Here is a 57,671-nt window from a genome sequence, read left to right as displayed (position 1 = left end):
ACTTATATCGTCTCAGTGACCACCGACATTCCAACCCCGGGCGGAATGGCTGGTCAGAATAACTTTCCGAACCCCTAAATCTGTGGAAAGCGACCCGAAACGCCACCTGTGGAGGACAAGAAAAACCGGGCGCGCACAGGGTCCCGCTGCGCTCGAGAGCTACGCGACCACCGGAGGGGACGTCCGCTACCGCCCTACTCCACGAGTTTGCCGACGACGGACTCCGACTCGGTGGAGTGCGGAATCAGCGCAGCGATTTCAGCGGGCGTGCCCGGCACGGGCTCCTGCACCAACGGCTCGGTCAGCGACCACACCATATTCACCTTCAACGCAGGATCCAGCTGCGGATAGTCAGACCTATTGTGCGCCCCACGCGTCTCCTTACGAGCCAGCGCGGACTCCAGCGTCGCCCGGGCGGCGATCATCGAACCTTTGAGGTCGAGTGAGTGGGCGAGGTCGTCGAATCCGGCGATGTCCGGATGGACGGCGAGGTCCGGCATCCGCGCTTCGACCGCGGCCAGCTTCTCCAGGCCCTCATTCAGGCCAGCCTCACTGCGGATGACGCCGGCGTGTTCGCTCATCAGGTCGCGAATGGCGCGCTGCATGCTTCGCACGTTGTCGTAGCCGCGTCCGGCCAGCAGCGCGTCGAGCTCATTGCCCGCTTCAGCAACGGCGGCGGCACTGCGCGGCTGGAAGGCGAGTTCACGGGAGTAGGCCGCTGCAGCCCGACCGACGATGCGGCCGTACACGAGCAACTCGGCCAGCGAGTTGCCGCCCAACCGGTTCGCACCGTGCGTTCCCGAGCTCGCCTCGCCGATAGCGTAGAGCCCGTTGACACCGGTTCCGTGGTCATCAGGCCGCACCCAGACGCCGCCCATCGAGTAGTGCGCAGTCGGTGCGATCTCGATCGGATGCATCGTAATGTCGAGCATCTGCAGGTCGAGCAGGTTGCGGTAGACGCGCGGAAGCCGCTACAAAATGACGTCACGGTCCAGGTGTGTCAGGTCGAGCATCACGCCACCGGCCGGGGTGCCGCGGCCCTCGGCGATCTCTGTCGAGATGGCCAGTGCGACCCGATCGCGCGTGGACAGTTCCATGCGCTGCGGGTCGTACTTCGCCATGAACCGTTCACCCTGCGCGTTGAGCAGCACGCCGCCCTCACCACGGGCGGCCTCCGAGACCAGCGTGCCTGCGGCGTCCGCGGGTTCGAGAAGCCCGGACGGGTGGAACTGCACCAGTTCGGCATCACGGATGCGCGCACCGGCGAGCGCGGCCAGCCGGAACGAGTCACCGGTGTTCTCATCGCGCCGCGACGACGTGTGCCGCCAGATGCGGGTGTGGCCACCGGTGGCCAGGATGACGGCATCCGCGTGGATGATGACGCGCGATCCGTCGACGACATCAAAACCGTACGCACCGAAGATGCGTCCGTCATCGACGAGCAGCCGCGACACGTATACGGTGTCGGTGATCGGCACACCGACCGCGGCGGCACGGCGCAGCAGCGTGCGCTGGATCTCCAGGCCTGTGTAGTCGCCGGCGAAGCAGGTGCGCCGGTACGTGTGTGCGCCGAAGAAGCGCTGGGAGATGCGGCCGTCTGCCTCGCGGGCGAACGGCATGCCCCATTCTTCAAGCTCGCGGATGCCCTGGGGCGCGCTCTTTGCGACCGTCTCGACGATGCGCGGATCGGCCAGGTCATACGATTCCTTGATCGTGTCAGCGGCGTGCTGCTGCCAGGAGTCCTCGGGGTCCATGGTGCCGAGCGCCGCGTTGATGCCGCCAGCCGCCAGCGTCGTGTGTGCATCGAATTTTCGCCGTTTGCCGACCGCGAGCACATCGACCTTCTGCTCGCGCAGTTCGATGGCGGCGCGCAGGCCGGCCCCTCCTGTTCCGATCACGAGAACGGATGTGGCAATGGTGCGTTCGGTCATGATTCTGATTTTAGAGGACCGTTTTGCCCTTTAATGAACGCCGGGAATTGCTGCCACGTTGACTTACCGCGCGTTCCGAAGCACCATGAGGACAGGAGCCCACCGGTGTGCTCCACGATGCGAGAGTTGGCGGAGGTCAACAAATGACGAACAGTTTCGGTGCACGCAGCACGTTAGCGGTCGGCGATCAGAGTTACGAGATCTACCGTCTCGACGCCCTGCCGAACACGGCACGATTGCCCTACAGCCTCAAAGTGCTGCTGGAGAACCTGCTGCGCTGCGAAGACGGAACGATGGTCACCGCCGACCATGTGCGGGCTCTGGCCGCGTGGGATCCCGCCGCCGATCACGGTTCGGAGATCCCCTTCACGCCCGCGCGCGTTCTGCTCCAGGACTTCACCGGCGTGCCATGCGTGGTCGACCTCGTCGCCATGCGCGACGCTATGGCCGCGCTGAGCGGCGACCCGCAGAAGATCAACCCGCTGATCCCCTCCGAACTGGTGATCGACCACTCCGTGATAGCGGACGTCTTCGGCACCGCCGACGCCTTCCAGCAGAACGGGCAGTTCGAATTCGAACGCAACCGCGAGCGGTATCAGCTGCTGCGCTGGGGCCAGCACGCGTTCGACGACTTCCTCGTCGTTCCGCCGGACACCGGCATCTGCCACCAGGTCAACCTCGAGTACCTCTCCCGGGTGGTCTTCACGCGACCGACGGATGCTGCGGGGCTGGTTCAGGCGTATCCGGACACGCTCGTCGGCACCGACTCGCACACGCCCATGGTCAACGGACTCGGCGTGCTCGGCTGGGGGGTCGGCGGAATCGAGGCGGAGGCCGCCATGCTCGGCCAGCCGATGAGCATGCTCATTCCGCCGGTGCTCGGGTTCAAACTCAGCGGCGCCCTGCAAGAGGGCGTGACGGCAACCGACCTGGTGCTCACGGTCGCACAGCGGCTGCGCGAGACCGGCGTCGTCGGCACGTTCGTCGAGTTCTACGGGCCGGGAGTCGCCAACATCCCGCTGGCCAACCGTGCGACGCTCGGCAACATGAGCCCGGAATACGGCTCCACCTGCGCGATCTTCCCGATCGACGACGTCACACTCGACTATTTGCGCCTGACCGGCCGGCCCGAACAGCAGATCGCACTCGTCGAGGCGTACGCCAAAGAGCAGGGCCTGTGGCATGACCCGGACAACGAGGCGGAGTACTCGACGACGATCGATTTCGACCTTGCAAGCGTCGAGCCGTCGATCGCCGGACCGAAGCGACCGCAAGATCGCATTCCGCTCAAGAAGGCGCGGCGTGTCATCGGCACGATTCTGAACGAGGGGTCGAAGGCGCCGGAGGAGCTCGCGGGGCTGGATGAAGCATCCGCAGAGTCGTTCCCGGCGAGCGATCCGATCGCATTCGGCCGCATCGACGACCACGCGGCGCCGGTGAATCGCTCAGGCAAGGCGAAGGAGTCGGTCTATCCGTCGCATCCGATCGAGATCACGGTGCCCGGCAGAGGCTCGAGCGTGGTCGACAACGGGCACGTTGTGATTGCGGCGATCACCAGCTGCACGAACACCTCGAACCCGTCTGTGATGATCGGCGCCGGCTTGCTTGCCAAGAAGGCTGTCGAGCGCGGGCTGCAGTCGAAGCCGTGGGTGAAGACGTCGCTCGCACCAGGATCGCGCGTCGTCACGGACTACTTCGACGCGGCGGGGCTCACGCCGTATTTGAACCAGTTGGGCTTCGACCTCGTCGGGTATGGCTGCACGACCTGCATCGGCAACTCGGGTCCCTTGATTCCTCAGGTGAGCCAGGCGGTGACCGACGGCGACCTGAGCGTGAGCGCGGTGCTGAGCGGCAACCGCAACTTCGAGGGCCGCATCCACGCCCAAACCCAGATGAACTTTCTCGCCTCACCGCCTCTGGTCGTCGCCTACGCACTGGCGGGCACGATGAACATCGACCTGCTCACGGACTCGCTGGGCGATGATCCATCCGGCGAACCGGTGTACCTACGAGACATCTGGCCGACCAGCATGGAGATCGAGGCCGTCGTCGGCAAGTCGGTCAAGTCGGAGATGTTCTCGGCCGGCTACGCCAACGTGTTCGAGGGTGACGACAACTGGAAGAACCTGCCGATTCCGGATGCGGACATGTTCGCTTGGGACAACACGTCGACGTATGTGCGGCAGCCACCGTACTTCGAGGGGATGGAGCGGGAACCGGAACCTCTGACGGATATCGTCGGCGCACGCGTTCTTGCACTGCTCGGCGACTCGGTCACGACGGACCACATCTCACCGGCCGGGCAGATCAAGCGGGACTCCCCTGCCGGGCACTACTTGCAGGAGCACGGCGTCGCGCCGCGCGACTTCAACTCCTACGGGTCGCGGCGCGGCAACCACGAGGTGATGATCCGCGGCACGTTCGCGAACATCCGGTTGCGCAACCAGCTGGTTCCGGGGATCGAAGGTGGGTTCACGCGGCACCTGCCTGATGGCGAGCAGACGACGATCTTCGAGGCATCCGAACGCTATCTCGCCGACGGCGTGCCACTCGTCGTGATCGCCGGCAAGGAGTACGGTTCGGGTTCATCGCGCGACTGGGCGGCCAAGGGCACGCTGTTGCTCGGGGTCAAGGCCGTGATCGCGACGTCGTTCGAGCGCATCCACCGGTCGAACCTGATCGGCATGGGCGTGCTGCCGCTGCAATTCCACGCGGGCGACAACGCCGAAACCCTGGGCCTGACCGGCGAAGAGGTGTACTCGGTGATCGGGCTCGAAGGCGTTGACACGATCCCGCACGAGGTGACCGTGCGGGTCGAGCCGGGTGACGGTTCTGCAGCACGTGAATTCCAGGCAACGGTGCGCATCGACACTCCGGCCGAGGCCGCATACTTCCAGAATGGGGGCATCCTGCAGTACGTGCTGCGCCAACTGCTGGCCGCCTGACCCCGGTGGTCGAGGAGCGCACGAGCGCCAGCGAGTACGCGTCTCGAGACCCCACACCGCAACCTCCAAGTCAGAAGATCGTGGCGTGCACGCTCACCGTGCGAACGGGTTCTCCACGACCACCGTGTCGAAACGCTGTCCGGCATTCAGGTCTTCCGTGAGCAGCACGCCACAGCCTGCGCGCTGCGCCGCGCAGACGATTGCTGCGTCGAAGATCGACAGTTCAGCCCTGTCAGCCAAGGCCAGTGCGCTCAGCACGAGGTTGCGGTCAGTGTCGATGACCGGAAAGTCGGCGATGGCCTCGACCGCGTGCCGGGCGTCGACACGGCCCATCCCGAGTTTGCGGGTGCACACTGCATAAAGTTCGATAAGGACTTGTGTGCTCGCAACGATGTCGTGCCGGTGTTCATCGATCACGTGCAGAGCACGGGTTCGCTTCGGTTGCTCTCTCCGGTCGAGCGCGTAGGCGAACACGTTGGTATCGACGAACAGCCTCGAGCCGGTCAATTCTGATCGAGCCCGCGCTGATCGAGCCCGTGTTGATCGAGCCCGTGTTGATCGAGCTCATGCTGCTCAGGCTGATGCTGATCGAACCGCTCAAGGTGCAGTTCCTCACGTGACCAACGCGGGCCTTCGTCGCTGGCGCCCGGATGCGTCCGCGCTAGTGCCAGGAATGCCTCGGCGGCCCGGTCGGTGCCCGCTGTTGTCGCATAGCGACTCAGCTCGTCGCGCAACACTGCATTGACCGAGGTTCCTTGCTCGGCCGCCCGTATGCGAGCACGACGCAGCAACTCGTCGTCAACAGCAATCGTCAGATTCGCCACGGGATCAGTGTAACACGGGATCAGTGTTCCGTTCCCTGTCACAGGTGGTGCGCCAGCTCCTGGCCGCCTGACCGCCGATGTGATCAGTCGGACGCGCAGCGGCCCGAACTGACCGGCGTGCTCGATCCGGCCTGTGCGAGAACGGGCTGCACCTCGGCGAGCGTGAGTGCATAGCCGGTGTCGGCATCCGTCGTCGATCGGGCGAAGACCACTCCGACGACGTGACCATTGGTGTCGAACAGCGGGCCGCCCGAGTTGCCCGGCCGCACCACTCCGCGCAGGGAATAGATTTCACGGGTGACCGTCTGCTGCTGGTAGATGTCGGTGCCGGTCGCGTCGAGCACCTCACGCACCCGTGACGGCCCGGCTGTGTACGGCCCGTTTCCCGGGAATCCGGCTGTGACAGCGGAGGCACCGACCGCGAGCGGGCTGCCCAGCTTTAGCGGTGCGACGTTCAGCCCCGGCACGGCCAACACCGCGACGTCGCGCTGCGGGTCGAACGCCACCAGTGTTGCCGGTAACGACAGGCCGACACCGCGCACCTGCACGGCGACGGTGGTCGCTCCGGCAACCACGTGAGCGTTCGTCACGACACGGTTGTTTGCGACGACCCACCCGCTACCCTCCGATGACGTGTTGCAAGCCGGCTCATTCGCGAGCACGCGCACAACACCCGATGCGGCCGCGTTCACCGCTGCCGGAATCGACGGATCCGGCGGCGCCGCACTCGCGATGGACTCGCCGTGTTGGAAGACCTTGGGCAATCCGGCCTGACCGAGCGCGTCGTCGAGGGCACCGAGTGCCGTGGACGCGGGCACCGGCGAGATCGCGTCCAGTGCCGCGACGATCTTCGACGAGGCGACAACTTGCGTCACAGGGATCAGCGTCGTCGTCTGCAAGAAGCCGGCGACCAACCAAACGACCAGCGCCCAGGTCACCAGCCCGACAGCAGCCCCGCCGACCGCGTCGATGCCGCGCACGGGGCCTTTGTTCAGGCGGCGACGGATCATCCCAGCAAGTGTCGCGGCAACCCCATAGATGACGGATGCGCACACCAGAATGAATACCGAAGCCACGATCGTGCGTTGCACGACAGCGCCCCAGCCGATACCGGCGAGCCAGCCGACCACGGTCGGTGCGAACTGCAGTCCAAGCCAGAGTCCGGCGATCAACCCGACCATGGGCACCGCTGAGAGCACGGCGCCACGGCGCCATCCGTTCGCGATGGAGAACACCGCAGCGATCGCAAGCACGACGTCCACGATCAGTTCCATGACGCTGGTTCCCACAGAGGTCACTTTCGCGCACATTTCCGTGAGTTTCCCCACGACACGCACAGTGAGGCGGGTCACCGGGTCTCGATACGCCAGCGGAAGCAGCGACGGGTGCCAACCCGCGGTTCAAGGCATACGCTGTCGTCATGGTGAATGGCCAGCGAGCATCCGCAAGTCGGGCAGCCGCGGGTGGGTCGGCCTAACCGCGCGCTGCTGGTCGCCTCGATCGGGATCTTTCTCCTGACCGGATGCACAGGCACACACCCGAGTGCAAATGTGCCGCCTACATTTCCATCGGCGACGCGGAGCGCGAATCGCCCGTCGCCTTCCGCCGACTCATCGCCTGCGGGCGTAGCCGGGATTAACACATGGCTCGGCTACCACGCGAACGCTGAGCGCACGGGGGCTGTGGCGGCCGGCGCATCGCTCGCAGCTGCCCGCGTCGCCTGGACGGCTGACCTCGGCGGCGCCGTGTTCGGGCAACCGGTCGTCGCTGACGGCCTGGTCATCGCGGCGACAGAAAGCAACCGCGTCGTCGCCTTGAATGCGCAGAACGGGCAACTTGCCTGGTCAGCTTCACTCGGCGCGCCGCTCACGAACGTCGCGTCGGTCGCCGGATGCGGAAACATCGATCCTCTGGGTATCACAAGCACTCCGGTGATCGACCCCGCGACCGGCACAGTGTACGTCGTTGGCGAGATCGCCGACGCGAACGGGGGCGTGCACCATCAGTTGGAGGGGTTGAGCGTCACGACTGGCGCGGTGACGCTCTCCGAGAACGTCGACCCTCCGCTGCCCGCCGGCGAGCCGGCGGTCAATCTGCTGCAGCGCGCGGGGCTCGCGCTTGCGAACGGGCGAGTCTACATCGGCTACGGGGGCAACTACGGTGACTGCGGTCAGTACCACGGCTGGCTGGTCGGCGTCGAGGCCGCGGGTCCGCCGCAGCTGGTGTCATTCGAGGTGGCGTCCGACGGCGAAGGCGGCGCGATCTGGCAGTCCGGAGGAGCACCGGCGATCGACGCGAACGGCAACCTCTACGTCAGCACGGGCAACGCCAACCCCGACCCGCCCGAGGGCGGCCCCGACCAGAAGTCCTACACCGAAAGCGTGGTGAAACTCTCGCCGGCGCTCGTTCCCCTGGCCGCGTTCAAGGACACGGTCGCGGGCGGCGACGAAGACCTGAGCACCGGCAACCCGGTACTCCTGCCCGGTGGTGCCGTGTTCTCCGTCGGCAAGACCGATATCGGTTACGTGCTCAACGGTGCCAGCCTCACGCGCGCCGCCTCGATTCCGGATGTCTGCGGCAGCGACCCCGACGGCGGCCCCGCCTACGATGCGGTCACCAACCGCATCTTCGTCCCCTGTCGCGACGGAGGCATCCAGGTCGTGAATCTGTCCACCGATACGCTCGGTCCGCGTTTGCAAGGAGCCAACAGTGCGCCGATCCTGATCGGTTCGCAGTTGTGGGCAGCACAGTACCCCGACGGCACCGTCACCGAGTTCAACACGGCGACGGGCGCCCAGATGCAGGTGATATCCGCCAGCACCTCGATCCCGAACTTTGCCAGCCCGAGTACGGCACTCGGCCTGCTGCTGATCGGCACGGACACGGGTGTCACAGCGTTCACGGGAACCGGGTGACCCTCCTGCGCCGGGCGGGCGGTCATCCGGCGCGCAGATAGCCGGACTGAAAGCGCACCAACGGCGATCGCACGGCCGATTCCTGCGCAGTTGGCTCAGTCCGGCCCATCGCCACGACTTCACCGACGAACAGGATGTGCGTGGCCACCTCGTGCATTGCAATCGTGCGCAACTCGAACCAGCCGAGCGCGCCCGCGATGAGCGGCGGCGCGGCATCCGCTCGTCGAAAATGCGGGATCTGCGACAGCAGGCTGTCCAGCGGGCGGCCTGGCTCGCTGAGCACGTCGGCGACGGCTCTCTGTTCTGACGACAGGATGCTCAAAGCCCACCGGTCCGCACCCTCGAGCGCCTCGGCCATTCGGGAAAGCCCGTAGAGGCTGACGACCATGGTCGGCGGATCGTAAGAAATGGACAGGTAGTCGGTGACGGTGGCCGCGTTATCCCAACCGCGATGCACGGCGGAAACGATCGCTGTTCCCTTGGCGACGAGGGTGCTCAGCTGCTTGTACGCATCCTGATCGGCCTGCTTCGCACCCGCCGTCGCGCCCGTCTGGGCAAGAACGTGTTCGGTCCACTTCGGCGCGTCCGACTGCATGCTGCCACACTACCGAGCCGCCGGTGCGGCCACGCTGGCTGAATCCAGTGCCGACCCCGGTTCATAGTGCGCGAAACGTCGGAATCATCGCGGAATCCAGCACTTCGCGCACTATGAATGAGGCGATCCGGGGCCGCGCGTGAAAGCGCGCCGTTTGCCACAGCGGCCCTGACGGTGCAGGGTGAAGGCAGGCCCGGAATCGGCAGAAAGGTCGAAAATCGCATGAAGTTGACGATCCTCGGCGGAGGCGGGTTTCGCACGCCCATCGTCTACCACGCGCTCCTGCGCGACACGGGCGCGCCGCGCATCACCGAGGTGGCGTTGCTCGACGTCGACGCCGCCAGGCTCGAAAGCATCAGCCGCGTTCTGCGCGAGCAGGCGCGGGGGTTTCCGGATGCCCCGACGCTGACCACGACGACGGATGCGCGCACCGCGATCGCCGGTGCCGATTTCGTCTTCGCGGCGATCCGGGTCGGCGGCCTGGCGGGCCGTCGCGCCGACGAGCACGTGGCGCTGAGCCTGGGAGTGCTCGGGCAGGAGACCACGGGGCCGGGTGGCATCGCCTACGCGCTGCGCACGGTGCCGGTGATGCTCGATTACGCGCGACTCATTGCAGAACTCGCCCCGGATGCCTACCTGCTCAACTTCACGAATCCGGCCGGCATCATCACCGAGGCCCTGCAGGCCGTGCTCGGCGACCGGGTGCTCGGCATCTGCGACACACCGTCAGGCCTGGGTAGGCGGCTTGCCGCACTCCTCGGGCCCAGGTTTGGCGACGACATCGACCCCGGGCACCTGCAGTTCGACTACATCGGACTCAATCATCTCGGCTGGATGCGCCGCGTTCTGTACGACGGGCGCGACCTCCTGCCAAACCTCCTCGCCGACGACAACCTGCTCGGCACGTTGGAAGAGTCGCAGGTCTTCGGCCGCGATTGGATCCGTGCACTCGGAGCGATCCCGAACGAATACCTGTATTACTACTATTTCAACCGGGAGGCCGTCGCTAACGTGCTCGCCTCGCCCTTGACCCGCGGCGACTTCCTCGAGCAGACTCAGGGGGCGTTCTTCCGCGAACTGTCGGCTGCGCCGCTGTTGGGCACACCACTGTCGGGCACTCAGAACGACCCGGTCGCGCTCTGGCGCGCAGCCGTCAGAGAGCGTGACGCCAGTTACATGGCCGAGGCGAAGGGCGGCGTGCAAGGCCACCCGAAAGCCGAGCGCGAACTCGAGCTCGATCCGGCGCAGCAGGGATATGCGGGCGTAGCACTGGCGGTGATGCGTGCGATCAGTCGCAACGAGCCGACCACGATGATCCTCAACGTGCGCAACGCCGGCACGATCGCCGGCCTGCCCGATGATGCAGTGGTCGAGGTTCCAACCCTGGTCGATGCGGACGGCGTGCACCCGCTGAACACGCCCGCCCCCGACCTCGGGCAGCTCGGTCTGATGCAGCGGGTGAAGGCGGTCGAACGGCACGCGATTGCAGCGGCGACCACCGGGAATGCGAGCGAGGCGCTGAAGGCGTTCTCGCTGCATCCGCTCGTCGATTCCGTTACCGTCGGCAAGCAGTTACTCGCCGGGTATCGCGAGGCGATTCCGGCAATCGACGGCTTGTTCAAGCGCCCGTAGTCGAACGCGCCCGGCCGAACTCTCTCACGAGCAGAATTGACGCTTGCGTAATTGCGCAAGCGTGCTTATATTGAATTCGGCACACTGCTCCAAGCAGCGCCTGGCCATCTCGGTCCGGCCCCATCAACGCACGCGCCACAGGGAAGGGAGGGCTCTCATGGACGACGACGGCCATAAACCTCCCTTACGCACCCCGACCTCACTCACCCGCCTCCGGTAACACTCCCCCCGCTGGCTGCGGATGCCCTCGGCGGTGCCGTTCGGCGCGCCCGCGTCCGCGGGCGGTCGCCGATGCGCACGACCCGACGTATCCGATCGGATGCGCACGACCCTTTGTCGAACTTCGATCCCCGCTGCCTGGGCGGGGAGGAAGCGGTCTGCCATGACCCTGAACACAAACACTCAGCCCATTCCCCGCCCGTCAGCCGTGCTGGACTCCGCACACCTGGGCAACATCGAGGGCGCCCTCGGCACCATCCGAGTCGGCGACACGGCACCTCGCACAAAACTTTCGGCCAAACTGCGCACCCTGGTGGCCATTGTCGGGCCCGGCCTGATCGTGATGGTCGGCGACAATGACGCGGGCGCGTTCGGCACCTACACGCAGGCTGGCCAGAACTACGGAACGACCCTGCTGTGGACGCTACTGCTGCTCGTTCCGGTGCTGTACGTCAACCAGGAGATGGTGCTGCGGCTTGGCGCGGTAGCGGGCGTCGGCCACGCCCGCCTGATCCTGGAACGTTTCGGCAAGTTCTGGGGCGCATTCAGCGTGATCGACCTGTTCATCCTGAACGCGCTGACGATTGTCACGGAATTCATCGGCATCAGCATCGGCCTGAGTTATCTCGGCATCCCCCAGCTGCCCGGGATCATCGTCGCCGCCGCGATCGTGATCGGCGCGGTGAGCACCGGGTCGTTCCGCCGGTTCGAGCGACTGTGCCTCGTGCTGGTGGCCGGGTCGCTGCTGCTGATTCCGGTCGTGATCATGGTGCACCCGCCGATCGGCCAGATCGTACGCGACTTCGTGATCCCCGGGATGCCGGCAGGCGCCGAACTGTCCACCGTGATGCTGCTGATCATCGGAATCGTCGGCACGACCGTGGCACCGTGGCAACTGTTCTTCCAGCAGTCCTACGTGATCGACAAGCGGATCACCCCGCGGTTCATGGGTTACGAGAAGGTCGATCTCTGGATCGGCATAGTGTTGGTGGTGATCGGTGGTGGGGCGCTGATGGCGCTGACGGCGGCGACGTTCGCCGGACATCCGGAGTTCGGAAACTTCACCGACGCAGGAGGCGTCGCCGCAGGATTGGGCACGTATGTCAGCCAGGCCGCCGGCATCCTGTTCGCGCTTGCGTTGATCGACGCGTCGATCATCGGAGCTGCGGCAGTGGGACTGTCCACCTCCTACGCCATCGGTGACGTGCTCGGCCTGAAGCACTCGCTGCACCGCAAGATCTCCGAAGCAAAAGGCTTTTACGCGATGTTCGCCGGGCTGCTTGTGCTCTCGGCAGTAATCGTGCTGATCCCCGGCAGCCCGCTGGGATTGCTGACCGTCGGGGTGCAGGTGCTCGCGGGGGTGCTGCTGCCGTCTGCGACCGTATTCCTGTTGCTGCTGTGCAATGACCGGGCGGTACTCGGCCCCTGGGTCAATGGCCGCGCGCTAAACCTGTTCACGTCCGCTGTGATCGCCGTGCTCGTGCTGCTGTCGATCGTGTTGACCGGCAGCGTGCTCTTCCCGAGCATCACCGGTGCGACGATCCTGCAAATCCTCCTCGGCGGAGCGCTCGTCGCGATCCTGACCGGCGTCGCCTTCGCCGTCTATCGGGTGCGGCATCCGACCGCGCGTGAGCCGATCGACCGCAGTCAGCGGGAGAACTGGCGGATGCCGCCCCTCGCGTTGCTCGCAGCACCGAAACTGTCGACCGGGCGCCGTCTCGGCCTGAGCGTGCTGCGCGCGTACCTGCTGCTCGCGATGGTGCTCGTGATTGTGCGAATCGTGCAGCTCGCACTGGGCCACTGACCTTGCACAGAGCAGCTGACCGCGCGCAGCACGACAATTGAATCAGCTTCTGACGACGACTCAGCAAGGAGCCATCATGACCACTACCTCCCCCGGAACGCCCGCCGGCACGGGCGCGACTCGCATCATCTACCTGTCAACGCTGCTGAAGCATGCGGTGATCGACGCCCATGGGCAAGGCATCGGCCGCCTCGCCGACGTCATCGTTCGGCTGCAACCCAGCGGTTACCCCACTCTGACCGGCCTTGTCGTGCGCGTCGGCTCGAACACGGTCTTCGTCTCCATGGCCGACGTCATCGAGATCGATGCAGACAGGATCGAATTGCGAACCGCGCGGCTCGACCTGCGCCTGTTCGAGCGCCGCAGTGGAGAGGTGCTGCTGAAGCAAGACGCTTTGGGGCACCGGTTGATCGATGTCGACCGCGCATCTCTCGTGCATGCGTACGACGTCGTGCTCCGCCCGAGCGCGACCGGATGGCTGGCGACCGGCTTCGATGTGCACCGGGCAGGTCGCATCCGCCGCGCCGACCCGACCAGGCGCGACGTTCGCGACTGGGGTTCGTTCGAGCCGCTGATCGGCCACGAAGCGTCTGGCCGGGTGCGTTCCGGGTTCGGCCGCCTTCGCACGCTGCGGCCTGCCCAGATCGCCGACCTGATCGAAGAGGGCTCCCCCGAGGAACGCGACGATCTCCTCGATCATCTGCAGCAGGATCCGGAATTGGAAGCGGATGTCTTCGAAGAATTGGAAGACGACCGCCAGACCCAACTCCTCAAGTCACGCAATGTCGACGACATCGTGCGCATCGTCTCCCTTATGCGTGCCGATGATGCCGCCGATGCCATCGGCGATCTCCCCCAAGAGCTGCGTCAGCGGGTGTTGGAGATGCTCGATGAGCCGCAGCATTCAGCTGTGCTGCGGCTGATGCGCTATCAGGACGCGACTGCAGGCGGGCTCATGGGGCTGGACTTTGTGGCTGTCGACGAATCCAGCACCGTCGGGGCGGCGCTCGAGCGCGTGGCGAATGCGTCCGCTCAACAGCCGGAGGCGCTGACGACCATCTTCAGCGTCGATGACCGGGGCCGCCTGCGCGGCGCACTCGGAGTCGTCAGTGCCTTGCAAGCTGACAGGCTCGCGCCGCTGCGCGAAGTGACGGCCCCGAACCCGGTGCACGCCAGCGCAGCGGACGACGTGATCGATGTCACGACGCAGATGGCTGATTTCAACCTGTTCACGCTGCCCGTGCTTGACGATGACGGCCGCATCCTCGGGGTGATCACCGTCGACGACGCGTTAGAGGCCGCGATTCCGGATGACTGGCGTCGCCGCGAGCGGCGACCGCACCCGGCCGGTCATCTCGAAGCCGGCCTCGATCAGACGCCGGCAACAGATCAAACGCCGGCAACAGGGGAAAGCGGGGCAGGCAGCGAATCGTAGATCGCACCCCACTCCGCTTCGTAGCGGGCCGGGCTGACCAAACCGGCCCGACGTCTGTCGTCGAGTGCGGCGAAGCGCTCCAGAGTGGCCTCGATCAACTCAACGTCGCCCGCCGCGCGCCAATCGCCGGCCGCGAGGGTGACGACGGCCGCGAGGCGGCGCATCCGCTCTGCGAATGGGCGAATGAGCACAGCGCCGGCCGCGAAGCCCGCCGCATACAGTGCGCCGCCTGCACCGAGTTCGACCCCTGCAGGCACAGTCGGGCCGAGCGCGACCATGAGCATCATGCCCACGATGACACCGACGATCGGCCACTCATGCACGGCATGAAACAGTCTGCGCTGCGCGCTGGTGGTGCCCGGCGGATACACGGTCAACCGCACCTCGCACCACAGACCGCGAGAGGCCGGCGAACGATCAACGACACCCCAGAGCTGACGCCCCTCAGTCAGCCTTCTGAACAACGAACGCATGAACATAGGATGCGCCGCGCCGCTTGACTCTGGCGCAATGTTTACGCAGTCCATACGCCTGGCGCACAAAAACTAACGGTTCTTCGATCGCGTCATGCGCCGATACATCCACCACGCGCCGAGCGCGAACCCGCCGCCGATCAAAATCAGCGGAAGCACGATGAAAAACTGGAACACGGCTTGAGCGTAGCCGATCAAGATGCGCGCGTTAACGTGCACGTCACCTCCACTTAAGGCGACCCCTGCGCTAGCATGACCGCAGGTAGCCAGCAGAATGGCATCCAACAGTCCGTAACAGCGCGGACGGCCCCGACGTTGGCCCACGGAGGAACAATGTTCAAAACTCGAAGGGCCATCGCGGTCCTGTCTGTGGCCACGGCCGCCGCGTTGGTGTTGAGCGCATGCGGTTCAGGTTCCGGTAGCTCCAGCACCACCAGCGGCCCGGCTGTCAACCCTGCAACCGCGACCAGTGCAGCCGATTTCGGCGGCATGGCCCAACTGGTGGCCGCAGCGAAGAAGGAGGGCACGCTCAACGTGATCGCCCTGCCGGACTCCTGGGCAAACTACGGAAAGATCATCGCCGCCTTCAAATCGAAGTACGGACTGACCGTCAATTCGGCAAACCCCAACGGGTCGAGCGCCGACGAAATCAAGGCCGCTGACGACAACAAGGGGCAGGACACCGCCCCTGACGTTTTCGACCTCGGGGCCGCTGTCGCGCTGGCGAGCACCGCCAAATTCGCGCCGTACAAGGTGGCGAACTGGAAGGACATTCCCGCGGCGAACAAGGAAGCCACCGGGCTGTGGGTCAACGACTACACCGGCAGCATGTCAATCGGTTACAACTCCGCCAAGTATCCGAGGCCCACGAGCCTCGATGACCTGCTGAAGCCGGCATTCAAGGGTGGCGTCGCCCTCAACGGCGACCCGACTCAGGCTGGTGCGGCATTCGCCGGCGTGGCCTTGGCCACCGTGCAGAGCGGCGGAACGCTCGACAATTTCCAGCCGGGCATCGACTTCTTCAACAAGCTCAACAAGGCGGGCAACTTCCTCACGGTCGACCCGACTCCGGCAACCATCGCATCCGGCGAGACCGGCGTTGTCTTCGACTGGAGCTACAACAACCTTGCTGCTGCGGCGACCGTGCCTGGCTGGAAGGTGACGACCCTCCCGGGCACCGCCTACATCAGCTATTACAACCAGGCGATCAACAAGGACGCACCGCACCCGGCTGCTGCGCGACTGTGGCAGGAGTTCATCTTCAGCCCGACGGCGCAGAACCTGTTCCTCGCAGCGGGTGCCTACCCGGTCACGATCGACGCGATGACCTCAGCAGGCACGGTCGACAAGACCGCGCTGGACTCGGTTGGGGCTCTGCCGAAGAACCGGGTCTCGGCAACGACTGACCAGACCAACGCAGCGAACGCGCTCTTGTCAAAGAACTGGGCAGCCGCAATCGGCCAGTAACGCCAATTGCGCCAGTAACATACGAACATGACAGTCGCTGCTGCGCCAGCCAGCGACAGTGGTGGCGCCGGGGCCTCGTCCCGGCGCCACCGCCCCGCTGGTTCTACTGGTCCCACTGGGTCCGGTGATCCCGCATCTGGTGGTCCTGCTGGTTCCGCTGGTTCCGCGCCCGTTCGCCGAGCGAAGCGCGGATGGTCGTTCCTCGGGTTGACCCCGTTCGCCGCCTATGTGATTCTCTTTCTCGCCCTGCCCACGATCCTCGCTCTTGCAACTGGGTTCTTCGACAATGCGGGCAAATTCACACTCGACAACATCGCCGCGCTCTTCAACCCCGTCATCCTGAACACGTTCATCGCATCGTTCTGGGTTTCGGCGTTGACCGCTGTGATCGGCGCCATCGTCGGTGCGCTCATTTGCTACGCTCTGCTCGGCACACGACCCGACGGGCGACTGCGACTGATGATCGAATCCGCGTCGAGCGTGCTCGCCCAATTCGGTGGTGTCATGCTCGCGTTCGCGTTCATCGCGACGATCGGCGTGCAGGGCCTGGTCACGGTCTGGCTGGAGTCAACATTCCACTTCAACATGTACGCCAACGGCGTGTGGCTCTATACGGTGCCCGGCCTGATCCTGCCGTACATCTACTTTCAGGTGCCTCTGATGGTGATCACCTTCCTGCCTGCACTCGAGGGGCTCAAGCCGCAGTGGGCAGAGGCGAATGCAACGCTCGGCGGCAGCAGGCTCACCTACTGGGTGCGCATCGCGGCGCCGGTTCTCGCGCCGGCGTTCTTCGGCAGCCTTCTCCTGCTGTTCGCAAACGCGTTCTCTGCCTACGCGACCGCCGCCGCACTGATCAGCCAGGGATCGCAGATCGTGCCGCTGCAGATCCGCGCGGCGCTGGTCAGTGAGACCATCCTGGGCCGCTCGAATATGGCAGGGGCACTCGCGCTCGGAATGATCATCGTCATGGTGATCGTGATGACCGCATATTCCTTCCTGCAGTCGCGCACGACGAGGTGGCAGCGATGAGCGCCAGGCCGGCACGCATCGGACGGGCCCGTGTCGGCACGGCACGCGTCGGCGGCGCGCCGAGCAAGGCCACGCGAGGCATCATCCTCGGCGTCATCGGCGCGATCTTCGCGATCCCGATCGCCTCGATGCTCGAATTCACGCTTCGGAACGGGCTGCAAGGCGGCTACACCCTGTCGCACTGGATCGGACTGTTCAACCCGGCCAACGAAGCTCAGTACGACGTGCTGTACACGGGCCTGATCAATTCGCTGGTGCTGGCAGTCGTGACGGTCGCGATCGTCTTGTGCGTCCTCCTGCCGACCATGGTGCTCGTGCAATTGCGCTTCCCCGCACTGCGGCGCGTTCTCGAGTTCATCTGCATCATCCCGATCACCGTTCCGGCGATCGTACTGGTGGTCGGCCTCGCCCCGATCTACTCGGTCGTGGCGCAGATCTTCGGCAGTTCGGTCTGGACGCTGGCCTTCGCTTATGGGATCACGGTGCTGCCTTACGCGTACCGCACGATCCAATCGAACTTGGGCGCCGTCGACGTCAACACGCTGAGCGAGGCGGCGCGCTCGCTGGGTGCGAACTGGGGAGTGGTGTTCTGGCGCGTTCTCATCCCCAATCTGCGCCGCGGCATCCTGGCAGCGTCGTTCATCTCGGTCGCCGTCGTGCTTGGCGAATTCACCATCGCATCGCTGCTGAGCAGGCAGAACCTGCAGACCGCGATCCTGCTGATGTCACAGACCGACCCATACGTCGCCGTGATCTTCGCGCTGCTCGCACTCATATTCGTTTTCGTGCTCCTGGTCGTCATCGGCGGCGTTGGTGCTGCAGGCCACCGCGGCCGCAAGAAGAAGGGGGCCCGTTCGTGAGCTCAACCGCTGGTGTCGCCGTCAACCTGAGTCAGATCACCAAGTCATATTCCGGCCAACGAGCCCTCGACGACCTCTCCCTCTCCGTGGAGCCGGGTGAGTTCGTGGCCCTTCTCGGGCCGAGCGGATGCGGTAAGACCACTGCATTACGCGCCGTCGCCGGCCTTGAAACAATCGACTCCGGAACAATCTCGATCAACGGCGAGGACGTCACCGACGAGCCGACCAATAAGCGCGACATGGGAATGGTGTTCCAGTCATACTCGCTGTTCCCGCACCTGACCGCGGGCGAGAACGTCGCATTCGGCTTGCGGATGCGCAAGGTCAACACCGCTGAACGCAAGCGACGGTCAGCGGCAGCGTTGGACATGGTGGGGCTCGACCGGCACCTGGACCGCTACGCCCACGAGTTGAGCGGCGGGCAGCAGCAGCGCGTCGCGCTGGCGCGCGCTCTTGTCACCGAGCCGCGGGTTCTCCTGCTCGACGAGCCGCTCTCAGCGCTCGACGCGAAGGTACGTGTGCAGCTGCGCGAGGAGATCCGGCACATCCAGACCGATCTGGGCATCACGACTCTGTTTGTCACCCACGACCAGGAAGAGGCACTTGCGGTCGCCGATCGCGTCGCCGTCATGCAGGCCGGCAACATCGAGCAGATCGGAACACCGGAAGACCTCTACCGCAATCCGGCGACCCCGTTCGTCGCCGAGTTCATCGGCCTCAGCAACCGCCTCCCCGGGGTGGTCACCGATGGGGTTGTCGAGGTGCTCGGCTACCGGCTTCCGTTGATCCATCCGGAGACCGCGAACGGCGCTGTGATGGTTCTGTTGCGCCCGGAGGACGTCGAATTTGCGGCAGAAGGCATCCCTGCAACCGTCTTGTCGTCGAGCTTCCTCGGGTCTCTACGGCGCACAACCGTGCGACTGAGCGACAACGCCCTCGTCAACGTGCAGCACGAGGTGCGGCATGCACTCGAACCGGGCTCGACCGTGCATCTCACGTTGAATGGGATGCCGGTTTCCGTGCGAACGCCGTAGGCGCTGCGTCACGCCTGGCGCTGCGTTATCCGGCCGAACAATTGACTTGCGCGCAGCACAGTCACGGGGTAGCGTGCGCGCATGGCTATTGCAGGATTCCCAGGAATTGTCATCGACTGCCCCGACCCGGCTTCGCTCGCGACCTTCTACGGTGCGCTGCTCGGTTGGAATGTCAAGCCGGATGACGGGTGGGCTGAGATCCGCCCGGACGACGACAGCGACTGCATCTCGTTTCAGCAGGTCGAGGACTACCGAGCCCCTGAGTGGCCCGCTCAGACCGTGCCGCAGCAGATGCACCTCGACCTGATGGTGCGCGACCTCGATGCAGGCGAGGCCGTCGCGGTCGAATTGGGCGCAACAAAGACTGAGGTTCAGCCGGGCACGACCTTCCGGGTTTTCCTCGACCCCGCCGGGCATCCGTTCTGCCTCTGCGCCGGGTGAGTCGCCGACCGTCGGCTTTCATTGACGGCAAGCTCGCCGGCGCCGTCGATATGAACCAGACCATCGACATAACGATCGAATCCGGACATCACACCCTGCAAGTCCGTAGCGGCAGAGACTCGAGCAGGATCAAAACGTTTGACGCTGCCGAGGGCGAAACCATCGCCCACCGCTGCAGCGGAAAGAGCATCCTGCCGATCTTTCTGCTGTCGTTCTTCGTTCCGGGCCTGGCACTGTCGCTCATCCGCGAATAGTGAACGAGGCGGGCCACGGATGCGAAGCCGGCCGCGTGCTAGCCCATCGCGGGTGGTGGGAGTTCCCCGGTGTACATGCGGTACGTCGTCGTGGCGGCAGCGTTTGCGACTTCGGGAGCCGCGCCGTCGACGATGTGCTCCTTAGCCCATGCGTCGGCCGAGCCGCGTAGGAACGATTTGCCCTCGTCGGTCGCGAGCCACGCCTGGCCCTCCTCGGGCGAGATGCCCGCTTCGCCACCGCTGAAGTACAAGGCGAGGCCCAGCAGTCCGGAATCCCAGCCCATGCCTGTGGCCGACGGGCCGAACTGCTCCCAGAAGCCTTCGGGGATCGAGTCGACCGCGGCAACGTTCTCGAGCTCGAAGCGCGTAGATGTTTCATCCAGCGCCGTGAGCCGCACGTGCACGATCGCAGGCTCACCCGCCCCATTGCCCCACGTCACGGTGTAGCCTGCGGAGCCCGCGCTTGGCTGATCGCAGCGGCGGATCTCACCGCCCGCGTTGCCTTCGAACTGGAAGTGACCGCCGACTCGTAGGTCGCCACTAATTGGCAGGAACCACCGGGGTATGCGCTCCACAGTTGTCACGGCATCCCACACGTCCTCGATCGGCGACGGGTAGGTCTGAGCGAGAGTCTGCACGAATGAGCGCACCCCATCCACGTCCTTCGTCTCAATACGGCGCGCAACAGCCTTGAGTTGGGTGTTCACATCCATCAGTCGTCTCCTTCGTGTTCTCTGTCTTGGCGTGCTTCTTCGGTCTCGTGGCGGGTTCCGTTGCGGGTGGTTGCCGTCGCACCGGGCTTGCGCTGCGCGAACCTTCCACGGGCAAGCTCGGTGCCCAGTGCGTCCAGCTTCGGTTCCCAGAACCGGCGGAACGCGTCGAACCACGCGTCGGCCTGGGCCAGAGGAACCGGATCAATGGAATAGAGCCGACGCGCGCCCTCTGGTCGCACGGTCGTGAACCCGGCGTCACGGAGCACGCGCAGGTGTTGCGACACCGCGGGCTGCGAAATGCCGAATTCTGGCTGGATGACCAGGCCGAGCTCGCCAGCGGATTCCTCGCCATCCACGAGCAGCTCGAGGATGCGCCGGCGGACTGGATCACCAAGGACATCGAGCGCGTGCACGCGTTTATATTTGCATTTACGCTTATATAAGTCAAGCCTTACGGACTCGACTTACTATCCGCGGCTGGCCGAGTCGCGCGCTCGAGCAGTTCGAGTAGGTGGCTGTATTCGTGGCCGGTCGCGCGCGTCATGCCGAGTTCGCAGGTGCGGTTGACGGATGCGTATGCCGCGAACTCACGCGAGTTGACCTCGCGCGCCTCCGCGTCTGTGGCGGATGCTGTCAGCTCGGGATGCAGCAGGCCGCGGTCGCCTGCGAACCCGCAGCAGCCCCAATCAATCGGTGAGACGGCGTCTGGTGAGATCGCCTGTGCGATCGCGGTCAGTTTGTCGTTGATCCCGAGCTGGGTCGACGAGCAGGTCTGGTGCACTGCGATCGACGGCAGTGGGGCCGTTACCGTCAGCTCGCTCAGAATGTGGTCGTGTACAAATTCAACGGCGTCGACGACGTGGAGGCCCACGTAGTCGTCGCTGTGCTCTGCGCCGCGCTCCGAGCGTCTTCGTGCGAGCGAAAGCATGGTCTCGAGACCCTCTGTGCAGCTCGCCGCGTCACACACGACCGGCAGTCGGCCATTGTCGCTTGCGGCCCACAGTGCGGGGAGCACCGCGTTCGCCATGGCCGCATAGCCGTCGGTGTACCCCTTTGACTTCCACGGGGTGCCGCAGCAGAACGACGCGATGCCCTCCGGCACCGTTACGGAGACACCCGCCCGATCGCATAGTGCGAGGAACGCGCTAGTCACCCCGTTGCCGCCGCAGGCAGCGCCGAACATCGTGCCGATGCAGGCAGGAAAAAAGACGGCAACCGGATCAGATGCCTCATGCGGAATGCGCCGTCGCCCGCCACGAGGGAGCTCGGCTCCGTACAACGGCACAGTGTCAGCGCCGAGCGCGGCCCGACCCAGTTTGGTCGCGGCGGTCACGAGCGGAGCAGGGGCGACATCCGCAACTGTGAGTGCGAAGCCACCCAACCGTGTGACGCCGTCCCAATGCGTGGACGCGGTCTTCCAGAGTGCTTGCTCGAGTTTTCGGGCGTTCTCCGCACGCAACCGTCGCACCAGATCGCCGGTGTTGATGTTCACCGGGCAGGCGACCTGGCACATGCCGTCAACGGCGCACGTGTCAATACCGTCGTACTCATAGTCCTTCTGCAGCTCGGCCAGCAACGCCGTGTCCCCAGCGACCTCCGCGGTCTGCATCTCACGTCGAACGACGATGCGTTGACGGGGCGTCATCGTTATATCCTTCGATGGGCATACTGGCTCGCAGTACCCGCATTCCACACAACGATCGACCTCCCGCTCAACGGTGGGCGCGGTCTTCATGTTGTCGAGGTAGGAGTTGGCGTCGTCCGAGAGCACCACGCCGGGGTTCAGCCAACCGGCCGGATCGCACAGCGCCTTGACCTGTTTCATCATGGCGTACAGGTCGTCACCGTATTGACGTCGCACGAACGGCGCCATGATGCGCCCGGTGCCGTGCTCAGCCTTGAGCGATCCACCCTTGGCGAGGATCAGTGCGACCATCTCTTCGGTGAACCGCTGATACCGTTCGCGGCTGGCCGGCAACTCGAACCGTTCGTTGAGCATGAAATGGATGTTGCCGTCTTTCGCGTGCCCGAAGATCACGCTCTGTTCGTAGCCATACTTGTCGAACAACTCGATCAGCGCCTCGCAGGTGGCGCCGAGCACCGGCACGGGAACGACGACGTCCTCCAGCAGAGCGGTCGTTCCGCTCGGCCGCGACCCCGCCACAGCCGTGTACAGCCCTTTGCGGGTGTGCCAGAGTTCTTGGCGCACAACCGGATCGCTGGTCAGCGTGACCGGGGAGATCAGCGGCAACCCCGACAGCAGCGGCGCGCTCGCCTCGATCGCCTCCAGCAGGTCACCCTCCGTTGCCGCCTGCAGTTCGACCAGCAGCGCCGCGTGGTTCTGCACCGTCAGTGCCGCCAGTTCTGTCGTCGGGTCGTCCATCGTCTGGGCGACGCGCAACGAGGTGGCGTCCAGCAGCTCGACGGTGGCGAAGCCGGCAGCGACCAGAGCCGGCAGGGCCGCAGTTGCCGCGCCGAGATCGGGGAAGATCGCCAACCCGGTCGCCGCCATCGGCAGGATCGCGACCGTGCTGAACACCGCGGATGCCACGAATCCGAGCGTGCCCTCGCTTCCGATCATCAGATGCGCCAGAACGTCGACCGGTCGATCGAAGTCGAGGAACGCGTTGATTCCATAGCCCATCGTGTTCTTCATGGCGAACAGTCGCCGGATCGTGTCGACCGATTGCTCGTTCGCACGCACCCGCTTGACCAATTTCGCCAGGCCAGCATAGAGGCTTGGCTCAAGCGTGCGTAACAGCCGGTCGGCGCTCTCGTCCGCCGTGTCGATCACGGTTCCGCTGGGCAGAACGATGACCATCGACTCCAGCGTGCGGTACGTGTTGAACTCGGTGCCGCAGGCCATGCCGCTCGAGTTGTTGGCGATCACTCCGCCGACCGTGCACGCGATCTCGCTGGCCGGATCCGGGCCGAGTTTGCGGCCATGCCGCAGCAGGCGGGCATTCACTTGACGGATGGTCGCCCCGGGTTGAACGCGCACGCGGGCACCGGCATCCAGCACCTCGATTTGCCGGAAGTACCGGCGCGTGTCAAGGAGGATGCCGTCGGTGAGGCCCTGGCCGCTGAGACTTGTGCCGCCCGAGCGAAAAGTGATCGGAATGTGCCGGGGCCGATTCGCAGCGAACACCTCAGCGACCTCGTCGCTCGTTTTCGGTGTGACCACGGCACCGGGCACCAGCAGGTAGTGGGACGCATCATGCGCGTACGCGAGGCGATCGATCGCACGTTCCGTGACGCGCAAATGCGGTGCCAACCTGCGAGCGAGCGCCGCGGTATCCGCACCGACCGGATAAGAATCGGCCCTATGGGCACCGACCTGTCGGTTGTCGGCCGCACTGGTGTCGGCGGAATGCGTGCCGCCTGGATGCGTGTCACCCGCCCGCGCTCCAACCGGCTGCGCGCTCGAGTGTGCGGTTCCCATGGGATGACCTCCAGTATCAGCTGAGTCGGATGAGACGAGCATGCCCGATCAGGGCAGCCTGACGCCCCACTGTGGCGCGGCAGTGCTTCCCGCCCACAGGTTCTCGGGCAGGCCGCTGACGCCGGGGTGCGCAATGAAGAGCGCTCCGGACAACGGATGCTGCTTCAGTAGCCCATCCGTCAGCCCGGATTTCGCCGTGCTGATGACAAGCGTGCTGCGGTCCGGCCCGGCGAAAGCAGGGCAGGAAACGTGAGGGGCGTCAACGGTGACCACGGCGAGCACGGTGCCCGCGGTGTCGTAGCGGCGAACCTGACCACCACCCCAGATAGCGACCCAGAGTGCTCCGCCGGCGTCGACGACCATGCCGTCCGGCGAGCCGTCTGTGACGGTGAACAGCACGTGCCAGTCGCTGGCGGCACCGCTGCTCGCATCGTAGTCGGCGGCCCAGATGTGACCGGGTGAGGTGTCCACGTGATAGATCGTGCGGCCGTCCGGCGACCAGGCAATGCCGTTCGAGAGGGCGATATCTTCGCGCAGCACCACGACCGCTCCTGAGGGGTCAGCACGCAGGAGCAGCTCGCGATCCGGTCGCGCTTCGCTCAGGCGCGAGCCAGTCTCTTGCGCGCCGACCGTTTGCGCGCTTTGTGTTTGGGTGCCGTTCGCTCGCGTTCCGAGGGCGAGCGATCCGACCAGGTAGCGGCCGGCCGGGTCGCACGCTCCGTCGTTCATCCTGCTATCGGCGTCCTCGGCCAGTAGAGGGGGTCCGTGGTGAATGCGGCCCGCCAGGTCGATCGTGGCGAGTCCGCGCTGTGCTGCGACGATCAGGCCGCCGTCCGCGGCGAGCCCGACGGCGCCGACGGTCTCTCCGAAGACGGTGCGGCCGAGCTCCTCGATCTGCCCATCACGACGGTGGGCCACGATCCGCCCGTGAATGACGGCGCCGGCAGGGATATCGACCCACCACAATGTCGCCGACCGTGCATCCCAGATCGGGCCCTCCGCAAGTTCATACTCCGCTGCCGTTGCCGGCGCCGACTCGAACGTAACCACTGCGCCCTCCCTCCTCATGTCCCATACTCGCGCCTGTTCGTATCCCTGTGCTTGCGAGCTTAGGGGTCGGATGATCGCGGCTGCATCAACTGGCGATTCCTGCCAGCGGAACAGCAATTCGCTGGGCGGAGTCTATGATAACCTCAACCTGCGTGAGTGCAACGGGAGGGCCCATGAAGGCGTTGGTTTTCACCGAGGCAGGCGTCGTGAAACTCCTCGAGCGTCAGGAGCCCGTCGTCGGTGCCGACGAGACGTTGGTGGCCGTACGCTCCAGTGCGATTTGCGGTAGTGAACTCCACGGATTTCAGTCAGTCGGGTTTCGCACACCGCCTCTGATCATGGGGCATGAGTTCGCAGGCACGACTCCGGATGGGCGCCGCGTCGTCATCAATCCGCTGCTTTCGTGCGGGCACTGCGAGCGTTGTCTGAGCGGGCAGCCAGAGTTGTGTTCTGCGCGTGCTCTCGTCGGCGTGAACCGTGACGGCGGCTTCGCAGAACGAGTTACCGTTCCGACGTCGTCGCTGCGTGACCTGCCAGATACGGTGCGCTGGAGCGAGGCCGCACTGATTGAACCCGTCGCAAATGCCGTGCACGCGGTCGCCCACGTCGGTGCTGACGCGCGTCGTGTCGGCGTGATCGGAGCGGGAACGATCGGGCTCGTCTGTGCACTCGTCGCCCGTGCAGGTGGCGCGGAAGTTGAGATCGCCGACGTCGCAGAACATCGTCGCTCGGTGGCTGCCGGTCTGGGTTTCGGCGCGACGGCCGAACTCGAAGGCCGGTTTGACGGTGTCATCGATGCGGTCGGACTGCCCCTCTCACGTCAGGCGGCAGTTGATCGTTGCCGATCGGGAGGAACGGCTGTGTGGATCGGGCTCGCCGCCGACGCAGTCGAACTGTCCGGGAACGCACTCGTGCGGTCCGAGAAGAAGATCGTCGGGTCGTTCGCATACTCGCGCGAAGAGTTCGACCATGCGATCGAGTTGGCCGCGAGCCTGGATCTCTCGTGGGGTACAGCGGTTCCACTCTCCTCATCTGAGGACGTGTTCTACGCGCTGGCCAGTGGTGACACGAGCATGGTCAAGGCGGTCATCGTCCCAGACGCAGAGGTCGCGGAATGAGAGGGCTTGAGGGCCGCGGCGTGCTCGTCAGCGGCGGAACGCGTGGCATCGGTCTGGCGACCGCGCAGCGTTTTCTCGAGGAGGGCTGTCGCGTCTTCATCACCGGTCTCGAACCGGCCGATCTGGATGTCGCGCTTGCAGCGCTCAAGACCGCTCACGGATGCGTGTGCGACGTCTCTGATCCCGAGCAGGTGGCTTCTGCAGTCGCCGAAGCCGAACGGGCGACCGGCGGGATCAGCATCCTCGCCAACAATGCGGGCATCGCCCAGCGCACCGCATTTCTCGACATCGACCGTGCGGACTGGGAGCGGATCATCACCGTCAATCTGAACGGCATGTTCCTGATGGCGCAGTCGGTCGCCCGCCTGTTGCGCGACGCCGGCCGCCCCGGCTCGATTGTGAACATGGCCTCGACCAACGGGCTTGGCGGCGAGGCTGACTATGCGCATTACAACGCGTCGAAGGGCGGTGTCATCCAACTGACCAAGAGCATGGCGGTCGAGCTCGGCGGGCTTGGCATCCGCGTCAATGCGCTGTGCCCCGGTTACATCCAGACACCCCTGAACGCGGACATCGCGGCCGGGCTGAACACGGACTTCGTCGAACGGTACGCGGCGGAGCGCATCCCGCTGCGCCGAGTCGGGACGCCTGAAGAGGTTGCGGCCGCGTACGCGTTTCTAGCCTCGGATGAGGCATCATTCATTCACGGCGCCGCCCTTGTGATCGACGGTGGTCAGCTCGCCGTCATGTGAGCCGGCGCAACCTCGGCAACCGCGAAAGCCAAAAGCCCACTGGCCTACGGGAGTCCGAGTATCCGTGCCGCGTTTTCGGCATAGAGCCCTGGCAACGCCGACACAGGGAGGTCGAGCGCGCTGACGTCCCAGCGGCCCATCGACGGAACGCTGACCACTGGGGGGTTCGCCGGGCCGTCAGCGTGCTCGACGACCGCGCCGGCAGCCGGATTGCCCGCCTCGTATGGGAACGACTCGTCGGCTGTCTCGAGAAAGCGGAACCAGACGGCGTAGTCCTCCGACGAAACCGGAAAGGCGTCTGTGCCGAACAGCACCCGATCCGGATGCCGCAGAATCAGCGCCCGGGTCGCCCGCGGCTGCCTGCCCAGCTCCGGCATCCGCCCGCCGAGATCGACATGGTAATTGGGGTAGCTGTCGAGCATCCGCGAGACGCGCGACAGGTCTTCTGCTGCATTTCCGACGTGCGCGCCGATGAATGTAGTGCCCGGATGCCCAGCGACCACGGCCTCGAACGCGTCGATGAGCCGGTCGAAACCGGGCAGACCGGGCGCACCGAACCACCAGTCCGGTGACTGGAGCAGGTTCTCCAGCCGCTCGTTGCGGGCATCCATCGGGTCGAAGAACGCGATCGGGTCGGCCGTATGCATGGTGACAGGCAGGCCGAGTTCGCCTGCTGCCTCGAACAGCGGTTGCACGAGTGCGGAGTCTGGCAGCACCAGGTCACCGTGTTCGTCACGCTCGGTGAGCCCGAGATTCTTCCATACCTTCAGACCCTTCGCGCCGCGCGCCGCACTCTGGCGCAGCTGGGTCACGAGCGCCGTTCCCACCTGTGTGGCTGGCAATCCGAGCAGCCGAAAATCCGCTTGCGCAAATGTGGAGAACAGGTCGGGATAGCGGTCGTCATAGCGCCTCAGATTGGCGTCGAGCTCTTCGCCCCACCGGCCGTCGAGGTTGACGATGTGTCGCACGTTGCGCTGCCGCATCAGTTCGATGAGCGCGTCGACATCCGGTGCGAGCCAACTCCCGTCGTCCGACAGCCACGTGCCGAGGTGATTGTGGGCGTCGATGCACGGCACCGCCGAGCGTTCCACCCGAGTCTGCGTTGCGCGCAACCGGCTGTACGGCAGGTAGTCGCGCAGCCGCAGGTCGGCAAGCCGTGCGAGTTCCACACGGCGCGCGGCATCGGGCTCTGGCATGCGGTTCAGGTCTGCGATCACGCCGAGGCTCCGTTACGGTTGCGGGCTGAGGCTCTGCCGCGCCCATGCGGGTAGGAGGTCGCCGTGTGCGGTGACCATCGCGTCGCACAGTTCCCAGATCTGGTCGACGGTGAGGGTGGCCGCGGCGTTGGGGTCGAGCATGGCGGCGTGTCGGATCGCGCGCGGGTCTTCGGTGAGTGCCGCGTGGATGGTGAGGTCGACAACGTTCAGATAGCCGCGATTCAGTGCTGCGCACTGCGGCGGCAACTCACCCATATACCAGGGATGCACTCCGCGTTCGTCGACGGAAGCGGTCACCTCCACCGGTGCGCCGGCCGGGAGATTCGTGATCAGCCCGGTGTTGGCGGTGTTGACCTGAATGTGCCGTTGCGTGCCGGTCACGACACTGTGGATGACCTGCGGCGCGTACTCCGTGGCCTCCGTGTCAATGGGAATCTCACCGCCGGCGGCCAGGGTCTTCTTCGTCGCCTCGAATGTCGCGACGTTCTCCTCACTGATTCCGATGTAGGCGTCCACCGGGATGCGTAAACGCTGGATCTCTGCCGTGTTCTTCAAGTACCAGGCGACGTACTCGCTGGAGTGCTCGCTGGTCTCGGTGGGGTAGTAGCCCAGCCGGCGGTACATGTCCACCCGCACCCGGCGGCGCAATTCGGGGTCGGCGCGGATCTTCGCATCCAGCAACGGATACAGGTCTTGGCCGCCCCGCTGCATCGACAGCACCCACGCCTGATGATTCACGCCCGCCGAACGCCAGGAGACCTCCTCATGCGGAACACCCATGACCTCGCTGAGGCCGACAATGGTCCAGAACACGGAGTGGCACAGGCCGAACGCTTTCACATCAGGGGCGATGCGGGACAAATAGCCAACGTTCATCGCCATCGGGTTCGTATAGTTCAGCAACAGTGCATCCGGTGCGAACTGACGAATGTCTTCGGCCAGCCCGCGCAGCAACGGGAACGTGCGCAGCCCACGGAAAATCGACCCGATGCCAAGGGTGTCCGCGATGGTCTGTCGCAGGCCGAAACGGGCCGGGACCTGAAAATCGGTCTTCGTCGCGGCCAACCCACCCACCTGCACCATGTTCACCACGAACCGGGCACCCGTAATCGCTTCGCGCCGATCCAGGTGCGTGCTGATTATCGGATGCGCCCCCAACTGCCGTGCGACAGACTCGGCAACACCGCGTGCCGTGTCCAACCGCGTCTGATCGATGTCATGCAACCGGAACTCCGAACCAGCAAGCTCGGGAAAACTCAGAATATCCGCCACCAAATCGCGGGTGAACTCGACGCTACCCGCGCCGATGAAACAAATCGTGGTCATGATCACTCCGTTGTGTTGTTGTGTTCCGTGCTGTTGTGTTCCGTGTTGTTGTGTCCTGGGTTGTTGTGTCCTGGGTTGTTGTGTCCTGGGTTGTTGTGTCCTGGGTTGTGGCGCTGCGTGCTGGTCGAGGTGAATTCGAAATCGGCGATCAGGCCCACGAGGTTGGTTCCGAGCCGGTCCACTCCGAGCGCGCGCATCCGGTCCTTGAGTCCGGTCACGCTGAGCGCAAGCGGCGGAACGAGCCCACCGAACACAAGAGGAACGGTTGCGGCAACGCAGAACAGGCTGTCCTCGTTCTCTTCGTTGTCGATCGCGTAGCCGCGCTTTCTCGTCTTTTCAAGATCGGCGGCGAGCGCCTTTTCCGTCGTGATGGTTGTGGCCGTGTGCGCGGTCAGCGGCCCGTATCGATCGACCCAGGCAGCCACTGCGGTGGCATCGATGAGCTGATCTGCGAGCAGGGCCTTGCCGACACCAGTGCAATAGGCGGGGTTTCGCCCGCCGATCACTGAGGTCAGGCGCACGCCGATGCTCGACTCCAGCTTGTCGAGATAGACGACATCGCCGCCGTTCAACCTGGCAAGGTGCACGGTCTGGCCGGACTGCCCCTGAATCTCGAGCATGAGCGGGCGCAGCAGCTGTCGCAGATCCAGATTGGCATGAAATTGAAACGCGGCCTCGAGCGCTGCCGGCCCTAACAGATAGGGGCCGCCTGCGTTGAGCTGGCTCGCGAACCCTCGATCGCGCATCGAGGATAGCGTTCTGTGCAGTGACGGCTTCGGGATGCCTGTCGCCCGCGAGATCTCTTGCAGAGACGCGCCACCCGCTCGCGTCCCGAGAAAGGTGATCACCTGAAGGGCGCGGTCTACGGCTTGATGAGAAGGCGCGTGTCCGCTGCTGTTCATACTCATGCGTCCTCCTTACACCCGTCTGCGTCGCATTCCGCTGTAAGAAACGCTGATTCTGGGAGCGGATTTCCATGCTACACTCCCACACAATGTTGGACAACGCCGGTGCGCGACACGCGTCGGACGGTATCGGTCGAGGATGATCGCCAGGCATGGCTCGTCACCCAACCGGTGGTGACGGAGGGACTCATGACACGCAGAACACAGGTCAGCAGTACCCTTCCTCGCCCCGCAGGCCCGTATTCACACTCCGCGTCCGTCGGCGGGATCGTCTATTCGGCCGGGCAGGGCGGAGCGGATGCCGCCGGCACGCTTTCCACGGATGCCGGCACGCAATTCACTCAGTGTTTCGAGAACGTTCTGGCCGCGCTCGCGGCAGGGGGCGCATCCGAGACCGACATCGTCAAGGTAACCGTTTACCTGACCGACCTCGATAACTTCACTGCCATGAACACCGCATACGCGGCCGCGTTCTCAGACCCGTACCCGGCCCGCACAACCGTGTACGTCACCCTGCCGGTTGGAATGCTCATCGAAGTCGATGCGACCGCAATCACACAGGAGCCACAGCAATGAAAAGCACAGCAGGCATGAAACGCACAGCCAGGAACCACGCCTCCCCCAAAGCCCGCCCGTCCGCCAAAACGTTGGCGGTGACCGCCGTGGTGGGTGCCGTCTCGCTCGTTCTCGGCGGTTGTTCCGCCGGTGGCGGCGGCAGCGACACGCTCGACGCCAAGGCTCCCGTCACCCTCACCTGGTGGACCGGGCAGGCGGATCAGCCGCAGAAGATCCTGGTCGAGCTGGCTAAGGAATTCGAAAAAGACCATCCAAATGTCACCATCAAGGTCTCGTCGGGGGCGCCGACAACCGACGACCTCCTGCAGAAGGTTTCGGCCGGCTTCGTCAGCGGCGACTACCCGGATGTCTCCTACGCCTACGGCAGCTGGGCTGGGGAGCTCGCCTCGAGCGGCCGGATGCTCGACATCACGAAGAAAGTCGCAGCGGCCGACGTGAAATGGGACCAATTCCCGGTCTCCGGCCGTGAAACAGCTACTCCGAACGGCAAGGTGATCGGCTTTCCTGCCGTAGTTGACAATCTCACGCTCCTGTACAACAAGAAGCTGTTCGATGCGGCCGGCGTTGCCCACCCCACGAATGATTGGACGTGGGATCAGTTCCGCGATGCGGCGAAGAAGTTGACGGACCCGTCGACGCAGACGTTCGGCACGGCGTATCCGGTGGACGGTTCGGAGGACACGACGTGGCGGTTCTGTCCTCGGTTGTGGCAGCACGGCGGGCAGATCCTTGACTCTTCGAACAAGAAGGCGGCGTTCGACTCTCAGGCCGGTGTCGACGCGCTGGACTTCATGCGGACGATGGCCGTGACAGACAAGAGTGTGTACCTCGATCAGACCGACCAGAAATTCGAGCCGCTGTTCGTTTCCGGGCAGATCGGCATGATCATTGACGGCCCGTGGCTGCTCTACGACCTGTCTCAGAGCAAGACCGACTACGGTGTGGCGTTCCTGCCGGGCGTTGACGGCAACCATACAACGGTCTCCGGCCCGGATATTTGGGCTCTGTTCGACCACCAGGACGCCAACCGCTCCTACTGGTCGTATGAGCTGATCAAGTGGCTGACGGATCCGAAACAGGATGCCCGCTACAGTCTCGCACTCGGCAATCTGCCGATGCGCCCAGATGCAGAAAAAAGCCTGCCCGAATACCAAAGTTCCTCGACGAGTTCCCCGGCGTCGACGTGATGATAGCCAACTTCGCCAATGTGACGGAAACTCGACCAACCATCCAGGGCTACCCAGGACTGTCCTCAGCAATCGGCAAGGCGATCGCGGGGGTTCTGCAGGGTCAGGGAACGAGCAAGGAAGCGTTGAAGACAGCTGCCGAAACCGCGAACAAAGCGCTCGCGAAGGGCTGAGCGCATGGCGACGCAGTTCGCGCTCGGCGGCCGGACCGGCCCGGCCGCACGGCCAGGCTTGCAAAAGCCTGCACGGCGGAGGCGTGGGCTGCGGCAGACCTTGGAGGGTTGGGGGTTCGTCGCTCCTGCCACGGTGATCATTCTGGGGTTGTCGATCTTCCCGGCTGGTTGGGCGTTCGTACTGTCTCTGCAGAATTGGAACGGGTTTGCGCAGCCGACATTCGTCGGCGGCGACAATTACACGCAGATGCTCAGCGATGCCGACCTGTGGGATGCCGTGGGCCACACACTGCTGTACACAGCGTTGTTCGTGCCGGCCTCGATACTGCTCGGGTTGTTCCTCGCGGTCGCGCTGAATCGCAAAATCCGGTTCATCGGCATTTATCGAACGGCGATCTTCGTGCCGTTCGTCGTGTCGGCCGCGACAACGGGCGTGCTGACGAACTATTTGTTCGATCCGCAGTTCGGCATCGTCAACAACATTCTGCGAGTGGTCGGCATCCCACCACAGGGCTGGTTGACGAACCCGAGCCAGGCGATGCTGGTGATCGCGATCATGTCGCTGTGGGGCTCCGCCGCGTTCACGACAGTGATCTATCTGGCGGCATTGCAGGATGTTCCGAGCGATCTGATCGAGGCGGCAACCGTGGACGGTGCCAGCCGTTGGCAGATCTTCTGGCGGGTGATCTGGCCCGAACTGACCCCGGTAACGGTGTTTGCCGGGATTTGGCAGGTCATCCAGGCGATCCAGCTGTTCGACCTGGTCTACACGACCACACGGGGCGGCCCGTTGGATGCGACGAAAACGGTCGTGTACTACCTGTGGGACATGGCGTTCCACCAGCTGCAATTCGGTTACGGCTCAGCCGTGGCCTACGGACTGTTCGGAGTCACACTGCTGATCACGATCGGAATCGTCGTGTACTCCCGTCGAAGCAAAATCGAGGCGTTCTGATGGCATTCATTCGCACGGGAACCATCACGGAGCCCAGCCTGCCCACGCGACAGCCACACCGGCGTGCCGGGCGCAGGTTCAGCCTGTGGCACCTGTTTCTGTTCCCGGTCGCGGTGATCTTCGCGATTCCGCTCGTGCAGATGTTCCTGGCAGCCCTGTCGCCGCGGGCGGAGTTGTTGAAGTTTCCGCCACCGTTCATCCCCTCTCACCTGACGCTGAGCGGGTTCGAGCGACTGTTCGCGCAATCGGATATTCTGCTCTGGCTTGGCAACACCCTTATCGTCTCCAGCGTGGCCATCGTCTCGAACATGGTGCTGTGTTCACTGGCCGGCTATGGCTTCGCACGATTGAAGTTCCACGGCCGCAACTTCGGCTTTCTCGGCATCGTGGCAACGATCATGATCCCCACCCAGGTGCTGATGATTCCCACCTATCTGTTGTTTTCACGGTTGGGTTTGGTGAACACGCTCGGTGCTGCGATCGTTCCCTGGTTGGCCACCGCGTTCGGGATATTCCTCATGCGTCAGTTTTTCCTGTCGCTCCCGGCAGAACTCGAGGAGGCGGCCCTGATCGACGGCTGCACCCGGTTGCAAGTGTTCTTCAAGGTCGTACTACCGTTGGCGAAACCCGCGCTAGCGACCCTCGCGATCTTCACCCTGCTCGGCGCCTGGAACGACCTGGTCTGGCCGTTGATCGCCATCAACAACACGGATGCCTTCACCCTGCAGCTGGGCATCGCGAACTTCCAAGGCGCCCGCCGCACCGACTGGTCACTACTGATGGCCGGAAACGTCATCGCAACCCTCCCCTTGATCATCTTCTTCACCATCGCGCAAAAACAATTCGTCGCAACCATGTCCTTCTCCGGCCTCAAAGGGTAGCTGGGTTTTGGGTGGGGAAGACCTGCGTGATCGCGCGGAAAGATGTCGTCAACCCGGCATGGGAATGGCACGTTCTTGCTCGTCATCGGTTTTGGCCCGCAATGACCACAACTTTTGTGTGGCTCCGGCTCAGACCTTGACCAGGAGAGCGATGAAGCCCGCGATCTAACGGTGCTTCTACAGTGTGCGCCCGAAGGGATTCGAACCCCCAACCTTCTGAATGAATTTTAGGGTGTTGCTAAGACCACTTCATTGCACACTTTGTCCTGAAAATCCCTGCACAGGAGCACTTTCTGTTACTGACGGAGCGATCGTATCTCGGATAAGTGTGGAGTGCTACGGGCAATTTTGGACAGGTTTATGACCCATAAATGGACCCTAACCTGCGCCTCTGGCGGCAGCGCTATTTGTGACTGAAGCCACGCGCCGCGGACCAAGACTCCACATTGGTAGAAATACGGGATCCACCACCGCTGTATCGCCCAGCGCTGTCAAGAACTGCGCGAAACGCCAGTACCAATCGCCGATGGTCACCTCGCTGACTACGTCGACGGTGCTCACGTCAGCGGCACGCAATCGGTCGATGTCAATCTGCGCACGGTCGATCACAATCGCCTGAGCATATTTGCGGTCTCTTGCCCGGCGTCGCTCGGCCGCCGATGCCCATACTCAGACTTCGTGGACGGCGCCCGACTGCATCGTGAATCGCAGTTTGACGACACGGTCGGTCCACGCCTCACGCTCCGGCCGGTACGGGTAACGAGTCGTATTCGATTAGGTTGAATTCACTGGCAATCGGTGAACTGCTCTCGGGCGTTGCGACCCTGATTGAACGCTCTGCCCTCTTCCAAAATTCTTAGTCCTCTATGGCGTTTGAGGCACCTGAGCGCGAACTGTCTGCGGGCAGGAGTTTATGGACGCCTCGTTCTCAAGCGTGCTGGGCGGAACCCGGTGTGCGCACTGAAGCGTCCGTCCGGCGTCCCTTGTGTTCTCATGGCGACTGATTAGATCCGTTCGTAGTTTTGAGCGTGGGATCCCAAGGGTGAGACCTACTTCGTACATTGGACATCATCGCTATACGAGGCTGCGGATCATGCGCATGGGCAGTTCTCCAAAATCCTGTTCGCGACAACGAGCGACTTCGTCCGATTCAGCCCGCCGAAGATCTGGCTGGATCCGAATCTCGACCCGACGCTGTCACAAGGGGTGCTCGACTCCACGATCACTAGACACGACGGTGTCTATTACCGATTTGTCAAAGGCGTTGTCAAAGGCATCACTGACGATCAAGGGTCTGCGCTCGGGGATATCTTCGTCGAGACCGCACCAGAGCTCTCCACACCCCAAGATGAGTGGTGTCGGGTTGCTGTCGGCGTGACCTTCCGTGCGAGCGGCAGCTACCCGCTCGAGGGGCCGCTGGGGTTCCGCGCGAACGACGACAGCGGTTGGTATTTCTGGGCGGACCACTTCGGGGAGGATCACCAAGGTTACGTACCGTTCTTCTCGACCGACCTGAGCGCTTCAACGTGGGATCAGATCGAGGCGAACCGATTCGAACTGCCACCGAAAACGAAGCACGGCGTCGTGCTCCCTCTTCTCGGAGACGAGTGGCAGCGTCTGCACGACTACTCGTCGCGGAGTGTCGACGGTCAGTAGAAAGGGTCAACGCACACTGTGCGGGGCGTCGGTACCGATGTTCCCGGTTTGCGCAGCGACGAACCAGAGTGTCAATCCGATGCGGTCGACTCCCGAATGGAGAGCGAGAACGGAGCGATGAATTCGATCGGCTCCTTTCCCTCGCCGGAAATGCGCGCCACGAGCAGTTCGACTGCGGTCTTCGCCATGAGATCGTGATCGGGCCGCACGCTGGAGAGCGACGGAACGCTGAATCTGCTCCATTCGACGTCGTCATAACCGATGACCTTGACGTCCTTCGGTATCTCCAGGCCTGCGTCGGCGAGTGCGCGGAAGGCGCCCATGGCTGCGTAGTCGGTGACGCAAAACAAGCCGTCGAACCTCCCGCCACGTGTCAGCAGATCGTCAACTGCTTCGCTCGCTTTTTTGGGCGTCAGCTCGTCCATCGTGACCATCAGCTGCGGATCGGGCCTCACGCGCCGATCCGCGTGCGCCTGCAGATAACCCTCGTAGCGCAGGGTCGACATGTCCGGCTCTCCGGTCATCTGCCCGAAGATCGCCGCAACGCGAGTGCACCCCTGGTCGAGCAGGTGTCCGACGGCGGCGCGTGCGCCCTCGGCATTCGGCATCGCGACATGGTCGACGGGGGCGTGGAAGATTCGCTCGCCGAGGATGACCACGGGAAAGTCGACACGAAGGAGGTCGACGTCGGCCTCACCGAGTCCGACGGTGCTCAGGATGAGTCCGTCGTACATGCGCACACGGGAGAGTGCGAGGGCGGAGAGTTCGGACTCGCGAGACCTGCCCGTTTCTTCGATCACGACGTGAAGACCGTGGCGATTGCCGTGTTCGATCACGGCGGCGCCGAGCTGGCCGAAGTACGGTCGGTCGACCTCCGGCACGGCGAGACCGATGGTGTGCGTTCGCCCCTTGCGCAGGTTGCGGGCGGCCACGTTGACCCGATAACCCTGATTCTTCATCGTGGCGAGCACTTTGCTTCGGGTCGCTTCGCTGACATGGGGTCGTTCGTTAAGGACGTTCGAGACCGTCATCGGGGAAACGCCGGCCGCTCGCGCAATATCCTTGATCGTTGCCAACGTGATCTCCTGGTTTCAGCGAAGCCTATAACGATAAAGGAATAGATACTCAAGCAACCCGAGGCGACGCGCCGGACCGCTCGAGTCGGTCATCCCTTCACGCTCCCGTTCACAAGACCGGAGACGATCTGACGCTGAGCGACGATGAAGAAGACGAGCATCGGGATGAGCACGATGACCGTCAGCGTCATGAACGTCGGCCAGTCCGTCGTGAACTGCCCGACAGCTGTATAGACCTGAAGTACGAGGGTCTGTTTGTCGGGCGAGTTGATGAAGACGTTCGGGGTGATGAAGTCATTCCAGACCCACATGGTCTGGAAGACGCCAACCGTGATCAGGATCGGCCTGATCAGGGGCAGCGCCACGGACCAGAACACGCGGAATGCGCCGGCGCCGTCGATTCTCGCGGCTTCGAAAAGTTCGACAGGGATCGTGCGCATGTAGCCGAGGATGAGGAAATAGCAGAAGATCGATCCGGCGGCATACATCACGATAAGTCCGTTGAGCGAGTCGACCAGTTGCACGCCTGCGAGCATCCGATACAGCGGTATCAACGTTGCCTGACCTGGCACCACGAACGCGATTACGAGGATGACGCCGAGGACGGTGGCGAATCGTGCTTTGCCGATCAGTACTCCGAACGCCGCCATCGCACCGATCAGGAGCATCAGAACGATCGAGATCACTGTGACGTACAGAGTGTTGAAAAACGCCTGCACGATGGGGAGGGTCTGAAACACCCTGATGTAGTTGTCGAGGTCGAGACTTGTCGGCAGCGCGAGCGGATGGGCCGTCGTCTGTGCTTGGGTCTTTAGGGTGTTGACGATGATGTAGTAGAACGGCACGGCGATGATGCACGCGATAGGGATCATCACGACGCTCAGGATGATTCCCCGGCTCTGTTTCATGAGAAGCGCTCCTCAAGTCGGCGCGAGATGAACAGTTGCAGCAGGATCACCAGGCCGACGGCGAGCAGGAAGAGCACGCTCAGCGCGGATGCCTTCCCTACCTGGGACTGTGCGATACCGTTCTCGATGATCGCTTGGGTCAGCGAGCGTGTTGCGAAGCCCGGTCCGCCATGCGTCAGGGTGAAGGGAAGGTCGTAGACCTTGATTCCGCCCGTGAGCAGCAGCAGGCTGCTGATCGAGATCGCCGGCGTCAGCATCGGTAGCGTGAGGAAGCGGAACTCCTGCCACTTGCCGGCGCCGTCGATGCGTGCCGCCTCGAACATGTCCTTCGGAATGGACTGGAGGTAGGCGAGATACAGCATCGCGTGCCAGCCGGTCTGCGCCCATACCGCGACGACGATGACGCAGAGCTGAGCGAGCGTCTCGTTCGCGAGCCACGGCACAGCAGGGACACCGAACCAGCCGAGCACTGAGTTGACCACACCGGAACCGAGCGGGCTAAAGATGAACGTCCAGACCAGTCCCAGGATGGCGACGCTCGGCACTGCCGGGAAGAAGAAGATACTCCGCACCAGGCCTCGTCCGAAGAACTTGTTGTTCAGAATGACGGCCAGCGGAATCGCGAACAGTGTCACCAGCAAGGTCGTGCTGATTGCGTAAAATAGGGTGAACCCGAGGGCCGACAACATCGACGGGTCCGCCCAGATCGAGAGGTAGTTCTTGAACCCGACGAAGTTCACCTGGTCGGAGTAACCGTTGTAGTCGGTGAAGCTCCAGTAGAGCGACTGTGCGAGTGGCACCACGAAGAGGGCCACGAAGACGATGATGATCGGCACAACGAACCAGTACGCCGCTGACCCATCACGAGCGCGACGTCGTCGAGGGTGCGTTGCGCTCTGGAGCGCGGGTCGTGCGCTCGGCGGCGCGAGGATGGTGGTACCGGCCATGACACGTTCCCTTCTTTCGGGGCCCGGGGCCGCGTTTCGAGAGGGCGGCCCCAGGGATGACTCGAGTTACTTGACCGACTGGAGCTCGGTGTCCATGCCCCTGGCGAACTGTTCAGGCGTGATCTTTCCGAGGATATTCTGCTGCATCAGGGAGATCGACGTTGTGCTGAGAACGTCGGAGTTCGTGGGCCAGCTCACGGCGGGGAGGTAGAAGTCGCCGTCTCGAACGGGTGCGACCATCTTGTCGAGCGAGGGGTCGACCTTTGGCGTGAAGTCCTTCGTCGTCATGATCGTGCCTGTTGCTTTGTTGTACATCTGCGCAGCCGTCTTCGACTGCAGGAACTCGACCCACTTCTCCGCGGCCTGCGGATCCTTCGCCTTCGCGTTGATCGCATACCCCGGCGACACAGCACCCGCCCAATAACCCTTTCCTGTCGCACCGGGTACCGGCCAGAACTCGAACTTCAGGTTAGGTGCCGCCTGACGGATGCCACCGGGGGTCCACGACCCGGTGCCGATCATCGCGACCTTGCCCTGGTTGAATTCCTGCTGCACTTGGTCTCCGGTCAGACCGGCGACGGACCGCGACTCCAGACCCTGGTCGAAGAGTTCATCCCACGTCTTGAGGGCGGGCGTCCACGACTTCGCGAACGTCGACTTACCGGCCCAGATGTTGGCGTCCATCTTGCCGCCGTCCGCCTGGTTCTGCAAACCGAGCAGCGCCGCGAGCGTCACGGGGATGCCGTCTCCGGCCTCGTAGAACGGTGTGATTCCGGCATCCTGGAGCTTCTTGCACAATTCCAGGAACTGCTGCCAGGTCTTCGGTTGCCCCGTATAGCCGACCTTCGCGAGAAGGTCCTCGTTCACGAGCAGGCCTCCACCCCACGACGACGTGGCAGCCCCATAGATCTTTCCATCCTTTGTGTAGGTGGCCTTGGCTGCGGTTGCGATGTTCGAGATCCATGACTCGTTCGACAGATCTTTGGCGAAGTGGCCGCCCATGATCTGCTGCTTGTTCTCAGCGGTGATGATGAAGACGTCGGGCGCTGTGCCCGAGCCCAGCTCGGTCTGTAGTTTCTGGATGTACCCGGTGACGGGCTGGGCGAACGAGAATGCGACCTTATAGCCGGGATTCTCCTTCTCGAATTCCTTGATCAGCGGCTGCATCGTCGTTTCGTTGTCCCAGGACAGGAACGTGACGGTCTTCGATCCGCTCTCGGTTCCGGCGCCGGAACTGGAGCACCCGGCTAGCGCCGATACCGCGAGCGCCGCGGCGGAGACGGCCACGGCGGCGCGTATGAGGACGCGCCGTGAAACAGAACGCCTTGGGCGTGATGTGAGCGACATTGCTACTTCCTTCTCTATTGTGTAGGGAGTGATTCAGTTGGTGGTACTGCGGAGGAGCGGTTCGAGGTCTGGCACGACTGGCTCGAGGTCACCCGACTTGTCGTGATGAAGCGGCTGGACGACGAGTTCGCGGTGGTAGCCGTCGCCACCTGGTACCGCAAATCGGTGGTAGGCGATCACCCAGTCATCGGTTCCCGGTAATTGTGCGATCGAGTGGTGACCGGTGCCGACCACGCCGCGTTCGGGGTCCTGTTCCAGGAGCACACCGCGTACATCCCACGGACCGAAGGGGCTGCCGCCCACGGCCCACCGGATGCGGTAGTCGGGGTCGCGGGTGTCGTTCTCGGACCAGGTCAGGTAATAGAGGTCGCCGCGGCGATGTATGTGTGCTGCCTCGCGGAAGCTCGGGTGCACCCAGGTGACGTGAGTGGACTCGTCGATCGCCGTCATGCTGGGAGCGAGACGCACGAAGTTGGCGACAGTGTTGCCCCAGACCAGGTATGAACTGCCGTCCGCGTCGGTGAAGACGGACGGGTCGATGGCTCGTCCTGGGTATCGCCCGGCGGGGATGAGCGGCTTGCCGCTGTCGATGAACGGGCCGGTCGGCGTGTCCGAAACCGCGACTCCGATGTTGTCGTCGGCACTGAAGTAGAAGTAGAACCGGCCATCCGGACCTTGCGACGCTGCGGGAGCCCACGCGTTGCGCGAGGCCCAGGCGACGTCGCGGCCTAGCGCAAGAACCTCCCCTCCGTCGCGCCAGTTGCGCAGGTCGTCGGAGACCAGCACTCGAAACGAAGTGCTGCCCCACCCAGGGATGCCGTCAGTAGTCGGATACAGGTAGTAGCGGCCGGCGAATACAGTCAGTGCAGGATCCGCGAAGTAGCGATCGTTCTCGTCTGGGATTCCCACCGCGGATGGCTCCTTCTTTCTCAGTGACATCTGTCGCATGTGTATCGATACAAACAATCTAATGTGTATCGTTACATACAACTGGCGCGTCTGGCAAGTACGAATTCGGGTGCGCGCCCACATCACGACGAACCAATGAGGGAGTTGCGAGATTGAGGCTCACCGCACCGCCGATGGGATGGAACAGCTGGGATTGCTTCGGCACCACTGTTACGGAGGCCGAAGTTCGTGCGAACGCGACGTTTATGCGCGACCGGCTGAGCGCATTCGGCTGGAACGTGGTGGTCGTCGACATTGCCTGGTATGACCCGGCTGCACGCGCACACGGTTACAACGCGGATGCCCCGATCGAGCTCGATCGCTGGGGTCGGCAGTTTCCCGCTCCGAATCGATTCCCATCGTCCGTTGATAGCGTCGGCTTCGCTGCGCTGGCCCATGACGTCCATGCCATGGGACTCGATTTCGGCCTGCACATCATGCGTGGCATCCCGCGTCGTGCCGTCGAACTGGACCTCCCCGTCTTCGGAACGGACTGGACGGCTTCGCAGATCGCCGATCGAGATCGGATCTGTCCTTGGAACCCCGACAATTACGGGCTGAACCACGAGCATCCAGGGGCTCAGGCCTACTATGACGCTCAAGTTGCCCAATTCGCCGCGTGGGGAGTTGATCTGATCAAGGCGGACGACATGCTCGCGCCGATCCACCCCGACGATATCCTGGCGTACGCGCGGGCGATCGAGCGCAGCGGTAGGCCGATCGCTCTGTCATCCTCGCCTGGAACTGGACTCTCCACGCGTCACATCGACCTGCTTCGCGAAACCGCTCAGATGTGGCGGATCTCGGACGACCTGTGGGACCGATGGGATGACATCCATGCCCAGTTCGCACGGCTCGCTCGGTGGGCGCCCTTTCAACACGCAGCCGGTTGGGCCGATGCCGACATTCTGCCGCTCGGGCGCATCGGCGTGCGTGCGGAGCGAGGCGAGCCACGCTCCAGTATGCTCACGAGCGATGAGCAGCGCACCATGCTCACGCTGTGGGCGATGGCTCGCTCACCGTTGATGCTTGGGGCCGATTTGCCTCAGACCAACGCCTCGACGATCGCACTCCTGTGCAATCCGGCGCTCCGGGATGCCCTCTCCTTCGCCGCGGAGAACGCGGAGGTCGTGCGCGAGCCGGCCGGCGATGGCGAGGAGATCGCCTGGTCGGCCCCTTCGACCCGAGATTCCCGCGTGTACGCGGCCCTCTTCTTCACCGGCTCGACCGACCGCACCGTCTCCATTCCGATCGGCTCACTTGTCGGGCCGACGCCCGCGTCACGCTCCTATCGAATCTCCGACCTCTGGGGTGATGCACGCACCGCAACGATCGGAGTCGACGGCAGGCTCGAGGCCGCTGTAGCTCCACACGGCGTTCGATGGTTCGCTCTCGACACGGAGCCTGCGTGAACAGTTCCGTTCAACCCTCAGGGTCAATCGGATCGGCGAGACGCAGGGTGACAAAGGAATGAGGAAGCGGCAGCTGACGCGACGCCCCCTCCCTCGACGTCGATTTCGAGTTCGTAGGTCCGGCCGGGCTCTAAATCGTACGGAACAGGCTCGATCAGGTCGTCGAGAAGCCCGTAGCTGCGATACAGCAGTTGGAGGAATCGGTTCTCCCCGGTTCCGAAGTGCCACTCGAAGCGTCCATCAGACGCAGCGAGCGCGCACAGCATCGTGTGGCCCTTCGAGCCGTACATGCCGACATAGACGCCCGGACCCGACCGGTCGTAATCGTCGAAGCGGTCCAGGTTCTTGACGTACTAGCTCGGCGACTTGTAGGAGTACTCGTCGACGATGAGCACGCTGAGATTTCTCGCCAACTCCCATCCCTCGTCGTAGTCCTCGCCGAACAGTTCGGGATGCCCCGGCCGCGCTCGCACGCTCCCCCACGGGGTGCTCGCGTCGCCGTTCGCGTACTCGATGAGATCGCGAACGTCGCTGACGTAGTCATCCAACTGCTCCAGCGGCAAAGGTTCTGCAGGCCGAGTCCGTGAGCGACGCATCCGCCAGCGAATCACCGGACCTGTCGATGGAAAAGTCGTAGGTCTCCCCTGCCCGAACCGGTATGCCGTCGAAACCGGAGTTGATGTCTTCGAAGAAGATGCCGCAGAGATCGGGGCTGATACTCGTCCTGGTACCGACGTCATCGACGCGCACGATCGTGTGGCGGGTGCTGATTTCACTCATGCGGCATGCATCGAGCGCGGGATTCAGACGGATACGAGGACAAGAGGGCACCGCGCTGACTCGCCGTTATCGGGATCACCGAACCGTGCCTGGAGCCCGACGGGAGGACAGCACTCGGCACAGGCTCCCAACTCGCGGTCTGCGGCGACGTGCTCCTGTACAGCCGGTAGCCGCGCAAACCGAACTCGTCCAGCAGTAGATACGCGATACGTCCATCGAGACTCATGAACGGCGTCGGCCCCTCTGCTCGACTCTGGTGGGCGGCTCCGACGTCGCGGGCGACGATGCGGAAATCCGTCGACAGGATGTCTGTGCCCATCTCCTGCGACACGAATTGCGACTTCGCGGCGGGGTCCGCTGTCAGGGAATCGGCCGTGAAGCGGAGAACGTGATCACCCCAATGCAGGAAGGTCGCGTCGATGACGTCGTGGCCGGGGTCGAGATAGACCTCCGCCGTGGTGAATTCCGAGAAGTCCTTGGTGTCGGCCACGAGCATCCGTTGATGTCGCGCGACAGTTCGATCGTCGCCCGCGTCGTAAAGCGCCGATGCGAAGAAGACCTTCCAGCTCCGCTCAACATCGGACCAGAAGGCCTTCGGCGCCCAGGCGTTTCCCGCGTTCTCCGGCGCGACGGCGACCAGCCGCGGCTCGGACCAGTGGACCAGGTCAACGCTCTCCCACGCCGCGATCGAGCGGCTTCCGCTCCGGACAGCCCTGTTCCAATCGTCGTCCGGGTTGGTGCGGAGATCGGTGGCTATGACGATGTATCGACCGCTGGAGGCATCCCAAAGGATGAACGGATCGCGGACGCCGTGCTCGCCGACGTTCGAGGCAAGGATCGGCCGGGCTCCATTGAGCACGGTCCACCGATCTGGGCTGGGGCCATCCGAGACGGCGAAGCGGATCTGCTCTGCTTCGGAAGCGCTGCCGTTGTGAAAGTAGGCGAGGAGAAAGCTGGAGAACGTCTCGTGCACGTCATGTACTCGATTCGGATCGAGCGGGAAGCGGGTTGCCGCTGGGGGCGTCGCGATCCGCGAACAGGATGCCATTGCGAACCGTGAGCGCGGCGGTGTGGATCGCGCTGAGTCGCTGTTCGAGGGCTGCGGGCGCAGCGCCGTCGGCGCTGGCGGGATGTGTGAAGTAGAACAGGACGCCGTGTGACGGCTCGACGCTGGGCCACACCACGGCGTCAGCGTGGTGTCCGAGCGCGCGATCATCCTGATCCGCACCAGGTCGGTTCAGGATGAGCCCGTCTCCGCGACGCTGCCGCTGCCAGTGAACCGCATCAATCGAGCGATGCACTCCGAGTCCACGCCACTCATCGGTGATCATCCAGTACCACCCGCCGAGCGCGAAGACCGTTGGCCCCTCGTGCGGCGGTGTCGCGGGGATGGCTCGGCCCTCAACCCTCCAGGACTCGAGATCTGAACTCACCGCGGCCCACGTGCTCGACGCGTCACGCTCGTTCTTGTACCAGAGCCGCCATAAACCGTCTGGGCATCTAGCGACTGCCGCGTCGATCACACGGTCGGATCCGAGGTCAATCCGGCCGACGCGATCCCACCGCTCGAGATCGTCGCTGCGGTACTCCACGATGTGGGCCTCCGCACCGTGCCACGTGTCGGGAACTCCGTCAACCACGGTGAGGTACATCCGGTACCCGGTGGGCGCACTGATCACCTCTGGCGCCCACAGCGTGCTTCCCCGCTCCAGGCCGGCGACCACGCCCCGGTACGCCCAACTCCGTCCGCCGTCGGTCGACACGGCGACACCGATTTCGGTGCCGTGCACCCACCTCTGTCTTGGTCCGCTGTCCGTCGTTCTGCGCTGGGTGTAGAACATCCACCAGTCACCAGTCGGCTCTGCCCGTACGACACTGGGATCCGTGGCGCCGTCGTACACCGGGTCACGGAAGATGGAGCCGCTCATACTCGAGAACTTGTATCGTTACACATAGTCGAGGACGACTTTAGCGTGCACACTCACCGCACGGCAATACCGGGAACCGTTCCGGTGCGCCTCGTCGCAGTGCGCAGCAGGACCGTGCTGTCTCAGGGAAAGGCAGAGTCCGCGGCGTCCGTCAAGAGCAGGATGCGTCTCAGTCGCGGAGTCGGATGCCCATCACGCGCCACGATTACGGTCACCGTTTTCGAGGCACCGTGCGCGTCGAACGCGAATTCGCGCACTCCCATACTTTGTTCGTCGCCGGTAGCGACGACATCCGATCCGTCCGCCATCAGGAGGAATTGCTCGTCGGCATGCGAACGAACCCACTCGACCCGCGCGATCCGTGCGACGCCTTTCCAGTCGATAAGAACGAACGTGAGAACCCCGTGCGGACGAAGCCATCGCCTCCGAAACACACGTGGATTACTCCTGGCTCGGCAGAATGCTTCCCGCGAGACGTTCCCACTCCGAGAACGTCAAGGACAGGATGCCGCCATGCTTGGTTCCGGGGCGCAGCATCAAACGCTCAGCCGGTACGCGCGTCCACCTGCCCGACTCGATATCGTGGGACTCCATGACGAAATAACCTTGAATATCGTCCGCATACTGATCGAGGAAGAGATACCAGCGATCAAGCCGATGATCGCGGAACACGATCGGACCCTCGACCAACGGATACTGATCGGAACCAATCGACGTCGCCACGATTCGAAAGTCATCGGCGAACAGCGAGGATCCGACCTCATGGTAGATGCCGAGGCCTCCTGGGCCGTCTTCGTGCTTGCTGATGCGGTGAACCACACCGTCGTCTTGCAGGATGGCGGTATCGATGATGTTGCGAGCGGCGTCAATGAAAATGTCGGCCGGTGAGAAATCTGTGAAATCCCTCGTTCGGGTGTAGAGAATTCGGCTGTATGCCTCGGCTGCGTGGTCTGGGTCGTCTGCCGCGTAGAGCCGCGACGACCAGAAGACGATATGTTCACCAGTCGTCGGATCGCGAGTGACCTCAGGCGCCCAGGCCATGCCGGCGTTCGGTGGCGCCACCTCGACGAGACGCGGTTCGCTCCACGTGAGCAGGTCATCCGAATCCCATACGACGAGATTGCGGCTGCCGGAGCGCACCCACGTCTCCCAGCCGCCAACTCCTCCTTCTACCCGCAAATCGGTGGCGAGGATATGGAATCGACCGTCGTGGTCGCGCGCCAGGACGGGATCGCGCACGCCGGTCGTGCCCACGCTGCTTGTCAGTGCCGCCCGACCGCCGAACAATGGATTCCACCGGAGTGGGTCATCACCGTCACTCAGCGAGAAGTAGATGCGCTCGCCGTTGTGCTCGTGGCGGAAATGCACGAGAAGATATCCGAACTGTCCACCGGGTGCCGTGTCGTCACTCATGCGCTGCCTCCTCGTCGGAGTTGATGGGGAGGTAGGGTCCTGTCCGTTCTTCGTCCAGGATCCGTCCTTGCAGGTGCCGATGGATCAGGTCTTCAGATCGGAGAACCCGAGGGCCCTCCCACTCGCCGAGGATCATCCACCACGTACCGCCGAGCCGAAAGACGTTCGGTCCCTGATGCGAGGACACGTCCACCGCGGTGCCCGTTCGATGCCACTCGCGAAGATCAGCACTGTCCGCAGCGAAGGTGCGCGAGCCGGCGTGTTCGTCCTTGAACCACATTCGGTATCCTCCACTCGGGAGTTCCACCACGCACGCGTCGATGACGCCGTCGGACTCCAGATCGAGGGTCGAGATGAAGGTCCAGTTCACCAGATCGGGGCTCGTGTAGTGCCGAATCGCCAAGGAATGGCCTGCCCACTGCTTGGGCACGCCGCGGATGAACCCGACATAGATGTGGTAAATCACTCCGTCATCGAAGATCTCCGTCGCCCAGTAGGCACGCCGACTCGTATAGAACATCCACCATGCTTTGGCCGCACGATTCCAGATACCCGTCGGGTCAGTGGCGCCATCGAAAATCGGATCCCGATCGAGCGGATAGGGCACCCGCGTATCAGCTGCGTGCGTCATGCCTACTCCGGGATCAAATCTGATCGACGGTTGAGGAACACGCAGGTCCACGAGACCGGCGGCAATTCCAGGGTCACCGTGCGCCCTTCTCTCTTCACACTCGTGTTCGTGCGCACTTCGACCCGATTCGGCTGTTGCAACGTGTTGCGCGCATGCCTGTCGTCGTCCCAGACTCCGACAGCGCTCAGCTGATTGCCGGCTGCCAGCGCCGCGACATCGATCGTGATCGTGACTGCTTCGTCGACGGAACGGTTGACAATGAAGACCCTGACGCCGTCGTCGGAGACGGTGGCAGCCGCATCGACTGCCGGTACCTCGCCGAATTGTGACGTCGAGACCATTGACGTGACCACATGAGCTTGCAGTGCCGTGCCCCGGGCATGCTTCGAGGCCAGAGCAAACGGGTGGAACGTCGTCTGCTTCCAGGCTGGTCCTGCCGGTTCGGTCATGATCGGAGCGATCACGTTGACCAGCTGAGCGAGGCTTGCTGATGTGACACGGTCTGCGTGATTGAGCAGTGAGATCAAGAGACCGCCGAACGCAACCGCATCGGTGACGGAGTAGACGTTCTCCAGAGAGCGGGGAGCATCCGGCCAGTCAGAAATGTCTGCCGGCAGGGCGTTGTGCTCCGGATACCAGATATTCCACTCGTCGAAAGAGATATTGACTCGATGATTCGACTTGCGCTCGGCTCGCACATGCTCAATCGTGCTGACAACACCCTCGATGAAATCGTCCATGTCGACGCCCGACGCGAGGTAGCTCGCCACGTCGCCATCGGCTTCGCAGTAGTAGGCATGACAGGAGAGGTAGTCAATCTCCTCATAAGCGTGCTGGAGCACGGTGCGTTCCCAGCTGGCGAACGTCGGCATGCCCCTGCCTGATGATCCACATGCTACGAGCTGGATCCGGGAATCGAGCGCGCGCATCGCTTTGGCTGTGACTGCCGCCAGTTTTCCGTACTCCTCGGCGTCTTTGAACCCGATCTGCCATCGACCGTCCATCTCATTGCCGAGACACCACAACTGCACGTCGAATGGATCGTTCTTGCCATTCGATCGTCTCAGCTCGGAACGCGCGGTCCCCGCAGGAATGTTGGCGTACTCCAAAAGCTCAAGCGCGTCGCTGGTGCTTTGGGTACCCAGATTCACGGCGACACGACCCTGCATGAAACAAGTCTTAACTAGCCATCCGAAACCCGCCCAAAGGCGCGCCTTAATCCACCAAATCCGATCCCGAATTGTTCAGCAGCGTCCTAGATGATTGATTCCGGGGGTGTCGTTGCGTTGGTGGGGTGTGAAGGGTGCCCAGAATCGAGGTTGCTAACACCGATCTCGAGCCTGGAAGGCACTGATGGACAACGATCTGGACACCCTTGCGATAGCACTCTACGTCAGCACGGACGATCTGCTGAAGACGCGCCCGGGGTTGGCGCCGTGGCGGCCGCGTGGCGGGATTACGCCGCGGATCACCGATGCGGAACTGGTCACCCTCGCGGTGATGCAGGCCCTGCTGGGGTTTACCTCGGAACGCCGATGGCCGCGCCATGTCACTGCGAAGCTGCCGGGCATGTTCCCGAACCTGCCGGCCCAGCCCGGCTATTACAAGCGGGTACGCAAGCTCGCCGGGGTGATGCAGATCGTCATCGCCCACCTCGGACAGGACACGACGCTGTGGTCCGACTCTCGGGCTCGCGATCGGTCACGGGTCGATGTACGGAGCGCAGGGCGCGTTATTCGCGAACCTCTACCCCGTCAACGTGCGGTACTCCGGACTGTCCGCGACGCAGCAGATCGGTGCGACGCTCGGCGGTGGCCTTTCCCCCCTCATCGGAACCTCGCTTCTGGCCCTGGGCTCAGGGCACTGGGAGTTCCTCCTGATCTATGTGGTGGCCGTTGCGGTGATCTCCAGCCTCGCGGCGTCGCGACTGGGCGCCGGGGAAGCGAAGGACACGACCCTTTCAGCTCCGGTCGGGGTGAGAGCAGACCGCGCGTAAGTGCTCCACTCTCCGTCAGTCCGCGCGAACACACCAATTGCTTTGCGGGGTATGCGACGCGAACTTCGGCGTGCGATGCCACGGCCTCTTCGATCGCCGTGGCAACACGCACGGCGTCCGCTGCTTCCGCCATCGTGACCGGCACCGGGATCACGACGCGCACCTCGCGCACGAATGCGTCGATCTGCTCTTTGAGCGCAACTGACCGAGCAGGAGCGACTTGAACGCACCGAGCACATGCAGCGGACTACGCACCGGCTCAGCATCGCCAGCATCGTCGTCGCGCTCGTGATGGGAGGGTCCGGCTGGGTCACGGCAGGAATCGCCCTGCGCTCTGCAGCAGCCGCGAACGAGGCCGTCGCGCGGGCCCACGTTAAGCTTGCGATCCCTCGACGGTCGCGAGCATCCGGATCTCACCCCGGGAACAGGCTGTGCGGTAGCCGTCTCGCGAGTGTCGGCGGCGACCTGCCCGAGCGCATAGCGGAAGAGCGGCTCGACGCCCACACGCGTGCCCCGCGCGTTGGCGATATCGGTGGGCCGCGTGGGTCTCGTGACCCGGCATCCAGCACACATCCTTGAACCCCTCGAGCGTGGTCCCAGTCTCAGGCGCTGACTGCGGGAGCGACGTAGTCCCCGAGGTCTGCGCGCCGGTTGTCGGTCTTGTACGGTGCTGGCTTCACCGTCGCACGGATCGTCGTCTGTCGCTCTCCCAGGTTGCCCCAGAGGATCTCGACCTTTGTGCCGGGCTCGCTGTACACCGCATCGACAAAACCGAGCGCTAAGACCTTCTTGAAGAAGTAGCTGTACCCAGGGAAGGTCGAGTGACCGATGTGCGCGCCGTCCTTCGAGACCCAGTCCGCCCAGCCCGTGATGTAGGGCGAATGCGGCATGTCGAAGGGGAGGAACGATTCCCCCTGCTCGAACAGGGATGCGTAGATACGGATCATGTCCTCGCTGTCGAACTCGAACGTGACGATCTTCCGGCCCGGATTGGCGAGCTCCACCTCGAGGGCCGCTCGTCCGATGAACTCATGGTCCAGGGCGATGCGGTTCGCCCAACCGAGCTCGATGGGGCTGCGGTACAGGTCCTCTATCGACTTCCCATCCCAGCTCCCGAACAGCGACGTCGAGAGGTTGATTCCCCACCACTGCCAGCCGGGCGCGAATGCCCATTCGGCCGGCGGGCTCGCCTGCATGAAGGCGTGAAAGTCATCCCGCTTGGGGTCGGACAAGGCGTTCCAGTACTCCATGCCCGTGGTGGGGTAGGACGCCTCGATGTGATTCAGGTGGAATGTGCGGCGGCCGAGACGACGGATACCGAACTCCTTCCCGGCTTCGAGGACCGCATCCATGATCTCGTCGTGCTGTTCGATGGGCCCATGGAGCTCGAAGCCGATCTCGCCCGCCATCCCCTGCCGCAGGAACGTCACGCTGCGGTCATGGATCGGAAGCACCTTCGTCTCCATGAATCGCACATCCCGCAGCGTCGTCTCAGTCAGCTTCTCCAGGAGCGGAAGTGCTGTCGGACCCGACACCTGCAGCTTATGGGTCATGGGGAATGACACCTCAACGTCATAGTCGCCGGTCTTGATCTGGTACCATACCCAGCCGGCAGCGGCCTCGAACTCGAAGTCGTCTTCTGCATGACGGAGGAGGATCCCCTCGGTAATGACCTTGCCGTCCTCATTGCACATGATGCAGTGCTTCGCGCGCCCAACCGGGTGGTTGGCGAAACTGTTGACGGACAGGTCCGAGAAGAGGCGCACAGAGTCCGGGCCCTTGACCCGGATTTGCGGGACGAACGTCCAGTCGCCGATGTAGCACGTCGTCTTCCACGACATCTGCTCATCGCGCCAGCCCGTGTACTCGAGATGGCCCATAATGGGTCCGAATTCGTAGGGCAGAGCGTTGGAGAAACCTCGGTACTTGGTGGGGTCGGTCATGACAAACTCCTTTGGTTGCAGGACGTGATCGGGTGTGGTTGGCCGTGACGGAACACGATCGTGCCCTCCCACTCCATTACGGGGGCAGACTTCGAGCGTGATCCATGAACACCGGTCAACTCCAATCTAAGATACTCACGGGACTTCAGATTCCACAAGGTATTTTCTTTTCTCGACGAGTCTCCGGTCACGATGCAAACGGCCACAGTCAGGGAGGTAACTGATGTGACTGGTCGTGTCGACTGAGATTTGGAAGTGGACGGCGATCTGCGAAGTCGCGACGCGCGTTCCGGTCCGAGCAACCAAGCCGAGGCTCGTCAAGCGATGGTCGAAGGATGGTTTGACGCAGCGCGGCATCGTCAAACAATTGACTCGTCAACACCACCCACACGGAGGCGCAAGATATTGGCAAGGCCATCCAAGCTCAAAGGATTCGAAGCGGCGACATAGCAGTAGAACGAAATGACGCTGCCCAGGCAGATCAGGCGATCTTCGAGTGCGACCTCGTCCAGACTCGCAGGAACGATTCGACAACCGGTGCATGCATATAAAGGGGTCTGACTGCGCCGGTGAGGACCATGGCTTGACAAGGGCGCATCATCCTAGGATACTCCATAGTATTGGCATTCCGTACGGTATTTGGTCTGAGCGATCTTCTTGACTTATTCATGACCGCCGATCCGCGCAAGCAACATTTTTATAAGAACTCGCAACGAAGCGATTTATGAGGATTCATGCTTACAGCAGTCCGCCGACTTGTCCGTCGCGCAGGTATGGGCTCTCCGGCCAGTCATCTCTTCGCCTGGCCACCATCTACCGCCGCGTCGATGGCACAGTGCACCCACCACGCCCGAGGTCCCCTTCGCCTAAGGACTCGAAGCTCACCGCGTAGCGGGTTCCTTTTCGGATCGCATTGCGGAATGGCTGGTACGCGTGGCCGAAGTCGGCGTAAGACCCGTCGATACACGAATGCGACACGCTGCCGGCACGTCACCTGTGCCGAGAAAGTCAGCGATTTTCATCCCAACGAATCCACCAACAGAGCAATTAACAGAGGAGAAACGAAAATGTGTGAATCCTGCGGCACTGAGAGCGCGGTAACAGTCATCGAGAAGAGCCGCAAGACGTTCACCAGGAGGGCCGCGGTCGCTGGCCTCGGCGCAGTCGTCGGCGGAGGCGTTCTAGCGGCGTGCACCACGCCGGCCCCAGGGCTGAATCAGTCATCCGCAGCCGCGACCGGTACTCGGTCGTTCGGGTCACTCTCCATCGTGCTGCTCGGCACTCAAGGCGGACCTCCGCCAGTGGTTTCGCGCACGGGTATCGGGAGCGCAGTGTACGTGGACGGCAAAACGTACATCGTCGATCTAGGACGTTCCACCGTCACACAGTACGTCAAGGCCGGTCTTAAACTAGCCGAGGTTGGTGGCGTATTCCTGACGCACCTGCATGCCGACCATGTCGCCGATTACTACAATCTCTTCTTGCTCGGCGGTAACGCCCCGCAGACGGTGCAAGATTCGTTACCCAACACGACACCGGTTTATGGTCCGGGCTCCGCCGGCGGCTTGCCGCCGACATTCGGTGGCGGGAACTCACCGACATTGAAACCGAGCAATCCCACTCCAGGGCTGGCGGAATTGACTGCTCACTGCAACGACGCCTTCGCCTACAGCACAAACGTCTTCCTGCGTGACTCGCACATCCGCGAGACGAGTGGTCTCATGGATGTGCACGAAATCCCTCTGCCGAATGTAGGCGCTAGCTTCACGAATACGGCACCAACGATGAAACCGTTCACGGTAATGGAGGATGACCGGGTCAAGGTCACAGCCATCCTGGTGCCGCACGGCCCGGTATTCCCAGCCTTTGCATACCGCTTCGACACCGATCACGGGTCGGTAACCTTCTCCGGCGACACCACATACACCGAAAATATTCCAACGCTCGCGAAAAGATCAGATCTGCTCGTGCACGAGTCGATCAACATTCAAGGGTTCCGGGGGCCCGAAGCGCTAAAGAGCCACCTGCTGAGTTCTCACGTCGAGGTGCAGAAAGTTGGCACTATCGCACAGAAAGCTGAGGTGTCTCGTCTCGTGCTAAGTCACATCGGCGACCTGGCCTCGCCTCAGGAAGTTCCCGTGAAGAGATGGATGGCATGGGCGCAGAAGGGATTCGACGGCAAAGCCGCGGTCGGATCAGACGGGCAGGTTATCCGCCTGGCGTGATGTTGTCAGGCCCGTAATCATCAACCAGACTCTGACTAAGGGCTGTGGCTGTCGACGAACTACCGACGAACCGACATATCCGTGAGCCGATCGCTTCACGCCTTTCGAACGGTACCTTGGATGAACGCGGAGCATTACGGTCTATTCGAGACGTTTATGACCCATAAATGACCCGCAACCCCAGCCGAGGGCGCCGGAAGCCCCGACACGACTGCAAGCGTAGGCGATCAGTCGGAAAAGGAGGCCTCAAACATTTCAGTCCACTATCAACCCACTTAGGCTTCAACTCAGCGGGAATCCATCCGCGCCATTGCCGGAGACGACGGCGCCCGTGCGGCCGTGTGGCCCGACAAGGATGCGTTCGCGGGCTCGCCGACACAAACAAGTGGAGCGGCGCCGGTGCGCAACTCGTCCTTGCGCACGCGACCTTTCCGGAACGCCAAGCAGGCCGGAATCAAGATCACCGGCTTAGCGAACTACGACATGCTCAGCGCACAAATTTCCGACGTCCGCATCGATTTTCTGATCATCGGCGATTCGACCGACAATGGTCGGTCTCGCGGATCGAGGCCTAGAGTTCGATACGAGGATCGCAATCGTCAGGGTGCGGCCGTCGGTTTGTCGTCGACGGATGCCGGCTCGGTGCGCTTCTTGCCGAAGGTGGTGGCTCGGCGAATCGCGCCGGCACGCGTCGCGGTGCGCTCCCACCGTGACAGGGCCACCGCGCCAAGCAGAGCCACCCCGTTGAACAGGTCCGACACCCAGTTCTGCGCGCCGAGCAGTTGCAGCCCCTTGATGCCGACGGCGAGCACATACACGGCCATGATCGTTCCCCAGACGTTGAATCGCCCGCCCTTGAACTGCGTCGAACCCAGGAACACCGCCGTCAGCGCCGGCAGCATGTAGCCAGGACCCACCGTCGGATCGCCCGCGTTGATACGGGATGCAAGCAGTACGCCGGCCAGTGCCGCGATCATGCCGCCCGCCACCAGCGCGAGCACTTGGAGGCGCGCGACGCGAACTCCGGAGAGCTTCGCGCCCTGCGGGTTGAAGCCGGCCGCGTACATCCGACGCCCCACCGGGGTGCGCTCGACCATGTACCAGACGATCAGGCAGATCACGACCATGGCGAATATCTCGTAGGTGATCTCAAGCGGGGCGCCGCCGATGGTGACGGGGATTCCGTCGGTCGCGAGATCTGAAAAGCCGGTACCCAGGCCGATGATCTGCCGGTTGCTCGACAGGAACGAGAGTCCTGCCAGAAGGATGGAGCTCATGCCCAGCGTGGCGATGAACGAGTCGATCTTCAGCTTGGTGATGACGAGGCCAGACACCAGCCCGATCAGAGCACCGCAAGCGACGGTGATCAGCACGGAGGCGCCCCATGGCAGCTTGAGGTTGACCTGCAGTACGGCGACCAGGATGACCGCGAAGCCGACCTCTGAGCCAATGGCGAGGTTGAAGACGCCGACGACCAGCGGAATGAGTACGGCGACCGCCGCCAGCGCCGTTGTCGTGTTGGCATCCAGCAGGTTCAGCCACGTGCCGGGCGCCAGAAACGTCGTCGGCGTCAGGATCGAGAAGATGATGAAGATCGCGATGAAGATGTAGATCGCGGAGATGTTGCGGAAGCTGAGCAGCTCTTTCCAGCCTCGCCCGCCAGCGTTCGTGCTGCGCTGTGGTCGATCTGGCTGTGGCGGGTCCTGCTGTTGCCGCTCCTCGGTCGTCGTGGTGGTCATGATGCTCCTTGCGTTGAGTCAGGGTCGTCGCCGGACTCGCGAAGGCCATAACCCTCAAGGACGAGCCGCGATTCGGTGAGGTCGTCTCCGGACAGCTCCGCAGACACGCGCCCGTTCCGCATGACGATGACGCGGTCACAGAGCCGAACCAGTTCCTTCGCCTCGGATGAGCACACCAGAACGGCTACACCGCGTGCGGCTGCCTCGTCGATGGCGTCGTAGATCGTCTGCTTCGCACCGATGTCCACACCCTGCGTCGGTTCTTCGAGCAGCAGTACCGTCGGCTCGTTTCGCAGCCACTTCGCGAAGACGACCTTCTGTTGGTTGCCGCCACTGAATTGTCCGAATGGCTGATCGGGACGCGGTGGTTTCACGTCGAATTTCGCGATCAACTGCGCCGCGGTCGTGCGCTCGCGCTTCGTGTTGAGGGTGCCGATCCGGTTCGTCACGCTGCGCAACTGTGGCAGGGTCATGTTCTCGCGCGCGGACAGCGCTGAAATCGACCCGAGTCGCGCGCGGTCACCCGGCACAAACGCCATGCCGCGAGCGATGCTCGTGTGCGGGTCGCGCTTGGGATACCGCCGCGCGTTCAGCTCGAAGGAGGAGGCGAAAGCAGGTTGAGCTCCAAAGATCATCGACGGCAGTGCCTCGCGGCCCGACCCAAGCACGCCCGCGACACCGACGACCTCACCCGCGCGCAGTTCGAGGTCCACCGGGCTGAGGTTCGGCCCGGTCAGGGCATGGATCGATAGTGCTACCTCGCCGGGAGCGTGGCGAACGACGCCGCGCTCGGCCTCGCCGACGGGGATGCCGGTGACGAACGAGACGAGGCGATCGTGGTCGATGCCCGACCGAGGCTCGTCTGCCACCTTCCTGCCGTCGCGCAGTACGACCACGCGGTCGGCGAGCTCGAGCACTTCGTCGAGCCGGTGGGAGATGAAGACGATGCCTGCGCCGGCGTCAGCGAGCGCCTTCACCGCGTCGAACAGCACGCGCACCTCACTCGCGTGCAGCGCCTCGGTCGGCTCGTCGAGGATGAGGATATTGCGGGGGTGCTTCCAACCGTCAAGCGCCCGAGCGATAGCAATGATCGACCGTTGCGCTGGGGCCAGGCGACCCACCGGCACGTTGAGGTCGAACTGCTCACCGAATCGCCTGATAAGCGCCGCTGCACGCCGACGCTCAGCGGCCCGGCGGAACGGCGAAAATGACGCGCGCGCCGAGCGATCCCGCGTCACGCTGAGGTTCTCGACGGCATCCAACTCCATCGCGAGGCCTAGATCTTGGTGGATGACGTGAATCTCGGCGCTCTGACCGCCAACCTCTGCCAGCGTCACCTCGCCGGCATCCTTCGCGTACACGCCCGCAAGCACCTTGACGAGCGTCGATTTGCCCGAGCCATTGTGGCCGAGCACGGCGACGATTTCGCCGCTGGCGACGGTGAGTGAGACATCGTCGAGCGCCACCAACGCGGGGAAGGTCTTCACGACCCCCTCGATGCGCAGAAGCGGAGCATCGTCGAGCGCGCCCCCGCGCCCGGGCGGCAGTGTTGATTCCTGCGGCATCGCGGCCTCCTGCATCGTCGTCGACACGTCACACATTCTCATGCGTCTCCAGATACCATACAGTATCTGTGTGTGATTGCACCCATCGATCTGCGCGGACACCAGACCCGTGCATGGGGTTATTGCCCCTTTTGTCTATTTGACATACTCTGTGGTATCGGGAGTCTCTCAAGTATCGCAAGGTCACCAAGAATCATGCTCCCGCTGCGATCGGACCCTGAATCGATTGCCAGACAACGAGGTCATCAGAAAGTGAGCACTCACATGCAACGCATCACGCGAAGGGGAGGCATGGCGGTCATTTTCGCCGCTGCCCTGTCCCTGGTTATCGCCGGCTGTTCATCGACAGGCGGTGGCTCCGAACCCAGCGGCAGCTCTGCCCCGCTGACCTACCGCACCGCGAGCGGCACCTGCGCGGTTCAGCCGAACGCGGGTATCGACGAGGCAGCGGCCACGTCGTATCTCAAGCCGTTCCTCGCCGGGCCCAAGGGCCTGCTGGTTACAGACAAGCTGCCGAAGCCAGTGAATCCGGACACCACCGTCACCTACCTCAACAACGGGACGGTAATCGGCGGCCTCATGGAGGGCTATATGAAGGAGGCGACCAAGGCGGCGGGTGTGCACTTCCAGAACGTCGACACGGGTACCGATGCGAACAGCATCAACTCTGCACTCGACTCCGTGGTCGCGAGCAAGCCGAACATCGTCGTTTCCGCCGCGCTCGACGCAACCTTCTTCCAGAAGCAGCTGAAGCAACTGCAAGACAACGGGACCGTGATCGTGTACATCGGGGCCGTGAACGCCGACAAGTTCGGCCTGCAGGATTCGGTGGGTGGCAAGGGCGCCTCGGAGGTCAACGGAAAGGCGCTTGCAGCGAGCGCCGTCTATTTCACCTGCGGCACCGGAACCAACTTCGCCTTTTACAACATCCCGGAGTTCGCGTTCTCCCAGGTGCAGCTTGATGCGGCAAAGGCCGAACTCAAGCAACTGTGCCCGAAGTGCAC

At 63.5% G+C, this 57,671-nt stretch carries 53 protein-coding genes and 2 pseudogenes (1 of these 55 cut by a window edge); 24 read left to right on the top strand and 31 right to left on the bottom strand.

The window, feature by feature from the left end; all coding sequences use genetic code 11:
- Window positions 1-194 precede the first annotated feature (194 nt).
- Window positions 195-1,931, bottom strand: a pseudogene (locus QU604_RS02715) (FAD-binding protein).
- A 143-nt stretch (window positions 1,932-2,074) separates the two neighbouring features.
- On the opposite strand from QU604_RS02715, the gene acnA reads away from it, so the two are divergent.
- Window positions 2,075-4,876, top strand: coding sequence for an aconitate hydratase (acnA, locus tag QU604_RS02710; protein WP_308467264.1), 2,802 nt, complete (start codon window positions 2,075-2,077; stop codon window positions 4,874-4,876).
- 93 nt (window positions 4,877-4,969) lie between these two features.
- On the opposite strand, the gene QU604_RS02705 is transcribed toward acnA, so the two are convergent.
- From QU604_RS02705 to QU604_RS02695, 3 genes are all read right to left on the bottom strand, one after another.
- The gene (locus tag QU604_RS02705) at window positions 4,970-5,383 is read right to left on the bottom strand and encodes a PIN domain-containing protein (RefSeq protein ID WP_308467263.1); all 414 of its coding nucleotides are present in this window, start codon (window positions 5,381-5,383) and stop codon (window positions 4,970-4,972) included.
- Window positions 5,380-5,700: a hypothetical protein gene (locus QU604_RS02700; RefSeq protein ID WP_308467262.1), complete on the bottom strand. Its 321-nt coding sequence runs from the start codon at window positions 5,698-5,700 to the stop codon at window positions 5,380-5,382. Before QU604_RS02700 ends, QU604_RS02705 begins: the two co-directional genes overlap by 4 nt.
- Before the next feature lie 83 nt (window positions 5,701-5,783).
- On the bottom strand, window positions 5,784-6,998 hold the full coding sequence (locus QU604_RS02695) for a MarP family serine protease (RefSeq protein WP_308467261.1): 1,215 nt from the start codon (window positions 6,996-6,998) through the stop codon (window positions 5,784-5,786).
- Window positions 6,999-7,127: 129 nt separating this feature from the next.
- On the opposite strand from QU604_RS02695, the gene QU604_RS02690 reads away from it, so the two are divergent.
- Window positions 7,128-8,615, top strand: coding sequence for an outer membrane protein assembly factor BamB family protein (locus QU604_RS02690; RefSeq protein WP_308467260.1), 1,488 nt, complete (start codon window positions 7,128-7,130; stop codon window positions 8,613-8,615).
- A gap of 22 nt (window positions 8,616-8,637) precedes the next feature.
- Here QU604_RS02690 and QU604_RS02685 read toward each other — a convergent pair whose 3' ends face one another.
- Complete coding sequence (locus QU604_RS02685; RefSeq protein ID WP_308467259.1) at window positions 8,638-9,210, bottom strand: flavin reductase family protein; 573 nt, start codon at window positions 9,208-9,210, stop codon at window positions 8,638-8,640.
- A 222-nt stretch (window positions 9,211-9,432) separates the two neighbouring features.
- Here QU604_RS02685 and QU604_RS02680 point away from each other — a divergent pair, with 222 nt between their 5' ends.
- The 3 genes from QU604_RS02680 (at window position 9,433) to QU604_RS02670 (ending at window position 14,300) form a co-directional block, all read left to right on the top strand.
- Entirely contained in the window at window positions 9,433-10,842 is a 1,410-nt protein-coding gene (locus QU604_RS02680) for a 6-phospho-beta-glucosidase (protein ID WP_308467258.1), read from the top strand.
- Between the two features lie 382 nt (window positions 10,843-11,224).
- Complete coding sequence (locus QU604_RS02675) at window positions 11,225-12,865, top strand: Nramp family divalent metal transporter (protein ID WP_308467257.1); 1,641 nt, start codon at window positions 11,225-11,227, stop codon at window positions 12,863-12,865.
- A gap of 76 nt (window positions 12,866-12,941) precedes the next feature.
- Complete coding sequence (locus tag QU604_RS02670) at window positions 12,942-14,300, top strand: magnesium transporter MgtE N-terminal domain-containing protein (RefSeq protein ID WP_308467256.1); 1,359 nt, start codon at window positions 12,942-12,944, stop codon at window positions 14,298-14,300.
- Here the strand turns inward: QU604_RS02670 and QU604_RS02665 are convergent.
- A complete protein-coding gene (locus QU604_RS02665) occupies window positions 14,255-14,773 on the bottom strand; it encodes a DUF6611 family protein (RefSeq protein WP_308467255.1) in 519 nt (172 codons plus the stop codon). The two genes, QU604_RS02670 and QU604_RS02665, sit on opposite strands and share 46 nt — an antisense overlap.
- Before the next feature lie 72 nt (window positions 14,774-14,845).
- On the bottom strand, window positions 14,846-14,992 hold the full coding sequence (locus QU604_RS02660; RefSeq protein WP_308467254.1) for a hypothetical protein: 147 nt from the start codon (window positions 14,990-14,992) through the stop codon (window positions 14,846-14,848).
- Window positions 14,993-15,106: 114 nt separating this feature from the next.
- On the opposite strand from QU604_RS02660, the gene QU604_RS02655 reads away from it, so the two are divergent.
- From QU604_RS02655 to QU604_RS02630, 6 genes are all read left to right on the top strand, one after another.
- Complete coding sequence (locus QU604_RS02655) at window positions 15,107-16,240, top strand: ABC transporter substrate-binding protein (protein ID WP_308467253.1); 1,134 nt, start codon at window positions 15,107-15,109, stop codon at window positions 16,238-16,240.
- Between the two features lie 27 nt (window positions 16,241-16,267).
- Window positions 16,268-17,269, top strand: a complete 1,002-nt coding sequence (locus tag QU604_RS02650; protein ID WP_308467252.1) for an ABC transporter permease — start codon at window positions 16,268-16,270, stop codon at window positions 17,267-17,269.
- Window positions 17,266-18,129, top strand: coding sequence for an ABC transporter permease (locus QU604_RS02645; protein WP_308467251.1), 864 nt, complete (start codon window positions 17,266-17,268; stop codon window positions 18,127-18,129). The genes QU604_RS02650 and QU604_RS02645 overlap by 4 nt, the downstream gene beginning before the upstream one ends.
- Entirely contained in the window at window positions 18,126-19,163 is a 1,038-nt protein-coding gene (locus QU604_RS02640; protein WP_409349992.1) for an ABC transporter ATP-binding protein, read from the top strand. The genes QU604_RS02645 and QU604_RS02640 overlap by 4 nt, the downstream gene beginning before the upstream one ends.
- A gap of 81 nt (window positions 19,164-19,244) precedes the next feature.
- Complete coding sequence (locus QU604_RS02635) at window positions 19,245-19,604, top strand: VOC family protein (RefSeq protein ID WP_308467250.1); 360 nt, start codon at window positions 19,245-19,247, stop codon at window positions 19,602-19,604.
- Entirely contained in the window at window positions 19,601-19,858 is a 258-nt protein-coding gene (locus QU604_RS02630; RefSeq protein WP_308467249.1) for a hypothetical protein, read from the top strand. The genes QU604_RS02635 and QU604_RS02630 overlap by 4 nt, the downstream gene beginning before the upstream one ends.
- 38 nt (window positions 19,859-19,896) lie before the next feature.
- On the opposite strand, the gene QU604_RS02625 is transcribed toward QU604_RS02630, so the two are convergent.
- The 4 genes from QU604_RS02625 to QU604_RS02610 are packed head-to-tail and all read right to left on the bottom strand — an operon-like array spanning window position 19,897 to window position 25,063.
- Window positions 19,897-20,571: an SRPBCC domain-containing protein gene (locus QU604_RS02625; protein WP_308467248.1), complete on the bottom strand. Its 675-nt coding sequence runs from the start codon at window positions 20,569-20,571 to the stop codon at window positions 19,897-19,899.
- Window positions 20,571-20,984 (bottom strand): ArsR/SmtB family transcription factor, encoded by a 414-nt coding sequence (locus QU604_RS02620; protein ID WP_308467247.1) that lies wholly within the window; start codon window positions 20,982-20,984, stop codon window positions 20,571-20,573. Before QU604_RS02620 ends, QU604_RS02625 begins: the two co-directional genes overlap by 1 nt.
- Window positions 20,985-21,022: 38 nt before the next feature.
- Window positions 21,023-24,013 (bottom strand): FAD-binding and (Fe-S)-binding domain-containing protein, encoded by a 2,991-nt coding sequence (locus QU604_RS02615; protein WP_308467246.1) that lies wholly within the window; start codon window positions 24,011-24,013, stop codon window positions 21,023-21,025.
- A gap of 48 nt (window positions 24,014-24,061) precedes the next feature.
- Window positions 24,062-25,063, bottom strand: coding sequence for an SMP-30/gluconolactonase/LRE family protein (locus QU604_RS02610; protein ID WP_308467245.1), 1,002 nt, complete (start codon window positions 25,061-25,063; stop codon window positions 24,062-24,064).
- Window positions 25,064-25,236: 173 nt separating this feature from the next.
- Here QU604_RS02610 and QU604_RS02605 point away from each other — a divergent pair, with 173 nt between their 5' ends.
- A complete protein-coding gene (locus tag QU604_RS02605; protein ID WP_308467244.1) occupies window positions 25,237-26,181 on the top strand; it encodes an alcohol dehydrogenase catalytic domain-containing protein in 945 nt (314 codons plus the stop codon).
- Entirely contained in the window at window positions 26,178-26,933 is a 756-nt protein-coding gene (locus tag QU604_RS02600) for an SDR family NAD(P)-dependent oxidoreductase (RefSeq protein ID WP_308467243.1), read from the top strand. Before QU604_RS02605 ends, QU604_RS02600 begins: the two co-directional genes overlap by 4 nt.
- 44 nt (window positions 26,934-26,977) lie before the next feature.
- Here QU604_RS02600 and QU604_RS02595 read toward each other — a convergent pair whose 3' ends face one another.
- From QU604_RS02595 to QU604_RS02585, 3 genes are read right to left on the bottom strand one after another with little or no spacing between them, the layout of a single operon-like run.
- Complete coding sequence (locus QU604_RS02595; protein ID WP_308467242.1) at window positions 26,978-28,150, bottom strand: amidohydrolase family protein; 1,173 nt, start codon at window positions 28,148-28,150, stop codon at window positions 26,978-26,980.
- A gap of 12 nt (window positions 28,151-28,162) precedes the next feature.
- Complete coding sequence (melA, locus tag QU604_RS02590; RefSeq protein ID WP_308467241.1) at window positions 28,163-29,476, bottom strand: alpha-glucosidase/alpha-galactosidase; 1,314 nt, start codon at window positions 29,474-29,476, stop codon at window positions 28,163-28,165.
- A gap of 2 nt (window positions 29,477-29,478) precedes the next feature.
- Window positions 29,479-30,384 (bottom strand): IclR family transcriptional regulator, encoded by a 906-nt coding sequence (locus QU604_RS02585; protein ID WP_308467240.1) that lies wholly within the window; start codon window positions 30,382-30,384, stop codon window positions 29,479-29,481.
- A gap of 186 nt (window positions 30,385-30,570) precedes the next feature.
- Between QU604_RS02585 and QU604_RS02580 the strand changes: the two genes are divergently transcribed.
- The 6 genes from QU604_RS02580 (at window position 30,571) to QU604_RS02555 (ending at window position 35,809) form a co-directional block, all read left to right on the top strand.
- The gene (locus tag QU604_RS02580) at window positions 30,571-30,957 is read left to right on the top strand and encodes a RidA family protein (RefSeq protein WP_308467239.1); all 387 of its coding nucleotides are present in this window, start codon (window positions 30,571-30,573) and stop codon (window positions 30,955-30,957) included.
- Window positions 30,954-32,144: an ABC transporter substrate-binding protein gene (locus tag QU604_RS02575; protein ID WP_308467238.1), complete on the top strand. Its 1,191-nt coding sequence runs from the start codon at window positions 30,954-30,956 to the stop codon at window positions 32,142-32,144. The genes QU604_RS02580 and QU604_RS02575 overlap by 4 nt, the downstream gene beginning before the upstream one ends.
- A gap of 20 nt (window positions 32,145-32,164) precedes the next feature.
- Window positions 32,165-32,317, top strand: a complete 153-nt coding sequence (locus QU604_RS02570) for a hypothetical protein (RefSeq protein WP_308467237.1) — start codon at window positions 32,165-32,167, stop codon at window positions 32,315-32,317.
- A gap of 4 nt (window positions 32,318-32,321) precedes the next feature.
- A complete protein-coding gene (locus tag QU604_RS02565) occupies window positions 32,322-33,272 on the top strand; it encodes a carbohydrate ABC transporter permease (RefSeq protein ID WP_308467236.1) in 951 nt (316 codons plus the stop codon).
- The gene (locus tag QU604_RS02560; RefSeq protein ID WP_308467235.1) at window positions 33,272-34,153 is read left to right on the top strand and encodes a carbohydrate ABC transporter permease; all 882 of its coding nucleotides are present in this window, start codon (window positions 33,272-33,274) and stop codon (window positions 34,151-34,153) included. The genes QU604_RS02565 and QU604_RS02560 overlap by 1 nt, the downstream gene beginning before the upstream one ends.
- Window positions 34,154-35,359: 1,206 nt before the next feature.
- Window positions 35,360-35,809 (top strand): glycoside hydrolase family protein, encoded by a 450-nt coding sequence (locus QU604_RS02555; RefSeq protein ID WP_308467234.1) that lies wholly within the window; start codon window positions 35,360-35,362, stop codon window positions 35,807-35,809.
- 71 nt (window positions 35,810-35,880) lie between these two features.
- Here QU604_RS02555 and QU604_RS02550 read toward each other — a convergent pair whose 3' ends face one another.
- From QU604_RS02550 to QU604_RS02530, 5 genes are all read right to left on the bottom strand, one after another.
- Window positions 35,881-36,885 (bottom strand): LacI family DNA-binding transcriptional regulator, encoded by a 1,005-nt coding sequence (locus QU604_RS02550; RefSeq protein ID WP_308467233.1) that lies wholly within the window; start codon window positions 36,883-36,885, stop codon window positions 35,881-35,883.
- Window positions 36,886-36,974: 89 nt separating this feature from the next.
- Complete coding sequence (locus tag QU604_RS02545) at window positions 36,975-37,793, bottom strand: carbohydrate ABC transporter permease (RefSeq protein WP_308467232.1); 819 nt, start codon at window positions 37,791-37,793, stop codon at window positions 36,975-36,977.
- Window positions 37,790-38,740, bottom strand: coding sequence for a carbohydrate ABC transporter permease (locus QU604_RS02540; protein ID WP_308467231.1), 951 nt, complete (start codon window positions 38,738-38,740; stop codon window positions 37,790-37,792). The genes QU604_RS02545 and QU604_RS02540 overlap by 4 nt, the downstream gene beginning before the upstream one ends.
- 66 nt (window positions 38,741-38,806) lie before the next feature.
- Window positions 38,807-40,087, bottom strand: coding sequence for an ABC transporter substrate-binding protein (locus tag QU604_RS02535; protein WP_308467230.1), 1,281 nt, complete (start codon window positions 40,085-40,087; stop codon window positions 38,807-38,809).
- Window positions 40,088-40,120: 33 nt separating this feature from the next.
- A complete protein-coding gene (locus QU604_RS02530) occupies window positions 40,121-40,996 on the bottom strand; it encodes a family 43 glycosylhydrolase (RefSeq protein ID WP_308467229.1) in 876 nt (291 codons plus the stop codon).
- Between the two features lie 152 nt (window positions 40,997-41,148).
- On the opposite strand from QU604_RS02530, the gene QU604_RS02525 reads away from it, so the two are divergent.
- Window positions 41,149-42,447 carry a glycoside hydrolase family 27 protein gene (locus QU604_RS02525; RefSeq protein WP_308467228.1) on the top strand — a complete coding sequence of 433 codons (1,299 nt, stop codon included), beginning with the start codon at window positions 41,149-41,151 and terminating at the stop codon, window positions 42,445-42,447.
- 23 nt (window positions 42,448-42,470) lie between these two features.
- On the opposite strand, the gene QU604_RS02520 is transcribed toward QU604_RS02525, so the two are convergent.
- The 9 genes from QU604_RS02520 to QU604_RS02480 all read right to left on the bottom strand — a co-directional run bounded on the left by QU604_RS02520 (window position 42,471) and on the right by QU604_RS02480 (window position 48,368).
- The gene (locus QU604_RS02520) at window positions 42,471-42,737 is read right to left on the bottom strand and encodes a hypothetical protein (protein ID WP_308467227.1); all 267 of its coding nucleotides are present in this window, start codon (window positions 42,735-42,737) and stop codon (window positions 42,471-42,473) included.
- Window positions 42,738-42,800: 63 nt separating this feature from the next.
- On the bottom strand, window positions 42,801-42,995 hold the full coding sequence (locus tag QU604_RS02515) for a hypothetical protein (protein ID WP_308467226.1): 195 nt from the start codon (window positions 42,993-42,995) through the stop codon (window positions 42,801-42,803).
- A complete protein-coding gene (locus QU604_RS02510; RefSeq protein WP_308467225.1) occupies window positions 42,988-43,227 on the bottom strand; it encodes a hypothetical protein in 240 nt (79 codons plus the stop codon). The genes QU604_RS02515 and QU604_RS02510 overlap by 8 nt, the downstream gene beginning before the upstream one ends.
- Window positions 43,220-44,200 (bottom strand): glycoside hydrolase family 43 protein, encoded by a 981-nt coding sequence (locus QU604_RS02505; RefSeq protein WP_308467224.1) that lies wholly within the window; start codon window positions 44,198-44,200, stop codon window positions 43,220-43,222. Before QU604_RS02505 ends, QU604_RS02510 begins: the two co-directional genes overlap by 8 nt.
- A gap of 1 nt (window position 44,201) precedes the next feature.
- A complete protein-coding gene (locus QU604_RS02500; protein ID WP_308467223.1) occupies window positions 44,202-45,155 on the bottom strand; it encodes a glycoside hydrolase family protein in 954 nt (317 codons plus the stop codon).
- Window positions 45,156-45,277: 122 nt separating this feature from the next.
- Window positions 45,278-45,589, bottom strand: coding sequence for a hypothetical protein (locus QU604_RS02495; RefSeq protein ID WP_308467222.1), 312 nt, complete (start codon window positions 45,587-45,589; stop codon window positions 45,278-45,280).
- A gap of 7 nt (window positions 45,590-45,596) precedes the next feature.
- Window positions 45,597-46,568 (bottom strand): glycoside hydrolase family 43 protein, encoded by a 972-nt coding sequence (locus QU604_RS02490; RefSeq protein ID WP_308467221.1) that lies wholly within the window; start codon window positions 46,566-46,568, stop codon window positions 45,597-45,599.
- Window positions 46,561-47,199 (bottom strand): glycoside hydrolase family protein, encoded by a 639-nt coding sequence (locus QU604_RS02485; protein ID WP_308467220.1) that lies wholly within the window; start codon window positions 47,197-47,199, stop codon window positions 46,561-46,563. Before QU604_RS02485 ends, QU604_RS02490 begins: the two co-directional genes overlap by 8 nt.
- A 2-nt stretch (window positions 47,200-47,201) precedes the next feature.
- Window positions 47,202-48,368 (bottom strand): alpha-L-arabinofuranosidase C-terminal domain-containing protein, encoded by a 1,167-nt coding sequence (locus tag QU604_RS02480; protein WP_308467218.1) that lies wholly within the window; start codon window positions 48,366-48,368, stop codon window positions 47,202-47,204.
- Window positions 48,369-48,552: 184 nt separating this feature from the next.
- Here QU604_RS02480 and QU604_RS22315 point away from each other — a divergent pair.
- Together QU604_RS22315 and QU604_RS02475 are read left to right on the top strand one after the other, a co-directional pair.
- Window positions 48,553-48,882 (top strand): annotated as a pseudogene (locus QU604_RS22315) (IS982 family transposase); the annotation flags it as partial.
- A gap of 28 nt (window positions 48,883-48,910) precedes the next feature.
- Window positions 48,911-49,195 carry a hypothetical protein gene (locus tag QU604_RS02475; RefSeq protein WP_308467217.1) on the top strand — a complete coding sequence of 95 codons (285 nt, stop codon included), beginning with the start codon at window positions 48,911-48,913 and terminating at the stop codon, window positions 49,193-49,195.
- 602 nt (window positions 49,196-49,797) lie between these two features.
- Here the strand turns inward: QU604_RS02475 and QU604_RS02470 are convergent.
- Window positions 49,798-51,138: a glycine cleavage T C-terminal barrel domain-containing protein gene (locus QU604_RS02470; RefSeq protein WP_308467216.1), complete on the bottom strand. Its 1,341-nt coding sequence runs from the start codon at window positions 51,136-51,138 to the stop codon at window positions 49,798-49,800.
- 734 nt (window positions 51,139-51,872) lie between these two features.
- On the opposite strand from QU604_RS02470, the gene QU604_RS02465 reads away from it, so the two are divergent.
- A complete protein-coding gene (locus QU604_RS02465) occupies window positions 51,873-53,363 on the top strand; it encodes an MBL fold metallo-hydrolase (RefSeq protein ID WP_308467215.1) in 1,491 nt (496 codons plus the stop codon).
- Window positions 53,364-53,962: 599 nt separating this feature from the next.
- Here QU604_RS02465 and QU604_RS02460 read toward each other — a convergent pair.
- Entirely contained in the window at window positions 53,963-55,102 is a 1,140-nt protein-coding gene (locus QU604_RS02460; RefSeq protein ID WP_308467214.1) for an ABC transporter permease, read from the bottom strand.
- On the bottom strand, window positions 55,099-56,694 hold the full coding sequence (locus QU604_RS02455; protein ID WP_308467213.1) for a sugar ABC transporter ATP-binding protein: 1,596 nt from the start codon (window positions 56,692-56,694) through the stop codon (window positions 55,099-55,101). Before QU604_RS02455 ends, QU604_RS02460 begins: the two co-directional genes overlap by 4 nt.
- Window positions 56,695-56,958: 264 nt before the next feature.
- Here QU604_RS02455 and QU604_RS02450 point away from each other — a divergent pair, with 264 nt between their 5' ends.
- A protein-coding gene (locus QU604_RS02450) for a sugar ABC transporter substrate-binding protein (RefSeq protein ID WP_308467212.1) crosses the window boundary here: on the top strand, window positions 56,959-57,671 show its 5' portion. It continues 442 nt past the right edge of the window; only the first 713 of its 1,155 coding nucleotides appear in the window; it begins with the start codon at window positions 56,959-56,961; its stop codon lies off the right edge, out of view.

Origin of the sequence: Rathayibacter sp. SW19 (assembly GCF_030866825.1) — a bacterium.
Lineage (GTDB): Bacteria > Actinomycetota > Actinomycetes > Actinomycetales > Microbacteriaceae > Rathayibacter_A > Rathayibacter_A soli.
The sequence above is the reverse complement of the archived record's forward strand: the minus strand, read 5'-3'. Positions and strand labels throughout refer to the sequence as shown.

Coding starts and splice junctions, on each gene's coding strand:
- acnA (WP_308467264.1), top strand. CDS start 2,075: ATGACGAACAGTTTCGGTGCACGCAGCACGTTAGCGGTCGGCGATCAG.
- QU604_RS02690 (WP_308467260.1), top strand. CDS start 7,128: ATGGCCAGCGAGCATCCGCAAGTCGGGCAGCCGCGGGTGGGTCGGCCT.
- QU604_RS02685 (WP_308467259.1), bottom strand. CDS start 9,210: ATGCAGTCGGACGCGCCGAAGTGGACCGAACACGTTCTTGCCCAGACG.
- QU604_RS02680 (WP_308467258.1), top strand. CDS start 9,433: ATGAAGTTGACGATCCTCGGCGGAGGCGGGTTTCGCACGCCCATCGTC.
- QU604_RS02675 (WP_308467257.1), top strand. CDS start 11,225: ATGACCCTGAACACAAACACTCAGCCCATTCCCCGCCCGTCAGCCGTG.
- QU604_RS02670 (WP_308467256.1), top strand. CDS start 12,942: ATGACCACTACCTCCCCCGGAACGCCCGCCGGCACGGGCGCGACTCGC.
- QU604_RS02665 (WP_308467255.1), bottom strand. CDS start 14,773: ATGCGTTCGTTGTTCAGAAGGCTGACTGAGGGGCGTCAGCTCTGGGGT.
- QU604_RS02655 (WP_308467253.1), top strand. CDS start 15,107: ATGTTCAAAACTCGAAGGGCCATCGCGGTCCTGTCTGTGGCCACGGCC.
- QU604_RS02650 (WP_308467252.1), top strand. CDS start 16,268: ATGACAGTCGCTGCTGCGCCAGCCAGCGACAGTGGTGGCGCCGGGGCC.
- QU604_RS02645 (WP_308467251.1), top strand. CDS start 17,266: ATGAGCGCCAGGCCGGCACGCATCGGACGGGCCCGTGTCGGCACGGCA.
- QU604_RS02635 (WP_308467250.1), top strand. CDS start 19,245: ATGGCTATTGCAGGATTCCCAGGAATTGTCATCGACTGCCCCGACCCG.
- QU604_RS02625 (WP_308467248.1), bottom strand. CDS start 20,571: ATGGATGTGAACACCCAACTCAAGGCTGTTGCGCGCCGTATTGAGACG.
- QU604_RS02615 (WP_308467246.1), bottom strand. CDS start 24,013: ATGGGAACCGCACACTCGAGCGCGCAGCCGGTTGGAGCGCGGGCGGGT.
- QU604_RS02605 (WP_308467244.1), top strand. CDS start 25,237: ATGAAGGCGTTGGTTTTCACCGAGGCAGGCGTCGTGAAACTCCTCGAG.
- QU604_RS02600 (WP_308467243.1), top strand. CDS start 26,178: ATGAGAGGGCTTGAGGGCCGCGGCGTGCTCGTCAGCGGCGGAACGCGT.
- melA (WP_308467241.1), bottom strand. CDS start 29,476: ATGACCACGATTTGTTTCATCGGCGCGGGTAGCGTCGAGTTCACCCGC.
- QU604_RS02585 (WP_308467240.1), bottom strand. CDS start 30,384: ATGAGTATGAACAGCAGCGGACACGCGCCTTCTCATCAAGCCGTAGAC.
- QU604_RS02580 (WP_308467239.1), top strand. CDS start 30,571: ATGACACGCAGAACACAGGTCAGCAGTACCCTTCCTCGCCCCGCAGGC.
- QU604_RS02575 (WP_308467238.1), top strand. CDS start 30,954: ATGAAAAGCACAGCAGGCATGAAACGCACAGCCAGGAACCACGCCTCC.
- QU604_RS02565 (WP_308467236.1), top strand. CDS start 32,322: ATGGCGACGCAGTTCGCGCTCGGCGGCCGGACCGGCCCGGCCGCACGG.
- QU604_RS02560 (WP_308467235.1), top strand. CDS start 33,272: ATGGCATTCATTCGCACGGGAACCATCACGGAGCCCAGCCTGCCCACG.
- QU604_RS02545 (WP_308467232.1), bottom strand. CDS start 37,793: ATGAAACAGAGCCGGGGAATCATCCTGAGCGTCGTGATGATCCCTATC.
- QU604_RS02540 (WP_308467231.1), bottom strand. CDS start 38,740: ATGGCCGGTACCACCATCCTCGCGCCGCCGAGCGCACGACCCGCGCTC.
- QU604_RS02535 (WP_308467230.1), bottom strand. CDS start 40,087: ATGTCGCTCACATCACGCCCAAGGCGTTCTGTTTCACGGCGCGTCCTC.
- QU604_RS02520 (WP_308467227.1), bottom strand. CDS start 42,737: ATGTACGGCTCGAAGGGCCACACGATGCTGTGCGCGCTCGCTGCGTCT.
- QU604_RS02510 (WP_308467225.1), bottom strand. CDS start 43,227: ATGAGTGAAATCAGCACCCGCCACACGATCGTGCGCGTCGATGACGTC.
- QU604_RS02500 (WP_308467223.1), bottom strand. CDS start 45,155: ATGAGCGGCTCCATCTTCCGTGACCCGGTGTACGACGGCGCCACGGAT.
- QU604_RS02490 (WP_308467221.1), bottom strand. CDS start 46,568: ATGAGTGACGACACGGCACCCGGTGGACAGTTCGGATATCTTCTCGTG.
- QU604_RS02485 (WP_308467220.1), bottom strand. CDS start 47,199: ATGACGCACGCAGCTGATACGCGGGTGCCCTATCCGCTCGATCGGGAT.
- QU604_RS02480 (WP_308467218.1), bottom strand. CDS start 48,368: ATGCAGGGTCGTGTCGCCGTGAATCTGGGTACCCAAAGCACCAGCGAC.
- QU604_RS02475 (WP_308467217.1), top strand. CDS start 48,911: ATGTACGGAGCGCAGGGCGCGTTATTCGCGAACCTCTACCCCGTCAAC.
- QU604_RS02470 (WP_308467216.1), bottom strand. CDS start 51,138: ATGACCGACCCCACCAAGTACCGAGGTTTCTCCAACGCTCTGCCCTAC.
- QU604_RS02465 (WP_308467215.1), top strand. CDS start 51,873: ATGCTTACAGCAGTCCGCCGACTTGTCCGTCGCGCAGGTATGGGCTCT.
- QU604_RS02460 (WP_308467214.1), bottom strand. CDS start 55,102: ATGACCACCACGACGACCGAGGAGCGGCAACAGCAGGACCCGCCACAG.